Source organism: Vibrio sp. V15_P4S5T153 (assembly GCF_963874485.1).
In the GTDB taxonomy this organism is placed as follows: domain Bacteria; phylum Pseudomonadota; class Gammaproteobacteria; order Enterobacterales; family Vibrionaceae; genus Vibrio; species Vibrio anguillarum.
The window spans coordinates 98,099-155,769 of the sequence record NZ_CAWNHR010000017.1 but is presented as its reverse complement, the minus strand read 5'-3'; the positions used below and the strand labels follow the sequence as shown (position 1 = coordinate 155,769).

Here is a 57,671-nt window from a genome sequence, read left to right as displayed (position 1 = left end):
GACGAGAAGAATTGTCATGAATAGCAAACCAAGATTTCATATTTACATCTCGATGGTTTGCAAACTTACAGACACCAGCAGCAACGATACCCGATTTAGGGTCATACGGAGGCTCATAGAAATCATTGCGCAATGCTTCGTTTACGAAGCTCTTAATAAGCGATTCTGGCGATACCTTCATCTCTGGTTCCAATCCCTGAATGTAGTAACCAGTTTGCTCTTCGAAAGATGTAAGAGGGATAGACTCTACGAACCCATCTTTATGACCTCCGAAAGTGATTTTGATGTTACCATCTCTGGTTTCAGGAAATTCAATAACCTTCTCAGTAACATCATTAAGAATGAATTTACCACCTACAACTTTTTTCATTATTTTTATCTCTTAGCAGTATTTGATTCTTAAATTATAACACGCTATCCCACATTTAAAAACTTAATGGTTCTATTTTTTATGATATAATCAAGAAAAACAATAGGAATAAAATAATGAAAACTCCAACATTGAGAAAGAAAATTAGAACAATATATAGTCATCTTTTAAACACGAAAGAGAAAACAAATACTTCCGATGATGAGAAAGCTCTATTTGTTCTCAAGCAACAACAAACTTTACTTCAAAATGAAATCGAAAATAAATCTAAACTTTCTAAATTGTTAACCGATCATATTAGCAATAGCATTGTATCTAACCAAAAAGTTATTGACACGATAAGCGAACAGATAAAGGCAACAAAAATTCCATATAGCAGCTTTGAAGACGAAGTTAAAAAGTCAATTGATGAGTATAACAAATCAGTTAAGCTGTTCGCAGATAAAGGCGGTAAAGATTTTTATGATCTGGCTATTTCAATGTACCCAAATCATGAAATGACACATAATGATTTAATATCTGTAATTGAAGAGCTTAAAGAAAATGGTGTTGATATAGAGATTTTGGATAATGAGCCAAATGAAAAATACGATGAGTATAGAACGAGACCATTTGGAGGAACTTATTACTCATCATTAACAGTTGTACTGCCTTCATCTCATATGATTACACTTCAAGAAGCAATTGATCAAAAAAATAGCGCAATCATTTCTACTTCTTTTACAGAGAAGTCTATTCTATGTGATTTCCATGCACACTTTATCATGCCCTATGCATATGATGAAGATAGAGAGATAACACTGGACTCGCTAAAGAAAATGATTGCTAAAGAACGTAGCAAACCTGAACGAACAGACAGGATTGTTCAAAAGGCATTTACATCACTAGGATTTTTTAGATCTGAGCTATCATATAGTGGTTTTAAATCAGAGAACTGGGATCACTTAAATGACGCGATGTTGTTAGCATTTGAAAATTTAGATTTATACCAAAACACAAATGACCATATTAATGGTTTAATGCCTGGACCATTTGGTTATACTGATGAACACTCCAAACTTCTTGGTTATGAAAAACCAACAAGAGTCAATATTGTTGATGACCTGAAACTAAGAGAGATAAAAGATAGGTCTGTGTCATTACAACCATAGAGAGAAAAGCCCGTTTTCGTAACGGGCTTATACATTCATTCAACACCATTTATTGCATATAAGTTGTTAAACGTGCTGATGTCTTATCCAAGGTCGTTTGTTACACCCTTCGACACTTCAATAAAGTCATATGTGGCTGGTAGCCCCCCAAGATAAATCAGATCTCCTTCGTCACCTTCTTAAATCGGGAAATACCTCTCTAGATAATTCGATTTAAAAATACTGAATCCAACTACGTTATTACCACGATTGCCAAATTTGTTATGGAATAAGTCAGCTTTCTGCTTAATCTCATGGCAGGATAGTCGAAATTGACGGTAAGTTGAGTATGTTTTGGAATTAGCAGCTTCACAATCTTCCTTCTATGCATAAGTGTAAACCCTGTACCTATCTATACCTTTATACCCAGTTCTACCAGGTTCTTTCCTGTTTTGATGACCTTCATCTATTTTGATTCCATAACAATTTATTAGCACACCAAGAAATATTATTAAGGATACAAGAATTATTTTTTGAGGCTTAGACACTGTTATCTGACCGTTCACTTTTTTGTCACTGAACACCAACCATTTTGTATGATTCATTGAACATATCTATATTGTAACCAAGACTATTCTTGTCATTTGAAACTTCGATGAAGTCATACGTAGCTGGAATACCACCAAGGTATACTAATTCACCTTTTTCATTTTTATAGACTGGATAGTATCGTTCGACACCAGTTCCCTTAAAAACACTTAACCCAAAAATCCGAACTTTATCTTTGTTGTATTTATAATGAAAGTCATAAATCCTATTCATTATAGTATCGCAACTAGCATGGAATTGAGTGTAAAAAACACTTCTTGTCTTATCTGTAGATCTGTACTCTTCTTTGTTTACATTAAAGCACTCTGTTTGATCTCTAAATGTGTAAACTCGATAATGATTTGTGTAATTAATATCTGTTTCTTGAGGCGCTATAGGATGCCCCTTATGCAATAAATCAGTATAACTATTAGAAGTAATCTCGTTGTGGGTAGTTTTTAGATCTGAAGCCATAGAAAGAGCCATTAAAACCATTACTACTATAATAGTTAATACTAAAGTGATTTCTACTAAGCTTACTCTAACACTACTTCCAGAAGAGCTAGGGATATCGATAGCGATCCTGCGTAGTTGCGGCTCTTCCCCATCATGCTTTTTCTTATCTCCAGTTTTTATACCTGTTTTAATTTGCTTCATTATAATTTCCTAATTTATTATATGTTATTGATTTTATATTGATATTTATTTGATAATATTTACAATATATTTACATATAATATTTAACCACGTAGAAATAATAAGGGCAATAAAAAACCCCTCGTAGAGGGGGTCTTAGTTTTACTTTTCCATCATTTTTTTCATATACATGCTATGCAAGAATGGGTGTTTTCCCCATTTGTACTCGTAGGTTGAGTAACCCTTTTCAATAAGATCAGCGCCCAAATCAATCCCGTTACTGCTCAGAGAGCAGATAGGACGACCGTAGTGTCCAAAGTCCCAACATACAAAACTTACTTCTTGTTTTTCCCAGTTCTTCTTCACATAATCAGAAGCGTACTTACCTTCAACGGTATTTTTTGCTTGGTTTCTATGTACTGACTCAGGTGTGTTAATGTTTCCTATTCGAACTTTAAAACTACCATATTTATCATTAAAGTGCTTTTTCTCTTTATTTTTTTTTGCAGCGCCTTTGAGCTGATCGTAAACACCTCGACTGTCGGCTGTTACAATCATTGTATCGCCATCAACTACTCGATAAACGACACCAGTTCCAAATACAGCAGAGTTAGGATCTAGATTTCCTGCAAATGCAGTAGAAGAAATTGATATCAACGCCAAAACACTTAATTTTTTAATCATTTTATTTATTCCTATTATTTAATCATTAATAATTTTATAATTTTTCGTTGCAACGTTTCAACAATAATCTATAGATTGTTTAATTATTAATTCCGAGATTAGCAAATAAACTTTACTTTCTATATTTAATGTGTATAATTAAGAAAAAACAAAGAAAAGGTTTAGGATTAAGATGCGTAACGAAGTTCAAAAAGAACAAAGAACAATTGGATGGTTACTTACAGCCTGCGCTGTTATGTTCAGCTCAATCTTTTTTTCTCATTTGAGCGCGTCTGTACGTCAAGACCTTCCTTTTGAACAAAGAACACATGTTTATGAGAGCAATAGCTCAAGCTATTCTGCTAATGACTTGCTTCTCTGTAAGCACTTAAAGCCAAGGTCTCTTACTGAGGAAGAAATCTTACTCGCAGAGAACAAGGTTCTAGCAGAGGAATTTCGTACAGTCTCTAAACAAGAGCTGCATAAGTTTCTAAAAGCATCAAGAACTAATCTATCTAAAGGTCAAACTTTGGCAGTAAATAGTAAAAGTTCTTTTTCTTGTGATAAATTCAATGTTGACTCAAACAATCGTTCAAATGGTTTTATCGATGATTATGTAAATCAGTTTCAACGTGAAGCTTGTCGAATTTACAAAAACCGATTCGATGATGAACAAATTCAGTACATCGCTTATAATGCTGCTGAATTGCTACTTTCCTCTAACCTATAAGATGGTCGATAATGATGAAGAACATGATTCCTAGTAAGCAACAAATCAAAGAGCTAATCCAATCCGCTTGTATCTAGCTTGAGGCTACAAATACTCATATTCAAATGGTTGACTCTTTGAACTTTGATGAGCTTAATGAAGATGCTAAGTCATTAAATACCTTGCTTCATATTTTTTTAAACTTATACATTGGTGCTAATAGCCCTTATTCTGAGCAAATTAACTTTGTGTCTGCTGCAATTTCATCAGCTATCTTAGAAAACGATCCTGAATTCGAATTCGAGAAATCTGAAACTATTGAGCAAAAACTAGGAATGCTAGAAGAAGGAACAGTGTTCTGTTGGTGTGATGATGTACTCGTATCTTTAAATCCGAATGATTCCTTCTGCACCGCACGATATGTTAATGGCGAATTGGCTTCTAACAGGTTTTATTGGGGATTTGAGAAAACCCCTGCATACACTATCGGTAAAATGTAGCCCACACATACTCTAAGTATATGAAATTCTGGTCTTTATGTGTAACATAGAGTCCAGTTTCTTGTTGAGTGTACAAAATGAAGATTACGGAAGATAAAGCTAAAGAATTATGGGCTACCTGGCACAATGAAATTGCTGCCAATCTTACTTATATAAATAAAACCATCATTACCTCTAAAAGCCCCGCGCATTTTTCTAACTGGCTAAAGAAAAACGGCTCTAACTACAATCATCACTACACTACCATTACGGATAAAACTAAGCATTATGGGAATGTCTTGTTTTCTGTATTAGTTCACGCTGAGAAAGGTAGGATGTATTTCGAAAAAGCATTTTATCCACTTTCAAAAGGTACATTTAAGAGAAGAATATCGATTGATATGGGGATAGAGCTAACAAAGCACTTCATAGAAAGGTTCATTCTTCGCTGGCAAACTCAGACTCTGCAAGAACTAGAAAGAATGATCTTGGCTGAGATAATCATGCCTCACCTTAGGCATGGCGTTAACACAAATCTTGGATTATTTGACGTTACCACTCAAGCCATTTTTATCACTGAGAATTCACTGATGCATTTGGACATATTGATGGAAGAGAATGTTGTTCGGCATATTACTGTGCTTAGTAATTCTGATCTCTCTAAACGGAAGCAGGATATGGTTGAATACATTCTGAGCACATCTGGTCAAACTGAGATAGCTTTAGCTTGCACAGATCTTCCTAGAACGACTACTGAGGCAGATAATGTACTTATGAGTACAAAGGCGCGACAAACAGAGCCTATGAACTATATTGATCAGGAGTTCTATGTAGGCAAGGAAAAGAACATGATGTTCAAGATGCTTAAGAATTATGATCCAACCTTCAATTTAACTACTTAAGCACCTTGATTGTGAACTATTCAATGACTGTAACGACAAAAGGGATTGCTTCATAATCCCTTTCGAACTTCAAACTAACCACTTGGTTTACTTCTAGAGGCTGTAGTTCAATATTTCCACGAACGTTTTCCACACAACCTCTGAGTTTTGCCTTACGACCATCCTTGAAATTAATCATGATTGATTGGTCATCATTTTCAGAGGTTTCAATTTTGACAAAGTCCAAATCGCCAAAGTAATCACCACCAACACTAACCAGATCAGGAATATAAATATCGTTACCTTTAATCCCCTTTGGAATATTTAGGTTAAATGTTGATTTCCCACGTTTCATTCTAAATCTAACAGCTCTCATTATCACTCCAATCTGATGATGATAAAGACTTATTCTAGCATTACTACCTAGTTCCAGCCACTTAATTTAATAGCCGTTTCAAGACACTTTTTGCAGACTGCAAGATCAATTTCCTTGTCATCTCTCAAATCCAGCCCCCAAAATTCTTTATTTGGACTACAAATAATTTGTCCAGATTCTCGTTTTAAGCGACCAATTTTTAGTGGTTTAGTCAAGGCTAAGTGATACTTACCACCAGAACCAACATTCTCATTTGGACTGTATGCGTAATACTTTTCAAAGTCTTCAGGATTTAGCTTGATTACTCGCTCAAGCAAATATTCAACTACCTCTTTGCTAGCAAGCATTAAGTCATATTTCAGATCGTAATCGATTCCTGATGCTCTGGAGTTGTTACATAATTTGGTTTTAACACGGAAGGTTTCAAGCTTGCTCTCGAAAATCTCAAGGATATCTTTAGTGCTTGGTGAGTTCGAAATAAACCCATCAATAATGAGCTTTTCTTCTGAAATGTACTTGCATGACTCTTTTTTAATTTTCGCTTTAGCTTCTTCGGCTTCACGGACTCTAAGTTCTTTTTGGGCTTCTTTCTCTGACTTGAGTTCTGCAACAATATCTTTCTCTAAAGAGACAATCAGAACATCTCCTTGTTTGAAAGTGCTATTTTCGGAAAGGCTAAACTCACTACCGCAAACAAGTACTGTACCGTCATTAAGGACAGTTGCTTCAATGTTACTCGACATAAGTCGATTAACTAGACCTGGATTTAGATATCTAGACGCGCTATTAAGTTTTTCTTTCATTTCTAACCCTCCGAATTTATTTTATTATACACCTCTCAGATTAAAAGTAAATAAAGTCAGAACATAATTCTGGCTTTAAAGTTTAAAATGATGATTTAAATCGCTCAATAATAACCTTTTCATAATTGTGAAGTTTGGTCTCCCAATCATACCCGCTGGTGATGGATTTTATCTTTTCAAAATCCTCACTTCTCATGCTATGAGGGGCAAGAGTACCTGTTAGACGAGTCCAGAAATAGTGATGGATGTAACCTTGAGCTTTAATACTTAGCTTGTTTCTTTCAAGCTTTTCTAAAGAATCAACTTCTTCCCAAAATTTGACGGGCTGATCGTATATTGTAGTTATTTGCTCCAGAGTAAGTATTACCCCGAACTTATCTGCAATATAATCTCTAACCTTAGAAACACACTTATCTGATTTTTCAATTAGTTTTAATTCTTTCATATTATTATTCCGTTTTTTATTATTAAATTTCACGGAAATTATAACATCTAAGAAAATTTTGCCAAACAAAATTAAATTTCGTTAATGGTAATAAAAAATCGACACCAAAGATGTCGATTAATAAATGAGTTTCTGAGATCCCTATACTCTAATCTTGGCTTGCGATGTTAGAAATCCCAATGGCAAAGAAGGTAAATAACCATACTCATCGCTATTCAGGTTTAACTTAAGCAACAAGATATCTTCTCCTTCTTCCTCTAACCCATGCTTAGTTTCTGATTGGATATCAGAGAGGTCACATGGCATTAAATAAAAGCTTCCCTTCTCAGTTGAAGCACCAGGGCTTAATAGCATATCTCCAAGATACACTAGGTCACATACTTCACATTTGAGACCCGCTTCTTCTTCTAATTCAGCAACTGCAATTGACGAAGGCGTTAAGTCTTTATCAATTCGACCTGCGACAGGCTCAATCACTAATGTGCTTTCTTCATCAATCGCGCCTGCTCGATGCTGTAGAACCGCTAAGAAGTCACCTGATTTTGGATCATATGGTAAAACGAATACTGAGTTGGATTGTCGTACAACTTCGCGTGTTTGAACGATGTGACCGACATCATTAATTTTAGGTGTTTTTAGTGAAAGACTGAAGACACTAAGAAAGCCACCCGACACTTTATGTTCACTAACTACTTCTGATTTCATAACAAAATTCCTAATTCAACCTTAATGCAATTATTGCACTAAGGTATAGGATGTGCAAGCGATTCTGTATAAAATCTTTCTTCAACTATAATTCCTATATGCTATACTCCACCGCGTTTCCAAACTACTCAAAGCACATATGAGCACGTTAACAGAAATTCTAATAAATCACGGATATGCAAAAACAGAATACGAAGCAAACACCTTGGCACATACACTAAGTAACGAACATCTTAATATGAGCTGCACAAAGCCAATTAAGGCAGCGTTAGAAACTGACTCTGAAACTAAGTTGAGAAAGTTAACAGACAACCATAAAACGCTAGCTTCTATAATGTGCGGATTGATACCAAGAGATCAGTATCCGATACACAGCTTAATGATAAATGGTCATGGCAAAGACCTTGCTAAAACCGATCAGCTATTGTCCTCGATAGGCATCCAGCTTAAACATGACTAACAGAGCCTCTATGAGGCTCATTCTCAATTGCTGCTTTTCTCCCCTTTAAAAGTTTTTATTTATGATAAAAATACTTTACTCTCCAATCTTTATTGTTATAATGACGATGAATCAATTAATGAATAAATCTAAAAAGGATACTTAATGTCTTTAGTTAAAATTCTGAATGAAAAAACAAAATCTCTAGGCACTCTAGTTGATAAAGGCAACAGCAACGACACTCATTTTGTACGTTCTTTCCAAGCAGGTGATGTTTACGGAAAGCTTTCTGTGAACATAAAAGAAGCAGGTGATGCCAAGTTCTTGCTTTTTAAAGGTGAAAAGAACCACGAGATCTTCGTAAAAGATGCACCCAACTTTATCAAAGATTTTCCTGATTTTATTTCAGATGATGAAGCTAAAAAGCTAAACAAAATTTTTGTTCCTATCGTTAACCGTCTAACAGGTACGCCTAAGATCGCGAAATTCCTGTAATTCAGTTAATTCGATATAAAGTGCGATAGACCGTCAAAGCATATTGGCGGTCTTTTCATTTTGATTAAATTCATTTACCATTAAAAATAAATGGATTTATTATCATGAATAAAATTCTATTCCTTCTTTCCCTCTCAACAGGTATCGCTTCGGCTGAAGATCACTCACTCATACGACTATACAATGCTGAAACCGTTGTATACGCAGAAGAATATAAGCAGCTATGCATAAGCAAAGTCAAAGAGTTAGATAAGCCCCAATTCATGGCAAAAACCATTCTATCTTACAGGCATTCATTGACTGAACGCTTAATCGAATCAGGCATTTCATGCAGTGTAGATGGGGTTACATATTACTATGATGACTCAGATGGGATACTAATAAAGTCATCTGGAAAAGATTCATTCCTTTTGTTTAATGAAATAAAAGCCAGATAACTGGCTTTTCATTATGTAATCAGACCCATTAATTCATTCCAACCCTGCTGACTTCTATATGATTCATCAACAGAAAAGGTGCCTGTTTCTTTTTGATTCCAAATCTCATATAGCTCCTTATTCACTGATTTGAACGAGAGTGAGCGCAATCCCCTTCCTTTAGTTAGGGGTGAGCGAACATGAAAACAAAACCAGATTATTTCTTGTTTTCACTAAAAACCTTGTTGCCACAGAAAGTATCGCGTGATAATTTAAGGTTTTCATTAATCTAATGTTTTATCGGGATTTACCTTGGCAATATTAGGCTTTAGCTACAATATTTCTGATAAACTCAATCCAGAGCAAGCCACACTTTTTGCTCAGTGGATTGGTGCTGCAAATGTGATCCGTAATCAAAAGATTAACGAATATAAAACCTTTCTAAAAAACAAAACACCAGAGCTTATCGCTCAAGGTTACGCTTCAATCAAAAACAATCCTGAACTCTTATTTTTAAAAGACATTCCAGTTCAACTTTTACGCAATGCCGCAAGTTTGGTTTTTTCTGATGCGGAAGCCGCGAGAAAAGGACTTAGGAAGTTTCCAAAAATTAAAAACAAGTTTAAAAAACGAAGTGTTGTTTTAACTAAAGAAATGTTCTTTGTTGAGCCTTTCGAGAATGGCTCTCGGATCGTGATTAACAATCATGCCAAAGCAAAGCGAAGAATTGTGTTTTCATTGGTTGTTCCCCACAAGCCTGAGCAAATCGGGAATCAAATCAGGCTTTCACGACAAGGTGCGAAATTCACTTTATCTGGCAGTTTTGATGATGGTCGCTTGGCTTTAGATGAAAAACAGATCCTTTCAGATTTGTCGTATTTATCTTATGAAGAGCTTGAGCTTAAAACCACTGGTGTTGATAGAGGTATTTCGCTTCACCTTTGTTCTAGCGATGGATTTTCAGTTACTTACAGCCCTGAAGAAATAGCGCGTAAAAAGCGCAGAGCGAAAAAGATAGCGCATTATCAGCGTATCCTCGCTCGCAAGAAGCGATTAAACCAGAACAAAACTAAAGCTTGTGAAACGAATCAACAGCGCATTGTACAAGCCAGGATTAGTCGCATTCAAGCGAAAGAGTCCGATTGCCGAAACAATCATAATCACCATATTTCAAAAGCGTTAGTCGAAAGTGCCAATCAAATTATCGGTCTGGAAGATCTGAATTTAACAGGCATGACCAAACGAGCCACACCTAAGAAAAATGAAGATGGAAAAGGTTATGCTCGAAACCGAGCCAGAGCGAAAAGTGGTCTAAATCGATCACTGCTTGGCGTTGCGCTAGGTCAATTGGCAAATTACATAGCGTATAAAGCCCGTAAAGTGGGTAAGATTGTAATTAGCGAGCTGAATCCAGTGAATAGCTCAAAAGAGTGTGCTTGCTGTGGGAGCTTAAATACAGAGCGTCCAGATCAAGCGACTTTTATCTGCTTGACATGTGGGAACAGAGACAACGCTGATTCAAATGCAGCTAAAGTGCTAAAGAAACGACTGATACATTACATTAAAGAGAATACGTTTGCCAAAAGCAAAACTCGTAAAAGTATCGTAGCAAGAAAGAAAAAACTGGCTGACAGAACCGACACCAGTATAAAAACGAGAGACAAAGAAAGCGCGGTGCTAACGTCCTCGTGATGTTAGTCATAAGACCATAAAACTATGGCACCTTTCGCCTGATATTTCACATCAGAAATGTTTCTAACAGGATGAATATTTGGGCTTCGGCATCAATTATTCAGAAACCCAGCACTTTAGGGCTGGGAGGTTCATGTTGTTCAAGCCATGAAGTAACAGCGATACTGGATAGGCAATGGTTACAAACAGCTTTGCAGGTAGATTAGCTACTCGGATCATAGCGAACACACCTGTATCTTCATTCAGGAAGTATTCGTATCTATCACACCACTTTATCTTTCTATGAATGAAATTTGCGTTATGAACACTAGGTGCAATTATAACTTGTTTAAATCCATTCTCTTTAGTGTATTTGAACTGGTAAGCCACAAATTATCCTTTTAAGATTGTTTTGACTCAATAGCATTTTCAATTATGAGTGACAATTGAAGGTTTGATAAAGAGCTAATATTGGTAGCTTCGTAGTCGTACTCAAAGTCAGGGACGAAATTGTTTGCATCATCCTGGCATTTGAATTCGATCTCTACAATAATAACATCCAAGTTATGAAACAAGTCTAATTCATATTTTAATGAACCAACAGAATAAACCTGTCTCACCTTACTAATCTTAGAATTTATTTCTGAGCAGAGAGATTCAATATCCGTTTTTTCATCTTTTGATATTTCATACTCAAATTCGAAAAGCTTACCTTCTGAGTCTATTTTAAAAGTGAATATTTTTTTAACTTCTTTTGTTTCAACATCCCACTTAAACCTGAATCGGCAAGAAGATCCAGGGAAATCAATAAGATTACCTTCTTCACTTAGTTTCAACTCATTTATTTTTGCAATCTCACCATCGAGAAGTGGAATCATTATTTTGACATCATTAACAGAAACTTCCCAACCATCAACCCCAACAGTCAACCTCTGTTTCTCTTTGTTGACCAAGTAAAATTGAGCAATTTCAAAACTGGCACTTAATTTGTTGGAGTATCTTTTTAGAAACTCATCTGCTTGTTCTTTAGTAAGCCTAAACTTTCTTTCTATTTCTTGATTCATTTTTATAACCAGTCATTTATCTTATTGAGCTTGAATCCACCACGTATGAAATACGTAGACTTAGGCATGGCTTCATTAAACTGAGGGATATACATGATATCTAAATTCAAGTAGTCTGTTATATTGTAAGTAAGGTATGGTAATGGCACAACTGAAGTTTCACTAGTAAAATAGTATTCATTATAATTAAGCCTAGTACGATGTATCCACCCTCTTTCCATTACCATTACAGCAAGATTGTAGTTGATATTATCGAGCAAATAATAACCTGTATCTGGCTTGTATGTATATATAAATCCACCTTGTTTATTATCCATATCGAATGAATCCTTCATATGGAAGTAACCAAGGCTAAAGTTATGTTTTTTGTTTTCCGACTTAAAAAACGTCCACTCTAAACCAATACCATTATGACTTTCATTGTACTCATATTTATCAAATGACTCAGTTACATGTTTTGACCAACCGCCAAATTTTATGTAAACATCATCACTATTTATAAACGATTCCCACTCACTAGCTTGTGCGCAACTTGCAGTTAGTACTATACCTGCCAATATCGGTAATATTTTATTTTTCATATTCTTAAATTTATTAGTCAATTAATTTGATATCATTATATGTTCTATATTTAAGTCGTCAAATTTATTTTAACCAATAAAAAATAATGGTATAGTAGGTTTTTAATGTATAATAAAAATAGTTGTTCAATGCCAACGTTTATATGTGATCGATGCCATTCAATCGAAAATACTGCTACATGCATGTACCACACACGAAGACACTTGCAAAAGTACTTTGGAGAGGAATTTGTAAACAATGAGATGATATGCTCTGGATGCACTCCAAAGCAGTTCCTTGATGGTAAGCCTAACAAATATGGTGGTTGGCACAATAGATTTCATCGCGAGATTGCAACTAAACAGTATGTAAAGGAACAGGCTAGTGACAATAGACTTGTCCATAGTAAAGGTCTTGAAGAAGTTCGTGATGGAGTTCAGCCAATGATCCGCCTTTCCAATGTACCAAAGGTCGGAGAGATTAAGCGAGTATTCTCAAGCTTAGTCTGATTTTTAAGCAGCTTGTTTTTTTAAGAGTGCATACATGACCCTTTCATTCTAAATCATTTCGATTTAGCTCACATGGGAACCACGAATTTTGAATTTTATTCATTAATGAGCTGTCTGGCTTTTCTTATATGCAAAAAGCTCACACATGCGCTTTTAAATACTTAAAACATCTATTCTTATCCAATAAAAAGGGGGCTGTTTCAGCCCCCTTTTCTTTTAACTTTTAGCTCTTTTTATTGATAAGCATCAAGAGCTGTGACAATGAACCTTTAGACTTGTCTTCCAAGCGCTCACCAAACCTTAGAAGCACGTCATTAATCTTCTCAGATGTGATTTGAGCGTAGTCATTAAATACAGTTTGAGCAGTAACATCAAAGCGCTCTCTACGGTCTTTAGACTCAACTTTAAAAAGATTGCTGATTTCCATAACCTTCTTCAAAATCGCTTCTTTATGCTTCTTAGACTTGGAAGAGCTACTCAACAATGAATCTAACTCAGCAGCAAGTTTCATCAAGGTTTCTGAAGATTCAGGGATCTCAATCTTATGAGGTTCCTCGATCATCTTCGGCGCTTTCTTTAATTCTAGCGACAGTCCTTCACCAAGGAATCGTGTTAACGTGCCTTTAACCCAGTTGCCACCAAGTGATGATTGAAGCAGTTCCATCATTTGGTATCGAGTCATACTCAAAGTCAAAATATCAGTTTCAGCTTCGTAGTACAGGTCGCCATAACTATCAGTGGAGTAGCTAGAGAATGAACAAGTGAAAGTAAAGTAGTCTTGAACAATTCGAGAATCCCCGAAGAAAAAGTGTGGACTACCAGATGGATTGTTGATTTTTACCATTGCCTGGTTAACACCGCGAAGATTCTTTTTCTGACTGTGTTTATCGAACAATCTACTTGCTTGAGCAATGTAATCTACGTCTTTGCTTTTCTCCACCAGCCTTAACAGGGATTCAGTCTTTTCTGTTCGACCATTTAACTCGTAGTAACAAGCTAATGGAGAGTTAGAAAAAGAAGATTGCTCATCTGCATAAGCGATAGCTTTATGCTCAACAACACTTGAAAGAGAACTACTGATAGAACTCGCAATCTCTGTTCGAACATGATGTGCATTCTGCTCTAACTTTTCTGCAATGATTTCAAAATCAAAAGCATGATCATCGGTGGAATAACCATAAACCTTTCTTGCAAAACCTTGCAGCTTCTCTTTGTCTTTCTTATTGAGAAGACAAGTAGAGCTGTTGATACGCTCTGCCTCTTCAAGTGCTTCTTCAATTTCTTTTCTGATATTGCTGTGTTTATCATTGAGTCGCTTAAAATACTCACCACTTGCTGTTTGCTTTGGCTCATATTTAGGTAGAGGTACACCATTTAATTCAATGATGTTTGCTGGCTCACCTTTATACTTTTCACGGTCAAAGGTCATATCTGACAGACCGCGCTCTGAAATTGCTACTCGGAGGATTACGTTATCTTCATCAGGAACCCACTTACCATCCTGCGCTTTAGCAAAGCATACTGAAATTTCATTAATTGTATCACTAGGAACATGTGAGCCATACATATACATAGGCTCAACTTTTTTCGGTGTAATCTTCATGAATAAGAAAGACTTTGAATAGTCTTTAGCATCAATATCTTTCTGGTATTGGTTTAATGTTTTAGCTTTCTTAATAAGCTCTTTAATGTTTTCTCTGTCGATTTGAGATAGGGACTCCCCATGCTCCACCAGCATACTCTCAAGCAGCTCAGGTTTTGCTAATAGCTCCATTTCTACTCCAAAATCACAATAAATTTTGAATGATTCTGGCATAAAACCATCAATTCGTCAATTACTTTTGGTTTTATTTATGTATAATTACTAACAATAGAACTTTGCTTTATCTTGGCTCATAAACCATTTCTTTAGCCTGTCTTTTCCATGAGCAATAATTAATTTTTCGCAGTGTTCGAATAACGCAAACCAAACCTCACAAAAGTAACTTTCTGAATACTCATCGCCATTGATCATGGCATGATTCATACAGCCACCTTTGCAGTAGTTTCGGTATTTGCAATCAATACATTTTGAATTTGACTTAATCCCTCGTTTCGAAAGTTTTCGAACTAGCTTGAAGTCAGCGACTCCCTCAACTGCGTTTCCAAGCTTATGACGCTTTGTTTCCGCCATATCCATGCAAACATACAAATCACCATTTGGTTCAACGCATATTGATTTTGATGAACAACCATAAGCAAAAGGGCAAGAATCCCCTGTGCCACACAGCTTCGTGTCTTCTTCTAAAACCATTCTAAGAATGTGTCCAAGAGGTTCTATTGGAGTGTCATAGTTAAGAACCCATTCATCCATTATCTCTATCAGAGCCTTCGCCATTTTATCAAGGGGAGCAATATCAACTGGATTGTTCGCTTCGTATGCTGGATAGAGACCAATCGCATAACCTTCACTTAAAGCCTTTTTTGCTTCCTTTACTGCATTTTGCAGACCATTCAAATCAAGTACGTATACAGAACCCGTTGGAATACTTTTACACACATCGACTACATTAACTTCAAATCTTTTCCTGTAATTCTCTGAAGTTCCTTTAAACCTTCTCTGATCCGTAAAGTGGTCTACTGATGTAGTCATTCTTCCTTCAAACTTGTCCCATAGTTCCTTTAGCTTCTCGGTATTCCCCACAAAATTACTTTGCGCACCGTCTTTAAAATTGTATCCCGACCTTTCAAAGACCGCCCTGGCATAATCAATACAGCTTATAAACATCTGACTAGGAAGGAGTGAAATCTCACCTCCAACGTACTCTAGGTCTACGTAATCTCCCGATTTTGAACCTATTGAGGGTAAGTAAGTATTCACTAGGTAATCAATTGAGCGCTTGAAATCATCCTCACTCATTCTACTGTTTGATGAATGTGGAGCTATACAATACGAACACTGAGCATTGCATTTTTTAGTCATTCTAAACTGAATGGTATAAGTACTACTTTTCATCATTTACGATCCAATGAGTTAAATTCGGTGTGATTATTCTTTTAGACCATAACGGACTAATCCATGAACCAGGCAGCTCATTGAACCAAATCATTTTTTCTTGCCTAAACATTAGGCTCATGAAATGCATGTAATGCACTACTCTAGGATCCTTTAAGGCTGGCTTATCTGAGTCACCATAATCAAACAACTGTGTGTAGTGCGTTGAAACATCACCTAACAATTCGTTTTCTACTTTAAAGAGTGAAGCATTAGGAGGAAGCATAAGTGAGTGAGTCCTTACATCGTTGCTTATACTGAATAACTGGCTCATCAACGAGCAAAGCCTTTCATTGCTTTGAGACAAAAACCCATCCCGAATTACTGGATGAAAGTATACTGACTTACCCTTTTTTAAATACTTAAGCAGAGCGCACAATAGCAACTCGAAATCGTCTGATACGATTAGCACATCAGGTTTAACTTCATAAAGTGGTGGTCTTAATTTAGTAGACTCCAAATGCCCCCCGTAAGGCACTGCTTTAGAAAGATACTCATATCTTTGTGTGCCTTTAGGAATTTTTTCATATTTAAGATAGTTAACGATCATCTGAAATCCGTTTTAATTTATCAATATTGCTTTGTATGTAGCTAAGGAAGGACCTTAACCCGTGACATTCTAAGCCATCTTTTGGATTCCATAACCTTGACCTTTGTTGACACCCACCTTTGCAATTATCAATAAATTCACAAGCTAAGCATGTTTTAGGTAAGCGTTCGTTAGCGAAGAGTTGCTGAGTTCTTACTGGAGAATTTTCTATATCAGCAATACTGTCTTCGAAAATATTACCAAAGGAAAGAGGTGTCGAGTTCCCAATTTCAGCAACGCAGGCGGTGATTAATCCATCAGTTCTTGTTGAGAATCCCTTACCAGAACCGCAGGCTATATCCACTAGCTCTTGGTCATGAATAAGGTCTGCTATCATTCCATGAATAGGATCCACTCGTAACACACCATCTTCTTTGGATTTGTTTAGAAGCCACTCTGTAATGAGAACATAGTAATCAGACTCAGCCTGAAACCCCATATGCATGTTTTTTGAAATACTGTATCGCTTCCTTTTTCTCGAAAATTTTAGGTGTTCAGAGTTCTTATCGGAAAGATATACTGCATAGTCATTTTTGGACATAGAGTGTTCAAGATAGCTGCCACCTGGCACTGCGTTGTTAATCTGAAAGTTTCTAATTCCAAGGTCATAGAAATAATCAAAAAGCTCAACGCCTTTATCAATAACATCAGGCGTAGTTGTAAAAGACAATACAACTTGTTTACCATGAGCAACCCAATCATTTATGTTTTGTTCCCAAACCTTAAACTTTCTTTCATCAAATCTATTTGGCTCATAGCTAGTGGCAATAAAGTCGAATAAATCCGCAATTTTTTTCAGCTTGGAAAGGTGCATAAAATTGGTCATCAATGTAATGAAGGTGTGCTTTCCTGTCTTTTCAAAATCAAACTTTCCACGAATGTAAGGGATAACTTCTTGGTAAAATTCGGCATCAACCAGTGTTGGTTCACCCCCCATGATGGTCATTTCAGCATTTTGAATGTTAGATTTCACAAAATGTTCCGCGTATTTATCTACTACGATTTTGAACTGCTCTACGCTCATTCTTGTTTTATCATGTCGCATAGCCTCTTCAATGAAGCAATGTTCGCATGATAAGGAGCAGTTCATGGTTGGATAAAAATAGTATTGAGCGACTTTTATATCTTGATTAGTGTGCATCATTCAAAAGTACCGATAGACGTTCTTGATGGTTTCTGATGTACTCCATAAATGGCTTAAGACCATGACAGTTAGCCTTATCGCCTTTCGCATTCCAGAATCTAGCTCTCAACATACAAGAGCCGTAGCAGTTACTTAAAAACTCACACTTACGACATTCTATATCAAGACGACTCCCCATAGAGCTATGCATTTCCTTGGCTTCTGAGTTCGCAATATCTTGCACATTGTCTTTATAGATATTTCCATAGCTAAGCATATTTTTACTGCCAATTTCCGAAGCACACCCAGTTATGGCACCATCGAAACGAACATTCATACCTTTGTTGATACAACACGAGATATCATCAATCTCATGGTTGTAAACAACTCCACTAATAAAGCTATTTACTGGATAGACATTTACATCAATCCTATCCATTCTCTTTTTATAGAGCCATTCAGTAACAGCAATGAGGTATTCAGCTTCACTCTTAAAGTCAGGAATGATTTTTGCGTTCTCAATTACGATTTTTCTTCTATTTCTTAGCGGGATCGACAGGTCGTCCGTTCTAACGGATACATGGCTTTCATAGAATTCGTTGCCGAATTCATTCTCGATAATCTTTCCTTCAGGGACTATGGTATTTAGCTGAATAAACCTAATTCCTTTATCTAGGAACTTGTCTAGTAAATCAGTACCTGCGTCAATGACATCTTGTGTTGTAGCCAAAGATATGGACAAAGGCTTACCAGATTCAAGATAGATATTGAGATTCTTTTCCCACGTTTCTTTTTTACGATCAATGCTTGCGACCATATTGGCTGAGGTGAATCTCGCTGGTTCATAACTCGTAACCACAAGGTCAAATAAATCCCTCATTCTTTCGAGATTCGGCAGGTGAAGTAAGTTCGTTACTATCGAAACCATAAACCCCTTACCAGTTTCTTCGAAGCGTTGTCTTAGGTATGGGATTACTTCATGATAGAAATCACTTGGGATTAACGTAGGTTCGCCACCAATAATCGTAATCTCAGCAAACTGAGCTTTTGAATCCTTGAAATGACTGGAAAACTTATCTGCGACGATCTTGAATTGATCCTCGGTCATGGTTTCCTTTGAATTTATCAGGCTCTTATCAATAAAACAGTGCTGGCATGAAAGCGAACACCTCATTGATGGGTATATATGGTATTGATAGTTATTCATTTCTTTGGTCATTTAATTTATTAATAAAAATGGATTATATAACCAAAGAAACGAGTCAAAATTGATGTGGGTCAATAAGAAAAGAACAAAAAGTGGATGTTTAACGTCCTTGTCTCAAGGACGTTTTTATTAAAGATAGCAAAGTCTAAAAGTGGCAGTGCCTTGGTAGAATCCTTTCACGTTATGATTCGTAACATGCGCTGTAGCACCAACTCTAAGATTATCAATTTTACCTAAATGGTCGAATTGGGTTCTACCGTTGTAGTCCATATCACCGCCATAGGAGAATCTATCTACTGGGATCATTAAAGTATGATTTTGTCCGTTACCCGTTGTCATGATGATACTGTTTTGAACAACATAACCTCTAGCTTCCCACCCTGCTGCACCCTGCGCGGCAAAAACAGCAGCTTTAGCAGAATTTGGTGATGTCACAATTGGTTCATTGTGACCAACAAAGGTGGATTCGAACTCAAGATTTCTAACGACCTGGATCGAAATGGGAGCCATAATCTCAAGCGAGGCAGTAAAGTTCTGGTCTTCAGCCTGCACAGTGGCTGATGATGCTATCGAAGCTATCGCTAACGCTATTATTCTTTTACTCATTAATATTCCTTGACTTTTTTATTGACTAATGATTTTTATCTGCGAATTATATCAAGGAAAGTCTGTTGTACAAGATCTAATCTAAAAAAAATGATCATTATAGGAAATGTTAAACTATTAGGTAAGAACACCATTTTTTAACAATCACTATGTTAATTATTAATTTGATTAATTTTGTTCTTTGAAAACCAATTGTTTGATAAAATAATAAAAAACAAAATGAGCTTAAAAAATGAATAATTTTGAAATTATCGAACAAAACAAGAACCTTATAAATAATCCATTTGAAATAAATGAAGCTGAATCGACCTTCACAGTAAATGGTGTGACTTATGGGGTAAATAAGGCTACGGTGAGTGTTATTGCTGAAGCATTTATCAAGGCTAAAGAAGATTCTGCGGTATTGAATAGACTGAATAACCTGTTTGATGCTAAGCAAATTCAGTCGGGCGAACGCCTAAACAATATGACTTTTCTATGCGTAAAAAACGATTTTTTCGGAAACTGGATAGAGACCAGTGAATCTGATGATTTTGACACAGCAACGTATTTCGCTCTTGTTGATTTAAAAGCAAAAGATAAAAGCGATTACTACAATGTTTTGATGTCTCCAGACAATCCAAATGTTTTTTGCAATTGCTATTCAGAAAATGGTGTTCCTTTATATGAAGTTCATTATTACAAAAGCAAAAATGAGTATGGACTTATTTGCAGTGGAAAAACCTTTGAAGAGGTGATTGGGAAATATGAAGAAGTAAAAGACGAACTCCCTACGCCAATAACACTCATGAACAACTATGATATTGCCAATATTGAGCTTAGTGATGGAGTAGTTATTGAAGTTAAGCAAGACAGAAAGGCTGGAAGCATTGTAAACCCAACTGACTATCAGGTTAGATTAGTCAAAGGGGATAAGGTATCTGATACGATGTACATTAGCGGTGAACCGCTTAGCATCCTTAATCTTCGCGATGGTAAAATTGACTATGAAGAGTTTGGTTTAAGTCCAGATGATATCGTCAATCAAGCTGATGTTATCCAGTCAAATATCAAACTAAAGATAAAAGATGATGTACGATCAGAAGAGATCCAAGATATCATTGCTAAATCTGTTATGAAGTTAGGCGATGAAGAATACTCTAAATGGATTTGTTTAGAAAGCGATGCTAGCCCATATCAAATCTCATTTAGAGTTGAAAACCCTAAACATTGCTCTGAAGATCAATTGCACAATATCGATTTTCAGATTAAGCATAAGCTTGGCGCTTACGTAGGTGACTACTCTGGGCTGATGATTTCTTCAGAATACATAGCTAGAACACTATCTAACAACAGTAAATTCAATTCAGGTATTTACGATGATAGATTAGAGGAAGACATGCAAAATGAAGGAGTGTTAGATATCCCTTATGAAGACCTAAGAATTGAAGATATGATTGCGAGATACATCTCTTTCCCTGGTGATTGCATTGAAGTCCACTTAGACGAATTCAATGAAAGAAACGCAAAAATATCGAAAGAATCAACCCTTTCAATTTAAGTTTTTTGATGTTAAATTAAAGATAATTGATTGAGTTATTTTGAAGATTCCATTGACTCAGTCAGTTATTTTTGTTCTCAGTAATAAAATAAATAAAACCAATATAACCGTATAAGAATACAATGTAGGAAACTCTGCAATTATGAGCGATAAAGAATTGGAAGTGCGTCCATATGACCCACTATACAAACAAAAACTGAAACGCAAAAACTTAAAATTAGTTACTGAAGCTGGTTACATTCCTACATGCTTAGCAGAATTCCACTTTCGGATCAGAAAAGAAAACCATATCATTGATTTTTATCCAAGCACAGAAACCTGGATTATTGTTAGCAATGATCACACTAAACCCAGATTTGGTATATTAAGCATGATCAAATTTTTAGAAAAAATTTAATCGTCTAATTGACGAAAACCTCCCTTTATAGAGAGGTTTTCACTTCAATCTAACAAAACTTAGTACTCCATTTCAGGTTCGGTTATTTTGAAGCTTTTAAGATCATCAAATCCTCTATCTCTTAATTCAATCAGTTCATCCAGATTAATCTCTACCCATTCACCCAATAGATCTCCATCTTCAACAATAGATTCCATTTGGTCTAACGTAAGGTTTTTCTTTCTGTGATTACTTATTAATATATCGTGGTACTTGAGATCTAATTCAGCACCTTTCCAGAAATATGCTTTATTTAGAATTGCGGATTTATCACTATCTTCATACATAAATTCATCTGAATAATTCGATGAAGATTTATCTATAACTATGAAATCAAAGTCTTTGGAAGATTCCATTTTTTTGTATAAACCTAACGCGGTTTGAGTAACATTTTCTCTATCGCTAATCAATAAAGCTCCACCTTCAATCTTAGAAAGCTCAATCATCAGTGATTGATATAGCAGTGAACCGAATCCAGGATAAGCTCCTGTAGTATCAGTTACGAAATATACTGATTTTCCGTCAATCTTTTCATCAGATCGTTCAACAGATACTTGACCAATAGTTTCAAAGTTTGAATATTGATTCTTTTTATCAATATAGAGAGTTACACATAACCTTAGGTCATCAGAATAATGATTTACTAATAGTGAAGGATTGACAGAGGAAATGGCTTTTAAATTTTCAATCGACTTAGGATCTAACATTTTTGATATTCTTTTTTATATTATTCTTAAATAATTTTACCACATAAAAATATAAGTTTAATGTTTTTGTTATTATACACACTATAATGACTCATGGTTATTCTCTGGGTATAATAATGACAGTTTTGACTGTACAGGTTGTAGCTGAAAAAAGTTTGCGAAATATTTTCAAATAGCTACTCAAAACAAGCTATGCAGTGATATAATAATTAAAAATTCATTGAGAGATAAATATGAAAGTTACTAAAGAATCACTCAGCAGACAGAAAGCTATCAAACTAATTTGGAGCCAAACAAGCCCTGACTTTAGAGGGCAGCTAGGAGGTAAACCATCAATTATGCTTAATGCTGCTGATGGAGGTGGTCTATGTACCGTTGACAGGTTAACTGACGCTCAATTTGAACGCTACTTGCAAGATGCAATTGATTCAAAAAACAGAGACACATGTAAAGATTTGGCTATTAAAATCTTTAGTCAGCATAAAGATGTCTTTGCACCATTAGACCTTCTTGATAAAAACTGCGGAACCATCAATCAGTGGTGTCGTGACTTTAATGGAATCAGAGAGCTTGTAATCGGCTTAGGTTCAAAAGGTGATGGTCATTATAGTGACGATAAAGCCAAAGAAATACTAAAGACTGTCGATCACTTTGAAGAAGTGTACAACAGAACCTCTGAACCTTCAGCATCGCTTTCCCGTTAAAATAAAACGCTAGAACATTGTTCTAGCGTTTTTTCTATTTTGGCTTTCTGTCTGTAGGTTGATTCTTTTTTTGAGTGATTTTATGTTCGGAAACAAAAGGTTTAATCGCTCTAATTCTAGCCTCTAAAACTTGCTGCTCTACATGTTTAGATTTCTTATCAATCTTCGAAAGATCCGCCTTTTTTGCCAGCTTTAACACCTGCATTAGGTAATCTCTTTGCGGGTAAGATTCTTCTTCGAATCCCGTTCTACCACGAGAATCCGCTTCACCGCAGATAGCCAACATCTCCAAGTTCTTAGGATTTCGGATTGCATCAATAGCATAGAAAAATTTGATAAATGTTGAAGGACTTCTTAAGAAAGCTTCATGTGAGTGAGTGTGAAATTCAGAAGCAATTTTACCAAATGTTCTGTATTTCTTCGGCACCCTCAATCTATCACAAATATCATCAACTAAAGGAACACCTCTAATCTCGTGCATGTGATGTCTTGGAAGAATATCCTTCGGTGTTAGCCCCTTACCTAAATCGTGAACTAGCACACCAAATCGAGTAACTGAACAGGTAGTTAGCTTTACAGATTGCTGAAGAGCCATCATAACATGAATACCTGTATCAACCTCTGGATGATACTCGCGTCTTTGTCTTACACCGAACAACCGATCAACTTCTGGCAAGATCTCTTTTAAAGCACCAACTTTCTTCAGAACCAGGAAGAACTTGTGTGGGGATTGGGTTTCTAACGCCCCCTTAATCTCGCTCCAGATGCGCTCTGGAGAGATTGTTGTCAATTCACCAGAGCTGACTACCTTCTTCATCATGTATAGCGTTTCAGGAGCTACAGTGAAGCCCAGATGCGAATATCTTGCTAGGAACCTTGCAACCCTTAGCACCCTTAAAGGATCTTCGGTAAAAGCCGTGGATACGTGGCGTAGTAATCTAGCCTCGATATCTTTCTTCCCGCCATATGGATCAATTAATTCGCCAGTTTCTAAATCTTGCGCAATGGCATTAATAGTAAGGTCACGTCTAAAGAGGTCTTGCTCGATAGAGATTTCTGGAGAAGTGCTCGGGATGAAGCCATGATAACCAGTACCTGATTTCTTCTCGGTACGAGCAAGCGCATACTCACATCCATCTTTGAGAAAAACTGGAAAGGCTTTACCCACATTAATAAAACCATCATTGAGCATGTCTTCAACACTAGCGCCAGTTACTGCGAAATCTCTATCTTTAGGCTCAATACCTAATAATGTATCTCTGACAGCGCCACCTACTAAATAAACTTTGCGCATAAAACCTCACGATTGATACTCACCCTTCCAAGGTGGAATACTATTAATTTCAACTTCTTTTATTTTTTTATCTAAGATTAGATTTTGGATGGCAGTCTTTCGAGCAGAGAAATCATCTTTGCATCCATCCTTCTCAAGCTCATAAAGAGTCTTACTGACTCCATTAGGAACAAAGAAAGGATCAAATCCAAATGCATCATTGGGAACATCCTTAATGTCTTTAAACGTTCCGTGTGTAACCCCTTGATACAAAGCAACACTATAACCATTATGAAGGGCTAACGTTGTAATCCACTCAAGCTTACAATCACTTGAATCTGCGATCTGACTAATCTCTGATAGTCTGTAACGGATATCCGTAATTTCTTCGCCGTTAACTTTTAAGATTGTATCTTCGACTATCGCGCCTTCGCCAGCTTCAAGCGATTTGTAAATCGCAACTTCAATTGAGTCCTCTGATTTCACTTCTTTAAGGTCTTCACCATGCTGAATGTCAACATCTAGACCATCAGATAACCTTATAAACTCTTTTAATTTGTTTAAGTTTGAAGTAACCAATCTAATCTTGTTCATACTATACCTAATTAAGGCTTAGAGTAAAGAGTCAATCCTACACCAAATATAATAAAAATCACACCAATAAACTCAAGTTGATTAAAACTTCTTTGATGCAAAATGAATTGATTAATTATGAAGCTAAAAATTATGGAACTACCCAAAGCCACCAATGATAGAAGAAGATAGGGAAAGGCTTTTACTCCGTTCGTGTAGTAATATGCAAAACCGACTGATACTACAACACTGATAGGCAAGCACATGAGTGCTACTTTACAATATGAAACCCATCCTAATTGAGCATCAATATTCTTTATTGCAACTAAGTTTTGCATGTGTGCGCCACACGTTGCGACAAATAACGCAAGAAAAATTCCTAAGCTTGTCATCCTAAACTCTTTATTATTAATTGTTTTATCAATTTTAAATGACGTTAGATTGTTTTTCAAACAAAAACAATATGACATTTTAATGGATATGGTTGTATGTAACGAGCGATGAATGAGTGTTGAAGATTGACATTCTCACCTCCCTCGCTTCGCGCCCACTACGTGGGTAAGGAAGGGGATTCATTGTTATTTGATTAACAATGGCTGGCTTCTCACGAATCCAGTTGATTCCTGCTTACAGAACTCTAATGAGTTAGGATTTCCGCAGGCTAACACGCCATGTCCTGACGCTAAAATATTGAGACTCGCATTATCATCAGCGTTGATGGTTAAGCCGCACTTCTCACAGACAAATTCCGATTGAGAAAGTCGGTTAGCTTTACTTTTATGACCGCAGCAAGAGCAAGTTTGACTGGTTCCTTTCGGATCAACCTTTAAAACCATGCCGTTTTTCCACTGCTGCTTGTATTTGCAAAAATCCATTAGCATTCCCCAACCCTGTTCGAGAATACTTTTATTTAATCCTGACTTTTGCTTAACCTTTTTACCTGGCTCATCAAGTGTTCCTTTGGATGAATGAGTCATGTTCTTCACCTTTAAATCCTCAAACACGATGATTGCGTGGTTCTTGCTCAAGTAACTTGAGAATTTATGCAGGAAGTCATGGCGAACAGCGGAAATTTTGCTGTGTAGGCGAGTGATTTTTTGTTTTGCCTTTTTCCAGTTATTGGAAAAACGTGTTTTTTTAGCGAGCTTTCTTTGCAGCTTCGCTAACGTTTTCGAATGGACTTTGAGTGCGGACAGACCATCCACATAAAACCCATTAGAAAGCGTTGCAAGACGTTTTATACCTAAATCTACCCCAACCATCGACTTTGAGTGGTTAGGGCGTTCAGAACGTTTGTATTCGGTCTGGAATGAGACATACCAGTGACCATCCTTGTGTGTCACTGTGGTGTTTTTGATTTTCCCAATAATATCTCTCGACTTGAAAAAGCCGAAAAAGCCAAGCTTAGGTAAGTATACGCGACGACCTTCAACTTTAAATCGTCCAGTGTATCGAAAGCCATTATTGCACCTTGACCGTTTCTTAGTGACGGGCATCCGTTTATTAGGTTGCGTTTTATCAAACGCATCCTTATAAGCTTTATCTAAATCTTTTAGGGTTTGTTGAAGCACGGTGGAATCAACTTCTTTAAGAAAAGTGAAGTGCTTTTTTACTTGGGTAAGATGAAGACACATGGTTGCATAATTTTCAACGTAGTGACCGCGTTTGAGTCGGTATTGTTGACGTTTTAGGAATAAATTCCAGACAAAACGACACGCGCCAGCCTGCTTCCAGAAAGCCGATTGTTGTTCTTCATCAACTTTAAGTCAAAACTTAAATGCACGTAATATCTTCATGTTTTGAATCATAAATGAATAATAAATTCAAATCAATAACGCATTGCTACGCAATGTGCGCTATCCATCTCTGCCTCATAAGGACAGAGCTTTTCGCGCATCTTTGGTAATAAAAAAGGCTTCTATTCATGTTAATCTTTCTTACTGAAGGAGAGAAAGTGACCTCCTTGAGAGTTCTCTTCCTTATCCTTCACAACAGAGGAATTCTCATCAATATCAGAAAGCTTCACTTCTTTCGTATGAATAGCTTCTGCACGAAAATCTTTGTAACTTTTAACTACCGACACCATTTCAGGAATTTTATAATCTCTTATTCCATATAAACGCACAAGTTTTTTAGAAACTACTCCCGATCTCATTCCTTGAAGTGAATAGTCATGTATTTGTGGATTTTTAATAAACTTTCTAATGTCAGGAACCTGCTCAACAAACTCACCGAAAATTAATTCTCCTAATCTAAAGTTAATATTAGAAAAGTTCGATGTCTGAAAATTGACATGAACTGAGCAATCAAGTTGAGAAATCAGCTTGGAAGCCATCACATCTTTTTCATCAATAATCGTCACATCTAAGTCAGAAGATAATAACAACTTAAGCATTAAATCGTAGTGTGAGTCATTAAATAGGAAGATTTTTTTTCGATCATATTTTTTAACTTCATCTAAAGCATCAATATAGGTAATCCACCTCTCTGGATTTTCTTTTGGATTAGTTTCTCCGTCATATTTGAAGTAAAAATGACCAGTGTGCATATTATGAATTAGAGCTTTTGATGTTTTGACATTTTTGAACTGATGCAATTCTGATGAATATCCTTGCTCTCCTGGCTTACTCACTGAATCTGATATTCTACGTAATAAAAATTCTACGCTATGACCGTACCCTCTAGTATCTGGCAGATCGCATGTTGAAAACGAGAAGGAGTCAATATATTTATAAGAGTTCTCCTTAAAGCTCTGTATGCATGACTCTTTTGAACCAAATTCATCAGATCCTGAATATTCACGCATATCAGTTATTGGGTAGTAATCGCAAGAAACAAACTCATAATTACTTAAGATCAGATCGAATAGTTCTTCATTATTAAGAAACCCCTCATATCTACAATAAACATCCTTATCATTTATATGACGAGCAAGTATTGAATGAGCTTGACCATCAAAAGCTAAGCTACCATTTTCATGCATAGTAATATACGTAGGAAGTTCATCCATAATTCCTTTGTATTTTTGGTATAATTCAAGATTTTTCTCTTTTTTCTCCTGAATTTGTTGTTCGCGCTCTTTTAGCATAAAGTTGATTACGTTCGCGTCAAATCCTAACTCATTGTTTTCTGTTAGCACATGATGCTTACAAGTAATCGATTTTGTTAGGTTTTCTATTTGTGTATCCAACTCTGCTTCTTGATTATCTGACAATTTGATACGTATAAGCGAATCCAACCAAATCTTCAGAGTTTCGCTAACATCACAGGAATTCTCTACTAAAGTGTACATTTTTATTCCTTTTATTTATTTCAATTTACAAGGTCTGACTATTAATCAGACCTAAAAACTTAAAAACCAACATCTTCTAAAGGCTTAATTCTTTGATTTTCATTGATAGAAAAAAGAGATTCCACTTCACCCTCGATTGAAGGTGTCACTAGGTTCTCATTAACAAGCTCTTGAAATTTTACGATATCGAAATCTACATGAATTATTTTTAAAAACTTTGCTATTTGTTCGAAATCAGTGATTCGATCTAAGAACACTTTCGGGAAGTTATTTCCTTTTAGCCAAGAGTCAATTATTGATTGAATCCTTGCTTTTCGTTTTCTAATATTTAGCATTGTAAACGTTAAAGTTAATGTGTTATGCATTTCAGAAACATCATAATATTCTTCAAATATCTTGCTAGTCTTTTCCAATATGTATTCATCACTCTTAGAATAATCAATCATGCTTGGTGACAAATACAAATAAAGATCATTCATCAATGAATTGGCTAACATACTCAAAAAGTATAATTCATCATCAATAACTAAGTAATCATCAATTAGTGATAAAGTTTTATAACTCTTATAATTTATTGCATCTGAAATATCATCAATTTTCCACTGATATTTGTTTGATAGAGTTAAATAGAGTAGGAGGTACGAACAATTATCGTAAAAATCACAGTCTTTTTCACTAAGCGAAATGATAAATTTCCTACAATCAAAATCACTCAATAACCAAGTAGCCATATGGGTGGTCTCTTGGCGCGAATTTAAAAAAGAAAAAATATCGTGTAAGTCCACACTTTGTCTATAAGCTAAACACACATCCTCAAAGAATGGTTTGTTTGAATAATCCAGTAAGGCTTGCAGTGGAGATCGTTCAATATTGTTAATTTCATAGACAGTAAGATCATGCTTTAACACAAATTCCTTAACTGAAATTCCAGTGGTTTCACTAAATATGGAAATTGCTTCTGGTTTTATCTCTTTATTGTACTGCATTAGAGATACAGCTAGAATTTCTCTATAGACCTCAGTTCTAACCTTATCTGATACCTCTCTTCCTTGAAATTCTTCAAGGTGCATCTTAAAGACATTGAGATTAGACAGAAAAAGACTGGATAACAATGCGTCTACTAGATACATCCAGTGACGGTCTCTATATGATTCTCTGACTTCATTTATCGCTCTGTCACTAAAATCTTCTTCGATACAAAATTTTTTGTAGTCTGTATTTATTGGATAACAACTTTTCTCAAGAATGAGTTCATTCAACGTTTTTATTTTCATTATTATTTACCATTAAAAGCCTCTATCAAGAGGCTTATCTATTATTTATATTGTGTTTTTCGATACCTTTTCCAGTTTCGCTCAGAATACCTTCTTTCATAGTCTGTGTACCAGTCCTTCATTTCCTGAAGAAGCTCTCTATCCTTACGCTTAATCTTCTTGATGCGAACACCTTCAAAGCATTCGTCATCTTGATTTTTCATCACCCTGGCAAAAGACTTTTTTCTATTACCTCTACCATATTTGCGCCTTCTTTTTTCTGCCGCAAACCCGCTTACACGGAAGTAAAAGCGATATATTAGGTCATCAATTTCTTTTGGATTGAGTTCAATATACTCAGACAACACTTGAGCTTTTGGTATAACGTTTCCTGCGAGATTTAGAATCTTGTAATTACAGGAACTGTAAAAACCATCTTTATCATCAAAAGCAAACTTTGCTCTTTCAGCATCAGGTAAGTTGTACTTTTGATTCCAGCTAATTTTTTCAAACTGATCACCGAACATATAGTTAAACCTTCTGATACCCATTGATTTAATGAGTTCATATAGATTATTTACAATCTGCTCATGACCATTGATATCTACTACAATATACGTTTTTTTAAACATTTTTCTTCACCTAGTTTTAAACCAAACTAAGTGAAACCCTGATCTATTGTTCGGATCATAAGCTCTTAAATCCTATCTGTAAAAGTTCGGGTGATAACATCTTGTTGCTGCTCTCTAGTTAAAGAGTTAAACCTTACAGCATATCCACTTACGCGGATTAAAGTGGGGAACTTTTTTAGACTGAGTAAGTTGGGTAAAAAATCAGACTCAAAATAGAGAGTAATATCTTACCCAAAACCTTTGAATGAACTACTTAGTTTAATTCTATGAGCCAAATCGAACTTCTTCAACCAAGCCAGTATCAATAGAGTAAGTCACCTCCACATTGCCTTCGAACTTATCAAAAGGTGGAACCATTCCTAAAACAGGTAGTTTTCGCGCTTGAACTATTTCAATGGGGTTCCCAAGAATACTACGAACTTCATCAGCATCCATATGACTATTCAATGACTTGGGGAAATGCCCATCAGCACTTTTCTTAAAGATAATAACTTCAAGTATCTGAGTATGCTTATTGAAGATCAACTCAGCTTTACTGCTATCCGAAACGATATAGAAACTATCTAAACTTTCATCAACAATTTCAGGTACGTTCCCCCCTATAAGCGAAAGAAAGGATGCATCTTTTAATAAAGTTTGATACGTATTTCCTACGAAACATTCATAAGAGTGGCTCATTTAATACCATCCATTTTGTTTATTGAGTCTATGTATTTCTTGACGAGCCTGTTCGAGTTCATCTTGAGAGTACCCCTCAGCCTTGAGACAAGCTTCTATAGCATCAAAGTTATTATCAACAGCTTTTTCTAAGTTTTCTGCGTCCAATTGTTGCTTCTCTGTTCTATTTCTTCCGCCATAAGTTTCGCTGCATTTTTGATGGACTTGAGATGGGATTGCTATACCTACAGATGTTTTCTTTATCTCTGCAATTTGGTTTTTACTCAATTTACGACGATAGAGCATTTCTGTAGCTTTAACCAGTGCCGAAAGAGAAGGAATATGGTCAATATCCATACCATCTTTTTTACTTCTGGGCGCTAGCTCACCGTAAGTTCCGACCTCCAATGGTTTTACTTTAGGTTTACTGAAAACTAAATACAGTGGAGATAACCCTGCATCAGCAGGAAAGGTGACAATATATTCAGCTAGATCTTCTTCTGGGTAGAGAACCGTGCCAATTTCTTGCTCATGCTCTTCAATTGGACGAACCCAGATGTTATGAACATCCAGTTGGTCATTCTCGGGTAATACGGTATCGGGGGTGAGGACATCAGTTGAACCGTCAGGTGTCCATGTAATCGTGATACCGTTATCCAGCTCAGCAATAAAGTGTTGACCTCGCTGAACAGCTTCACGCTTCGCCACGCGATCCCCGTATGCACTTCCTTCACCCGTTTTGATACCCACAATTTGCTGCTTGCCATTTTCATCGGTGTACATATTAAAACGGACGCGCATCGTAGTGGTATCACTCGTAGCAAACTCAGGGTTGCCATCAAGTGTTCCATCCCCAAGCTGAGAAGGCCATAATGCAGTAATCAAACCTCCGCCAACTCGTGCAAAGCTGCCTAGTGCTTCACCTGAGATGCTCCATTTCCCTAACGTAGAGGTGGTATTGGTACTGACAATCCCAAGATTAGAGCCTGCTGTACTCGCAGGCAACGCTAAAAATGCCAGCTTGCCATAATCAGTTGCTTTCGATTCCGTAGACAGTATTTTCAAGTTAACTACAGGGATGTCTTTTTCGACCAACCTTTCGTTACTAATTGATACTATTGACGTTTCAGCTAAACAGTGGCCTGTATAGCCATAAAATGTATTCAACGGTTGGTTAAATCGCTTAGGACTCTCTGGTGGTATCTCATAAACGGATTCCTTTTCTATGCGTTGAGGTTGCGGCTTCTGCACATTCAGAGAATCACCTAACGATAAAGACATCGGGTCTGCATCATATTGCGGATTAAGATCCAACAAAGCTTTCGGGGCTAGCCCATACTGGTTGGCAATCTTCGCCCACGTTTCTCGCGTTCCTGTTTCGGGATCGGTTTGAACAATATGATTAACTGGCTTTGGTTGTTTTTGTTCGGCTGGTTTCGCTGCTTCAGTTCGTTTAATTATGGGGGATTTGGTCGCCTCAAGTAGCTGAGGGATATCTAATTTTACCCCATGCTCGTTCAACCAATCATCGGTCAAATTATCTAACTCATCACGAGTAATTTGTCTTTCTAGGTAAACGAGATACTGATTTTCGACAACTTTACAGCCAAGCTTCCAAAAGACCAGAATTGCTGTTTGATCCGTGTTGTAACCTCTTTCTGGATCAAGACGCTGATGCCTGCTTAGGGTGGCATAAAAACTCCAACGTTTATCACCCTGTAAACGGTACTCTTGTACCAACTGGTTGTCGTGGAAGTGATAATAAAAGCCTTCGGTAGGGAATCCTAATCGCTCACCCAATTGAACGGTAGGTGTCACGGGAATAAACCCTTCATTAGCAACTTGTGCGCCGATATTCCTGACTTTGACGGGGTGTGTAGGAGAAATCCCCATAGGACGAGAAGCAACTTGAGCGACAAGGCGTTTAGGTTCATCAAATGCAGTCTGTATAGTGTAGCGGGTGCCATGTTCTGTCTTTGTTTCAGCCCAGCGCCCTAGCTCCACTTCATTCTCTGTTTTTGCCAAAATAAAGTGGCAATTACCAGATTTAAGTACCGAACCTTGAGAGCACGCAATTTCAAAGCTGTATTCATACTTTAACTTAGGTGGTTCATCAGAGTAATCACGTCTCGGAGGCTCAGGAATATACGTTGGCATCGGCAACGGCGGATGTAGGCTCTTACTTCGACTGTAGCCAGCGCTACTTCCACTCATTTGAGTTCTAGCTAGCAATGCACTTTGTGCAGCAGGTTCAACGTTATCGGTAGCTTGAGAGTTCAAAGACCACGTTTTGCCTCCCCCCATAGCACCTGATTCAGAGATCAGCATTGGTGTTGAAGGCGAGTCCGTCAGTAAAACAAGGTGTCCTTGCCTTAGCTGCTCCATAAAAGCGTTAAATCCCATCCCTGATGGAATTGCCGTCTTCAACTCGTTTTCATTGAGTTCATTAAAGCCACCTTCAACTTGTCCAAACTCATAAGCCATTAACTCTGTGATCCGTACAACTCGATAGCTCATATCACCTTGACCTGATTAAATATTTTACGATTTCATTTTAACCACTATGCCATAGATAACATATCGAACTTAAAACGATTTATTGAATGAGAATCACATATTGATAAGAAGTCATCCACCGTCTTATAACGGTTCTTAAGTGGTGTTAAAGTCAATTGCGCTATACGAAGCCACTAGGCTCTGATTAACGATCTTCAGATAATACGATAAGTATATCCAAGTACAGGCTAAGCTACAGCACTCCCTACTCTACTCTCAGCCCAAACAATGAATGTTTTAATATGTTTTTTACGAATTACATATAAATTGGACTGGTTTTTAGACTGGCTTTAATTAATACTCATTTAATTCAATATAATGGAGTGGAGTAGAGCAAGATTTGAGCGATAACGAAGAACTCGAAATTGGAGAGAAAGACCCTGCAAGGCACATTAAATACAGTGATATAGGTAAAGATCTTATCGTTGTTTACGTCAAAGTACCTCGATACCCCATGATAAAGCCTGAAGTTAATCAGGAGACAGGTGAAATTGACTTTACCGTCACGTATGACAAACGTGCCACAAAGAAACTGAAGAAAAGCAATCGAATCCCCAAAGTAGACGACCACGCTATACTGCCAGTCATTTTAAACCAAGACGGTGTCCCACTCCTTTTGGAGAACCTGTACTTGAGATACCGAATGAACCGAATTAAAGAAGATACGTTGAAGCATGAGGCGGCAGCAATGCTCGCATTCTGCCGATTTGTGTACTCCAGTCAATGGGAAAATGATATTGGTGAAGTGGAGCATATGACCTTCAGAAGCTTGACCAAAAATCCCAAATACGGTGCTCCATACCTGTTTATGGCTGATCTTGTTAATAATTTACAGGCATTAGATCCATCTAGTGGCATTGTCTTAGAGGATGGTTGGGCTACGAGTACCGCAAAATCCTATGTGAGCTGTGTAATTCGATTCTATCGCTGGCTTATGGAGTCAGGGTACTTAAAGGTAACGAATGACTACACGCCATTTCACAGTAAGGATTATGAAATTAGTTTTACTAACAATGGTAGCCTTGGTCACACCAGTAAGGGGATGAAAGTAACGATACAAACGACTGACATCATGCAGGAATTCAATACAAATAAAACATCTTCCGTCCCTGCATGGCAAACACTAAAACCAATGACTCCGCTTCATCGAATTATGTTTGAAAATCAACTCAGCAAAAGTTCTGGCTCGGCAAAAAGCCTAATGTATGAACTTTGCTTAGAAGCGGGGTTACGGATGAATGAAGTATGTACATTTCCTGAATCCGTTGTTCGCCCACCACGATCTGGAGAGAGCATTATAAAGGTAAGCATTAGCGAACTCCTGAATGGCTGTAAAACTAAATTTAGTAAGCAAAGGACTATTGAAATTAGCGACAAGCTGATGCAGAAACTGTGGGATTACAAAGCATCTGATGCAAGACTTTCTAGACTCGAAAAGGCTTATAACCTAGATGTGCCAACTGATGATAATCCTATGGGCAATAAAACATTTGATCAGATTGGCTTACTTGAAGAACAGAAAGAGTTTGAGCTAGAGCCTCATGGTCGGTTGTTTATATCCGAAAAGTCACATGAACCAATTGCTAAAAATACACTGCAACGCTATTTAAGTGACATTCGGAAGCATCTAACTATCAACTATGACCGAGAAGCCCAAATAGCCCTTGGTACTAAGCCTGATGAGGCTGACGCTGTCTATGATTTTCATGATCTTGAAGAACGAAAGCGTCACAGCCTCATTCCTGATTGGTATTACCGACCGCACGATACTCGTTCGACATTTGCTACTAGATGGCTGATTAGGGAACACATTCAGCGACAAGTTCCAATGGAGATGCTGCTTGATGAACTGATGCTTCTCATGGGGCATGAAAACGTCGAACAGACAAGAAAGTACGTTAAGTTTTTGGACGCAAAATTACTGCGTTTTAAGAACGCATCCAGAAAAAATATGAACGCATCAATGATGTACTAAGGCTGATATTAAGTGGTTAGAAAAAGCTTTATGAAAAAGCGCTCCACAGGCGCTGTAAGAAGAGAAGTGAAGACCAGAGAAGCCTTTGATTTGAGTTGGCTTAAGCTCAGTTATGAGGGGCGGAGGTTGATTTATCTCGCCTTTATTTTTATTCGGCAAACCCTGATTTATTAAGAGTCGAGGGGCGTGCTCAATACGTAAATAAGATCGCTAAAGGCATTCAGGATAAGATTAAGCTAGCACGTTCTGAAAGCACATATGCGATGGCAATCATCAACTTCAGGCGTTACGTAATGTATTGCGATACTAATGGTATCGAGCCATTCTCTAAGGAAGGGTATCTAGCCTACGTTGGTGATGAAGGTGAGTTGAGACGTAGAGCTAAAATCAATGAAGACCGCCCTCCATTTTTGATGCAGTCGAGTGATGGTGATTCGTTGGGATTCTCAGAAGTCACCTGCTCATCCCATACTCACGATGTTAGAACAATCCTTAAGCTGGCAGAGGTTCATGAGCCAATTTGGGAGCGTAGCTATGAAGCATTTTCTAAAAAGAACAGAAAGTTAACTATTCCTTACAGCAGTGATGAAACAGATTTGGCTGTTAAGGTATTACTTAGAGCGTTTGACGCTTTGTATGGCGCTCTTTCAAACCATTATGAGTCAAGCCCCCACACCCTTTTACCTAAATCGATTGAAGTTGAATTAGGTGGAGATCTTGGCAAGCTGAACCTGCCAGAGCTAGGTGTATCGACAAGTCCATTCAATATTTGCATGGCAGCAGGTTATGCTCTGTTTGCTTATTACACAGGACTCAACCGAGATGTGGTTCTCAACGCTGCACACCCTATTAAGTTTGAAAAGCGCAAGCTGAAAGACAAGACGATCAATCAAATATCACTATCACTTTGGAAAGCTAGGGCAGGCAAGTTTGTGAAGGCAGAGCTTACTGATGATATGCCTATTTTCGACTTCAGTGAGGACGAGTTTGATGTTGAGATCGAGAAGAAAACGGGAGTATCTTTAGTCAACAAGCTAGTGAAACTCGCTGAAATGTTTGGTTCAACGACTGAGCGCAGCCCTTTATTTTTCAACCTTGGTGTTAATGATGAAGTAGTTAAGTTTAGCCAAGAGCCTGTATTTAAATTATCTAAAGTATTAGGGTTAAAAAAGCTAAATACTGAGTATCTATCGCCACTCTTTGCTGAAGGGTTAGCAATGGCTCTTAAGGGGAAGTTTTACGTTATATCTAGCACAGTTCAAGCCGATGGTTCTCACCGAGTAAGTAAAAAAGTTTCTTCTCTAAAGCCTTATAAGACAAAGCGAAATATCGTTTCTTGCGCTTCACTTCTACTCAGTGGATACAATAACCCAGAGGCGTTCTATGGAGCCAGATTGCCACTCATGGTGACTGAAGATAAAGGCAACCACCATTACCACTTCCAAACATGTTCAGGAGCCAAGGGTTACTTCATTCTTCCCAAAGAATATCGAGAGGTAATGAAAAACCTTGAGGCGTGGTCGAGTGCTAATGGGGAAAATGAACATAGGTTTCTGTTGCCATTTCCTAACTCTACGGGGAATAGGATTTTTGATTGGAGAACTCCTCAAAGGCTGCCGCCAATGCACACCATTCTCGATGATCTCGCCATTCCACATGGCGAGTATTATCTCGACATCAATACCAGACGATTCAGGGCATTGATGGCATCTGAAACTTACAGTGATAATGATCTTGGCGAAGAGGGTTCTATCATTCTAGACAATGAGCTAAACACCTTTCAGCAAAGTTATGCGGATGGAAACCCTGAGGAAAACCAAATGATCTTCTATGAAGGTCTAGAGATCCTTTCGAGAATTTTTAAAGGTCAAAGCAAGGAAAATGCGATTACCGCCCTTAAGAAGCTTTTGAAACGTGAAACACTGACATTCGATGAGGTAAAGCAAAGAAGGCTCCACATTAATCAAAATGGGATCGCATGTAACGGTGTGCCAGATATAGACAGAACAATGGGTGATGATTACCACCGTGGTGCAATTAAAACAGCTAAAAAGATTGGTATTGATCCTAAAGGTTCTATGCCGTGCTACCAGTTAGATCAGTGTTCTCGTTGCAAATCAGCACGGATGGTCGATGATGCGAAACAGGTATATAAACTACTGTCCTTCATTGAGGTAATGGAGTTGAGAATTGACCTTCGTCCTGATAATGAATCACTATTAGAAACTACTACCTACCTAAGAATTATGATCAATGAAAATATCTCCAATGAGGTATTGGCTGAGGCAAATAAAATGCTTTATCTCAATGGTTTACACCCGCTTGTAGAGAAGATGCAAGCAGCTCAAATTCTGGCATAAGGAACCCACAAGTGATCAATGCTGCTTACTCATTGGAATCCGCTTTCTATTACAAGCGATGGGATAAATTTGCTAGAAAACAACATGACTATATGGAACATGTTGTTAAACCACTTTTTGACAGTAAAAATTGGCAAGCAATAAATGAGCTGCCTGTTCTTGTCGATAAAGGAGGCAAAACGCTAATCAAGTTTGGCGATGATATATGGTCACTCAAGGATCACCTATGGAATGGTGATTATGACATAAGTAAAGTGACAAACTTGCACTTTTTTGCATATGAATACAGCGGGATACAGGTTGATATTGGCGCTAGACTGCCAACTCAGTTTAATCTTGAAGTTAAACTGTTTGCATACTATTGCTTATTCATGGCACCTAAAATCACTGAGTGGATTGCAAGTGTAAGGTCTTATGTCAACCCTTTGAAGTCTTTAGCGATGGAGTGTTCAGAATACGGCTTGAACTCATTTCAAGAGCTAAATCATGAGACCCTAAGGAGGATGATCAATCTTGGTTTTGTCGAGATACAACAGAAGACAATTGCATCATTAAATGTGCTTACCAAAGCATATGAGCTACCTCTTAATTTTGAAAATGTTGGCACGTTTACAACAAAGGCTTTTCCATCTCTTATTGAAAGAGAGGGAGAGCAAAACCAAGTCATTCCCCTTGCTGTTTACAAAACGCTTTTTGACCAAGCTGAAGCAGTAGTCAACAAATATTATGACTCCAGAATCGAGCTTCAGGATAAGTTACGGGACATCCAAACTAAGCAAAAAGCAGCTAAGATCAAGATTCAAAAAGCAATTAGGACGGGTTCTTGTTCGCTCAATGGTTACTTCCGCCCTCCAGTGCAAAAAAAGTTGATTGAGCGATTTGAGGAAGCAGGTATCACTCTAATTGATGATTTTAAAGAAGGAGATAAGTGGGTTGAGCTAATCGAAGATATCGACCCATCTTACAAGTCATTTAATATTAGAGATCATACTACCCCAAGAATGAAAGAGAGAGGTTACGATCTTCTTACCAGAGAGTTTTATTGGAAAAGCCTCAATGCGTTTAAAGACACTCTTTCTGAGATAGATGCTGCTTGCCGATTCTTGATACAAGCCTTGAGTGGAATGCGAACTGATGAACTGTGGCGAATGAGACCTGAGTATGGATTGCAGCACACCACCATTAAAGGGACGGTTATACCACTATTAACCACTCGACAAAGCAAAATCTCAATGAATGCAAACACTGTGAATGATGTCTATGTAACAACAGAGATGGGAGCGAGAGCGTACCGCCTGTTAAATGATATACACGCACCACTTAGAGATAATTTTAAGACTGGCAAAAACAGGTTCTTCGGAGGATTTAGAGGGCTACTTAAGACAAAACCTGCTGACAAAGACACTGACAACATTACGAAATACGTCAAGCTTTGGCTTAAAGACTACAAAATGACCGACGAAGATATTTCTCAACTTGATATGTCGAATCCAGACCGTTCCACGAATAAAGCAGCGGGTGTCACTTTTAAGTTTAACCCACACCAGCTAAGGCGCTCTCTAGCGTATTACTTGATAGGATATGAATTGTTGTCATATCCGCAACTCAAACAACAATTTTCACACTTCACGGTGGCAATGACTCGCTGGTACGCAAGGTATGCATCCTCATTTGCTAGGATGCATCGTGAAATAGAAGTAGAAAGGCTGAACCAGAAAGCTCAAATCATGGCTCGTATTCATAGGAAGCTTGCCAACGGTGAGCGTCTTGGCGGAGGCAAGGTAACTGAAATTACGAAGAATATGGCTAAGCAAGGTGAGAGCCAGTTCGAAGAAGGTAATGAGGATAGAGCCGTTTCAGTCGAATACTGGAAAAGACGTATTCGTTCAGGTATCGAACACATCCACGCAATTGCTCCAAATATGTACTGTACTCACAGCTCATGCGGAATGCGTATTTCCGTTGACTTATCTGACTGTGTTGATTGTGGTTTCGACATCTTTGAATTCGCCACATATGCAGAGTCTGTTCGTAAAGAGGCTGAGATTGCTTTGCACCTAGCGGATGAGCTTGGTGAACTAAACCCGCCAACTATTGCTAGGCAGGTTGTGCAAATCAGGTCTGCTGAGAAACTTATGATGGATATGGACGTACCGTTTGAACCCGTTGAGATACCAAAGGAGTGGGAAGATCTGGTTATTCATTGGGAGGCGGCATAATGGCGATTAGAGGCACGAGAGAGTGGGATAAAGCGCAAACCCAGAAGAAATTTCTTGAAGCAATAGAACGCCTTATCTCAGGCAATGTTAAGCATAAGAAAGAGCTAAAGACCTTAAAGGTCAATGATTCCAACGTCTGCAAAGAAGCTGGACTAAAAAACGGGGCGTTAAAACATTATCCAAGGCTGCAAAAGTTCATCAAAATTAAAGCGAAGTTCCCTGATGCCATATGGACTGATGATGGTGATTTCCAATATGTTGACGGTAAAACTATAAGCTTAGATACAGTTGTTGACACCCTTAACAAGTCAAGTAAGTCCAGAGCGAGTGATAAACAGAAGAAAAATGAACTGGCTGAGATTAATAAGCTTCATGTCGATGCGGTAAACAATGCTTTGGAGAACCAGATTGCGGTAACAGAGCCGTTTGTCGCTGCTCTGATGGAGGCATTGCCTGATGCTAAGAAGGCAGAATTGATTGAAAAGTACGAGAAAGTACTACATAGACGTGATTATGGAGGTGATGTAATTCACGCTATTTTTGGTAAAAATAAACTAAAGGCGGGTAAATAATAAATAAAGGCGCATAAAGCGCCTTTATTCAGATGCTTAACTCTTATAGAGATTCAGTAAAAGTACGTGCAATTACGTCTCTTTGCTGTTCTGGAGTTAAAGAATTGAAGCGAACTGCGTAGCCTGAAACTCTTATGGTCAACTGTGGGTACTTTTCTGGGTTAGCTACAGCATCTTCAAGGGTTTCACGCTTAAGAACGTTAACATTTAGGTGTTGACCACCTTCAATCTTTGGGGCAGCTTCCATAGCTACTTCACGAGACTCGTATTCACCTAGAGAATCAATAGCTACAACTTGATCAGCTTCAAAGCCAGAAGCTGCGGCAACACAGCGTGCCTCGCCTTTTTCTGAATCCAATAGCCAGATTGAGTTCAGCAAGTCATCGTTTGCTGATTTAGTAATTTGAATTGCGTTAATCATTTGACTTCACCTATTTTGCTTATTTTATATTTGAATCTTTAACAGTTTTTGAGCCATTTTTTAGACTCAAATAGACTAGGAATTCGGTCTAATTTTTGGCTGAACTAAATGTTTTTTAGACTGAGTGAGTGTTTGTGCTCAACAAAGTATGGTTAGTGATGTGAACCAAGGTATTTACTAGGTTTTTTCTCACTCAGTCATAAATTTAGTCTAAGAGATTACCCATTGTAACGAATTGTGAGCTGGGGATACTTTTCTGGATGATTTATGGCATCTTCCAATGTTTCCTTGTGCATCACGTTTACGTTCAGATGAAATCCTACATTTTGATTAATCTGTTCAATTTCTAAAGGAATTTCATCATATTCGAAACTCCCAAGCTCATCAATAGAAACTATTGAATCAACTTCAATTTCATCTGTGTTTGCTGCCAAGCATCTAGCCTGGTTTAGAGCTTTATCAAGCAACCAAAAGGAACCGATAAGTTTCTTATCAGAGGATTCCGTAATTTTTACACCAATTATTTTACTCACAACATCACCTTACTTACTACATACGTTGTTTTTTACTTTACTGAATTCAATCGCTTCATTTTGGCTCATCCTCAAGCCGTACTTCTTAACTATCCTCTCGAATCTCAGCACATATTGGCATTGATATGGCTCGTTAGGAGGAAGCCACTCCATAGGAGGTTTTGCACCTTTTTGTCTATTTAGACTTTTATCAACCACTATGATGTTTGCAGGATCGTTTGCAATTGCTTCTTTCAATTTATCTGATAGCATATAACCGCCGTGCTCGTGAACCCATTTAAGTGGAACAACGTGATCTGCATCTAAATCACCAGGATTATAGAATCGCTTACCAGAATACGGGTCATTCCAAACTCCGCTAAGCACATTGCATTGTTTTCCTGTTTTGAAATCAACTGCACTTACTGATTGAGCGATAAGAGCCTCGTGTCTTGAGTTCTGGCAATCCCCATCGACATCTTTCCAATGAGGGTACATATCTCTTTCATATTTAGGGATAAGACCATTACTAGGTGCTTCTTTCTTTTCAGATCCTGAATAAGAATACCCTTTATATGGAGTTCCCCCATTCTCAAGACACTGAGTCATTGATTCAAAATCAACTGATTTCTTAATCCTTGAGTAGTATGAACTGTTTGAGTCATGACAAATACCTGACGAGCTTTGTTTTACAACATCGGCAAAGACACTCGTAGATACTAACGCAATAGCAGTTAGAAGAATAAAGTTTCTCATCTTAAGCCACTTTTTATTATTTTAAATATATCTTGCTATTTTAGACAGCCTTTGTAAAGCGCGTTTCTTTTAATAAATAAAAAACCCGCTCCAGCGGGTCATTTCCCAATCGCTTTAGTTTTATGCTGCTACCTTTTATCACACCTCGCTTCAGAGCCATTACATGATAGCAAAGTACAACAAGGAATGTTTCGAACGCTTCATGTTCACTCATGCCTTCAACGTTAATCTTTTTCTCATTTCTAAGCCACGTATATGCATTTTGTTTAACCGAATCGGATTCGAAGTCGATTTTAAGTTCGTCAATCCATTTACCTGCACGTTCTTCATGAGCGAGTATGTCCGCCATCATTAACACAGGTATCGAGTCCAGTGACATTTCTTCTTTTATAGTTAGTTTGTTCATCGTCAATCTTCCATTAATTTATTTATTTTCAGTTATTCTATTCATATCGAGCACATTATCAACACTAAGAGAAAGAAACCATTGATTTTGGTCTGAGCTAGCTCAGACCTGCTGATCGCAAAATGATCAAAACTATTGATAAATGTATGTTTTATGCCCTATTACAACGAATTTTGTCGAAATACAAGGTTTTTTTGACGTATCTATTGACATTAGACCATTGTCAATATATAAATTACATCAAGACTGTTAATTTATAACGTTTTTCAGGTGATGATGAAAAACTAAAACGATGAAAACTAAGGGCATCGCATGAAAAAAGATTCTCAAACCAAAGACCAAGCTGGCAACACATATGTTTTTTATGCCGCTGAAACACTTGAAATAGTTGGCGAGTCAGACAAAGTAAAAGACTTTTTAGAAGAATATTTGAAAGAAGAACTTAAGAGCTACTCTGGAATTTACCGAACAAACCAGGTTAAAGATGGCAAGCAGGCTCTATCCGCATATCGCGGCCTTATCATGCGTGTAAAAGGAAAAGAGGACGAAGTTCCATTCCCAAGTGAAGAAGTACGCACAAGCGCATCATCTCGCCGTGATAACGAGTGGGATGTGTATGATGCATTCACACATGAAATCGTAGAGCGAACTAAAGATATCCGAGATTTTTGTACTAAACACGATCTTGGAAAAAATGCTCACGTACAGATTTACAAAACAAACCACTATGATGAAGAGAACAAAAAGCATCTTCTTCCTAGTTATAAAGGGTACTTTATCCGTAAAGCTGAAACAGCAGATAAGCTTGTTCCATTCCCTGAGAAGAAGAGCGTTCCGCCAGAGTCATATGACGTATATGAGTACTCTACAATGAAGTTGATGGGTAATTACAAAGACCTTAAAGTGTTTATGAAGGAAAAAGGTCTGAACCCAGCACTAGAAACTCATCTCCGTAAGACAGGTAAACCAGATCGAGAAGATCCGTCCAAACCAATGGCAAATCAATATCGTGGTTACTTTGTTCGTCAAGTTGGCAACAATATTGAATTACCATTCCCTGGTGAACCAGAGCATCCTGCAAAAGGTACGGGCAACGTTTGGTGTATATTCGATAAGAATCTAAACATTGTTGAAAAGACAAACGACCTTCAAGCTTTTGCTCAAGAAAAAGGATTGAAGCATTACAAGCCTTTCTACGACACAAACCGTGTTAGAGCGACTAAAGGTGATGGTGAAACTGATGCGACTATCATGCGTTTCTACAAGGGTTATCTGATTCGAGCTGAAGAAGATCTGAGAAACTGGACTCACTTGCCGCTTCCTAATCCTAAGAATGCAACTGATCCTGATACATCTAGCTTGGATCTAATGGTTTGGAAAGAAAACGGTGACGCTCTACAAGGTCGTTACATACCTTCTTACCAAAAGACATTTGGTGTAGATACCCTGGATAAAGAAATGCTTTATGAGCTGGCTAATAAGTTCCTAAGCAACCCAGAAGCTAGACAGGATGGCTATGGTGCTGTGTTTATCAAAGACATGAAGCCTGGCAATACGAAGAGTGATGACACAATGGAAGCGCTGGCTGAACTAGAGGTCATTCTTCCTAAAGAAGTGCTCGATTTCCTATCGTAAACACCTTTTTAGCATTTATGTTCTTTCCCCCGAGACAATGCTATTTACCTACACATAAGAAAAAGGACAGCGATTTTGCTGTCCTTTTTTATTTGTCTGTATGACTCATCGAGCTACCATTTCATCTAGCTCTTCAAGCAAGGCGTTACGCCACTGTAGGCGAAACTCATATGAAATCATATCGGTTTCACGAGGAATAGTTGGAAACTGCTTCTTGAAGATGATGTCAAATGTTTCACATAAATCTCCAAACTCGGTTTCTTCTTCTACCCAATAGCGCCAAGTGCTCCATCTAAATCTAATGAGCCTAAGCGAGTTAATTTAGGTGGTGGCTTTAATCAAAACCTTCCTGCTGATCCAAATACTGTTTTACGATGTCTAGCGGCGCACCTCCACAACTAACCAAACAATAGCTCCTGCTGTAAAAAACGGGCTTCCAGTAAAACCTACCCAAGTGCTCAGAAAACTCCTTTCTTACCAGTCTTGATGTGGCAGTTTTTAGACTATTCACCATTTTACTTGGTTGTATTTTAGGATTTGCAGAAATCAAGAGATGAAGGTGATCGGGTTCTCCATTGCATTCTAAAAGCTTGCAATCCCAAGTTTCCAGTAACCTTTTATATTGTGATTCTAAGTATGCAGCAACCTCTGGCGTGATACAGAGACGACGATATTTAGTCATAAGAACTAAATGATAGTGAATATTGAAAACGCTGTGATGTAGCGTGTTTAGGGCTTGTTTTTTCATAACAACTAAATATAATCGATTGTATGAAAAAAGCAATCCGTAAAGTCACATACAAACTGAAACCATCAGTTTCTCAAGAAGAATCGCTGATGGATTTGTTTGTACATCATCACCAGTTGTATAACTGGGCTTTACGTGATCGCATCGAAACATACCGCAATTCTGATTACAGCCTTAACTTTTCAGAGCAGTGCAAAATCAACACGCTATGGCGCAACAATCGCAAAGCGCATGGCATTTTCAATGCCAATGCTCAGAGTGAACAAGTCACCTTAAAGCGTGTCGCGCTAGCTTTTGATGGGTTTTTCCGTCGATTTAAAAAAGGTGATAAGAAGGCTGGATTCCCACGTTTTAAACCGTTTCAACGCTTTAAGGGTTGGGGTTACAAAGCGCATGGTGATGGCTGGAAACTCCACCTAAAGGAAAAGAAACAAGGTGCAGTTTATCTGGCTGATGTTGGGATCGTTAAGATGCGAGGTAAAGCCAGAAATGATGGCGGTAAGCCTAAAACTGCCGAAATTATTCACAAGAATGGCGAGTGGTTTATCTCAGTTTCAATGGAATACGATTCTATTGAAAGACAGTGTGGCACTAAAGCTATTGGTCTTGATTGGGGTGTTTCTCATTATTTTTCAACCATCGATCAAGATGGTAATTTTGAACAAGTTGAGAACCCGCGCTATCTCAGAAATAGCAAAGAGCTATTAGCGGCTTTGCAACGCGACCTTGCGTTAGCAAAAAATGGGACTCGCGCCCATCGCAAATTGAAGCACAGAATTGCTAAACTGCACCAAAAAATCGCCCGTCAACGACTCGATTTTACTCATAAAGAAACGGCAAAATTAGTGAAAGTGGCGGCGTTAATTGCCACTGAAAAACTCACCGTTAAGAACATGACCAGCAGCGCCAAAGGCACTGCCGAGAAGCATGGGAAGAACGTAAAACAAAAGGCTGGCTTGAATCGGGAAATCCTGAATACCGCGCCAGCCATGACTCTTAATTTGCTATCCTATAAAGCGGCAGAAGCTGGTAGCGAATACGTTGAAGTACCAACAAAGCAAGTTAAGCCAAGTCAAACCTGCCCAGACTGCGGAGCTAAAAAGAAAAAAACCTTAGCTGAACGCTGGCACTCATGCAAATGCGGCTGTGAGAAGCCCCGTGATGTAGCCAGTGCGCAAGTTAATTTAAACTGGGCGTTAGGCATTCAGGCTGGGAACCAGCCTAAAAAGGCAGCTTAGGCTTTCTTTTTGAAACTCCTTCAAAACGCGTAGCGTTTAGTGGGAGTTGTTCATATAGCTATCAAACTCTTGATACTCTCCGACCTGAAATACATCATTTATACGCTCCCGAATCACGATATACTGATCTTCATCCACTTGGTCTAGCAGACCCAATAAAAAGACCCACAGACTCAGATGCCATGTGCTCTGGAACACCTCTGTCGCGATATATCTCATGGACTACATCTTCTCGATTCGTAGGCTTTAAAACTCCAAGCAAACCATCTATTAACTCTTTAGCTGATATCGATTGCTCATTAACTAATGCCATAGTCACTTTCCTTTTTATTTACACCAATACCGAAATGATTCAGAGTCCAAACACAAAGTCATTGACCGACATGCTTGAGGATGATTTTATCGATGTCTCGAATCAGTTTTTGACGGATTTTTTCAGGATAATCTTTAATCTGATAAGTAATTATAGACTTCTTATCACTGCGGATATCCTCTTTTTTAAGGACAGCCTGACTTTTTCTGGATCCTTTAGCTAAAGGGATAAACTCTGGCTTTTTAGGAGCTAGTTCGCCGCACTTAAAAATAGCTTCTGCTGCTTCTACGATACGCTTAATGACGTATGTATTTTTTGCGACAAGATCACCTTCGTACTCTAGAAACTCTTTGGAAGCAACAATCTCAGATTTCGTTTCCTGTAAGCTTGCTATTTGCTCAGCATCCAGCTTGTTTTCAAGTGACTTAAGCTTGGTAAGATTACCTGCCCCAAGCCTAGACGGTGCGTAAGATAACCCGATTAAATCCTCATTAATATTTGCAAATTCGATACAGTTGTTTACATGCTTTTCTGAGAAACCATACATGTCTGCTACGTCTTTTGCAGTGAGTTCGTTTTCTTCGATTATCTTTTTCCAGAAAACACCATTATCTCTCGCAGAACGACCTAATTTTGCTTCAGTTTGCTGATCGTATACTACGAAGTCCGCTAAGGTTATCGGTCTGTCAGATACAAACACTTCGAGAGGCAGAGTCTTCTCAATAGCGTTAAGCCTTCTTCTCGAACCATCGAACAGCTCAATAACACCATCTTCGCCTTCATAACCATATGCTTCCTCTTTCTGCTGTTTTGACATTGTTTTATCAATATCTTCTACATCTATAGAGGACAGCCATGTTTGAGAGCGCGGGTTTAACGATGACACTCTTGTCTCGGATGCTACCTTGCCAGCCTCAATAACATACTTTCTGAAAACATATGGCTGAGGATCATCTAGAATCAGAGTCTTACTTAACTGCAATCTTTCAGATACTGCCACCAGCTCACCTGAAGATAGCTTGATCAGATTTGCCAAGATGTCATCTTTATCCAAATCATTGACATCATTATTGGTGGCTTTAGCAATCTGGAAGATCACATCATTAGCATCGATATTATTAGACTTCACAGCAGAAAGAATGTGATGAATGTGCTTTTGAGTTTGAGCTACACTCTTTGCCTTCTCTGCGCCTGGGAGATTATTTAGAGAACTAGCGCCTGTACCAACAGGTCGGTTTTGTCCCATTCCTGGTTTTTTTCTAGCCATGATTACGCAACCTCTTTCTGTTTGCTCCAGACCTTATCCATGTCAAATTTAATTTGATTAATGTAAGCATTCATATTGATAACAGCAGAGCGAATAGCTTTCGAATCATTATGAACCTCACGGTATTCTGATGGAGAAAGGTCAAACACTGTCTGCATATTGTTAGAACACTTGAGGATTGCCTCTGAAAATTCGATTTTGCAAGGCATCAAGTTGTTCGGGAATAGAGACATGATTTTTGACTCATTATCGCCCTGAGATTTCGTCTTTCTGTAGTTAGACATCAGAATGCCAATGCGGTCTTTATAGCCTTCAAAGCCATACTGAGACATGATTTCAAATACTTCAGGAAGAGTTGTAATCCAATTCAATGTTGCAAAAAGGTCGTTGTCATTTGGCTGTAGCGGAATGTACAGCAAATCAGAAGCATAAAGAGCATTACAGACATGCAAGTCAATTGATGGTGGCGTGTCTACAATGACCACGTCAAAGTAATCATCCAGCATTTTCAACTTATCTTTAAGCATTTTGTACGGGTTGATATCTGGGTTCTTGCTAGCAATATCTTCCATATCTTTAGCGAGTGAGGTGTCTTTACCTCGACAAGGCAACACAAATAAGTTTGGTATTGTCGTGTCTTTTAATTGGTTGTAGACATACTCGGCTTCCGACATACCATCAGGGATGTCATTTAAGTAGGTTTCAAGAACGAGATCACCAATAGTGAACTCATTATCACCATTCAATCCCTCTATCTCTACAGAAGCTGGAGAGTAGTACGTTGAAAGGTTTTGCTGCTTATCGAGATCAACAATAAGAACACGGTATTGTTCATGTCTGAGAGCAAGACCTGCGCCTAGATGAACTGAATTTGTCGTTTTGCAGGCTCCACCCTTCTGATTAGCAAAGGTGATTATCAACAGCTCTTGAATTTTTGAACGATTAAATTTGGGGTATTTCAGCTTATTTTTAGGCTCATTATGCAAGGCTTCTCTAATCTTGTAGATATCCTTAATATTGATCAACCATCTCGAACCTTCCTCTCTAAATCGATTTGGATCGATTCCAAGCTTGGTGCAATAAGCTTTAATTGTTTTCTCAGTAGGACCATTTGGACCCAAGAATGCTTTAGCGTCAGCCAACGTAAAATGACGCATGTCCTTTTTGTTCGCTATGCAGCAAATTTCTGCTTGTTTTACAGCCATAGCTTCTTCAGCAGTAGCTGCAAGAGCATAAACCTCTGATCTAGTATCGTAAAACATGAGACCCCCGAATTTAAGTTACGGGGTGTAATCTAGCAACAAGAGTTGATATTGGCAAATAAATATTTAAATTTTTACGCAGGGTTTGATTTTTATCACCCTCCCGCATTTTCATCACCGAAGTGGATTTTTCAGGGAGAGTGATAAAGGGTATGGTATACCCAATAAATCGCACGCGCTATTGATACATGAGGATAAAAAGCTAGTGATTCTTGATATAGCGTATAACTTAGCTTCCGCCATCTACATTAACTGGATAGGAAAAGGATCACTGAAATTAATTTGAGCAATATCTTGTATTCAAAGTTAGGGGTAATCCACTCTTATATGCTGTCAATTGATGGCTTTATGCTTTCTTATAACGTCATATCTGACAGATCGATTGACAGAGCACCTTCTTTATCAAAGTAAGCATCTAAATCTGTGAATCCACCGATGTAAACTTCATCAAGGAAGATTTGTGGGACAGTTTGCACTTCAACACCTGCCTGTTCTTGAATCCGTGCGACCATATCCTCTTTTGAAATATCTACACCGATTTTAATGATTTCGATATCCGCATTTTTTTCATTAAGAAGATTGATTGCTTTTACGCAGAAGGGACATGCATCCTTTGAATATACTACAGCTTTCATTTTTTAAACCTGAATTTTATTGATTTATATTGAGGTTCAATTGTAAATACAAAGTTTAAATACATCAATAAAAAAAGGGGGCTATAAAGCCCCCAGTTAACAAATCGGTTTGTTCTCGTTTGTTTCTATTCTTCTACAGGCAGTAGAGCAACTTTGTCTTTAATTGCCTTAACTGGTGTAGCAGACACTTTCATCTTAGCTTCAATATGAATATCTTCGCCAGTCTTTGGATTTCGACCTTTACGAGCTTTTGCTGTTGTAACTTTCATTTTAGCCAGATTAGGGATGGTGAATTCATCCTTTTCTAGCAAAACTTCTTGACCTGTTTCACCCAGAGCTTCAAGAACTGCTTTGACTGAAGTTTTTGGCATCTGAACCTTTTCTGAAATGGTTTCAACCAATTTATCAATGTTCATGATCATCATCCTTTTGGCTTGATTCAATAAAACACTGGAAATATACATACAAAATAGAGCAGCTATCAAGTATTTTTTTCAAAATATCGTGATTTTTTCCAGATATGAGCAAATGTTAGCCTAAAATGTGACCTGGATTAGAAATTAATTACTGCTTGGTTAGTTATTACCCCGAATCTAACCTATCGCTCTGATCTTCTTGGATTTTTGGTTACAAATAAATGACGCCATCTTTGTCAAAGATATGTCGCTCTGTACGCTATTGCTTAAAAATCCCTGTTACATGCCTAACTATCAATCCCATTGGGTTAATAAACACTCAGTACCTACCCGTCTTAGTGTATTATGCGGCAAGTAAATTAATTCATTAATTATCAAATTTTAAAATTCACCATACTTTAAAAGAGGTAGGCATCATTTTTTTGAGAAATCCGCCGTGACATTTCTATTTTGAACTCGATTAAAATTTTATCTTTATTTAAAGACAAGCTTTACGTTTCAACAACTTTCATATGTAAGCTATATTTTGTTTTTTTACTATACATTCATGCGCATTAAAAGTAAATATTAATATTGACCACAGCCATAGAGAATGTATAATAAGAACAAACAAAACCGCCAAGGACAATAAAATGACAGCTACAGAGAACATGGTTCAAGTTTTTGCACCTACAGACCTCGCAAGTAAACGATTGAAGATCACTAATACGGCTAAAGGACGTAAGATTCAGATCTCTAGCAACCTACTTCCACTGTTCGGCTTCGAAAAAGGGACTCCTGTCGTCGAAGAGCCGCTTGGTGAAGGTCAGGGGTACAAAATCATGCTTGCTGAAGGACTTCCATACAAGAACACTAAAATTATCTACTCGCGCACATACAAGCGCCGTAAGAACAACCCGTTTGAAGTACTATTCGAGACAGCTTCTAAGAAGATTTTGGATTCTACTATTCCACAATATTGTGAATACATTCATGTCACTATTCGATTTGGTGTCATGTATGTCAAACCTATGATTAACCATGTTGCTGAACGCATTGCAAAAGTAATGAAGGCAGCAAACCCTTTTACAATGTTCGCAGCTTGCTCATCTGGTATTGATGCTGCCGCAGCGCAGGAAGCAGGCTTCAAGGTTGAGTCACTGTTAGAATACCGACCAACAGAAAAGCGTGACAAGCGTGACCTAACAGAAACAGGCGTTGTTTCTGCAATTTCTAACGTACAGCTATCCCATGTGTTTAACGAGGATATCACTCAAGTTTCAACAGAATACTTGAAGTGGGCGACAAAAGATAAGCCTTCAATGCTTTTCACTATCTCCCTCCAATGTGATGATTTCAGTAACGTGAAATCAAACAATTTGAAAGAGAAGTCAGAAGCTGATTTAAGTAGCACACTCGATATGGCAATCGACGGATTACGCATCATCGAGAAGCTACAATTCCCAATGGTGCTTCTTGAGCAGGTTGCTCCGTTTGCGAACAGCGAGATTGGTCGCATGTGGGATTTGCGATTAAGAAAAATGGGCTACAAAACATTTTCTCAAAAGATTGATGCTCGTGATCATGATGGATTAACAAGCCGAGTTCGATTTTTTCACTTTGCCACCTGTTTGCCAACAGAATTTTTCTGGCCTGAACAAACTGAGCGTAACCAAACACCTATCTGGGAAACTTTCATCAAAGATCGTATTCAAGATTTCCGTGACATTACCCATACAAGCTCTATGAAGAAGGGGATTGATACGCGTCGAATCCGACCAATTAAAGAGGATTCACTTCACTCTCCAACACCTCTGAAATCACAGGCTCGACAAGCTGCTGATAGCTTAGTGATCATGGAGAAAGACGGAACCATTCGATTCCCTGACGAGCAATTACTGAAAGACCTTATGGGTATCCCTCAGTCGTTTAACCTAAATGGTGTAAACAAAGAACAGGGTACTGAAATTATTGGTCAAGCAGTGGATTACCCTCTGTATAAGAGTCTAATCATGAGTATCAAAAAGCACATCAAAGACTTTTTGGTAAAAAAAGACGAGTTCTGTTTAAAGTCGTTCTTATCAGCGGCTTAATGTAAGATACACTAATCGAAGCAATTTCATCGCGTCACCATATTAAGTGGCGCGAATTCAGGAGACCGATTATGGCTACAAATATTGAGAGCTATTTTTTTCATCAAGACCACAATTCGTTAACAGTTGATGAGATCCGTAAGCACGGATTTGCAGCGAAAGAGGCATCTAATGGATTTATTGAAGCGTATCCTACGATGCAGCTTATCATTGCAGAGAAAGAGCTTGAGCTAAAGCGTTCACTTACCATGAATGAGTCTAATGAGATTCACAATCTCAATGAAATTAAATTTCTGGATCTTCTAATCAGCGGTGTTAAAGATGGCTGCCCTCCAATCATGATGTTTTGCGATGATGGTGATTATGAAAACACACTTACTGTATTCACTACGCCTACATTAAAAGAAACCATTGTTGACAACCACTTCACCTCCGATCAGGCGAAGATTACTAAGAAGCTTGAAGAAGTTTACGGAATTAGTGATTATTACTCGCACATTGGATTTGCCAGACATACTGAATACGACCTAATTACTGATGAGCAACGTAAACAGAAAGATGCTCATAAAAAGCAACTTGAAGATTACCAGTACAGCTTATGGTTAAAGACATTCTCAAAATTATCCGAACGACAAAAGCTTCAACGCCTTAAAGATGTAATGACTGAGAATAAGTCCAGTTATGTAACCCGCTCTAATACTGATAGCTATAAAGAGAAGCTATTCATTGAACGGTATATCTCTGAAGAGTAAAGAATGCATATTTAAGGGAGCGAGATAGCTCCCGTTTTTAACTGCGCTAACTCCCATAACAATAAATCTAACTTATCCCAATCCATAGCAAAATGATCTGCTCCAGCTAGACTGGACACTTCATTAAGCGACATTTTGCTGTTCAAAGTTAACTGGGCTTAGATACCCAAGAGCACTGTGCCTTCTCGTCCGATTATAATCAACCTCTATGTACTCGAAGATCGTTTGGCGCATCTGGTCTCTCGTCATAATTGGCTCATTTTGGATTGCTTCAACTTTCATAGAATGGAAGAAGCTCTCAACACAAGCATTGTCCCAGCAATTTCCTTTCCTACTCATACTTTGTTTTAGATTATAAGCAGTTATGAGATCTCGATAATCTTTTGAGCAGTACTGACTACCTCGATCACTATGAACGATAACCTGCTCGGGGAATCCGCGACGGAACAACGCCATTGATAGCGCATCACAGACCAGCGTAGCCGTCATTCTGGTATCCATAGACCATCCAATTACTTGTCTTGAGTAAAGGTCAATAATTACCGCCAAGTACAGCCAGCCTTCGCTTGTCGCTATATAGGTGATGTCTCCAGCCCATTTTTCATTCGGAGCAGATGCGCTAAAATTCTGAGCCAACAGGTTTGGAGCAACAGGCATTTGATGCTTGCTGTCCGTAGTGCACTTAAACTTGCGTGCAGCTTTCGGCGTTAAATCTTGACGCTTCATACTGGCAGCAATGGTTTTAACATTGTAGCGTTCACCGTTCTCAGACAGTTCTTTTTGGATACGCCTTGAGCCATCTCGGCCTTTGCTGTTGTCGAAAGCTTCTTTAACTTTTGTATCAAGCTGTTGGCGAATAGCCTCACGTTGGATGGCGTTGTGCCGATGCTTAATCCAGTAATAAAACCCACTTCGGGAAATCCCGAACACCTTAGCCATACGCACTATACTGAAGCACAGCAGGTGTTCGAGCATAAACTCGTAGCAATCTACTTTAGATTCTTCGCGAAGTAGGTGGCGGCCTTTTTTACAATTTCTAGCTCTTCAGCTTGCTCAGCCAACTGCCTTTTGAGCTTGGCAACCTCTGCGGTTAGCTCTTGCTCTCGCTGACTAGTACTGGTGTCTTTCTTCGAGTTCTTCCGCCACCCGTAGATTTGAGATTCGTGTAAAGAAAGCTGTCTTGCTGTCGCAGCTACTCCCACTTTATCTGCTAACTTCAGGGCTTCTGCTTTAAATTCAGGGGAATGTTTAATTCTAGTTTTCTTAGTTGTCATTGTTCACCTCGTTAGTGATTGTACTCACTTAACTCAGTGTCCAAAACTGCTGGGGCGGATCAAAATACTCATTAAGGGCAGTAGCATAAGTCGAATATTTTCTATGCAGAGCCTTCTCCATTCTTCCATACGACTTAAGAACTAACAGTACTTTTGACTCGTGGACAACACCTTTTTGTGAGAGCTGGTTAACTACTTCAGATAATCTTATCTTTGAGTCCCTGCTTGTCTTTCCGATTTTTATAAATCTGTCTGGCATACCTTCAATATCTGCAACAAAAGACATCACATACAGATCGCATCTATTTAGATGCTTAACTTTTTCACGAAAAAGAGACTCAACTCCCTCTTCCTCTTCTTTCAGTTTTTTATCCTTAGCTAAGATCGAAAATCGCTGATACTTATCTATGTTGGCAATAGAGCAGCTTCTAGACCTAATCAATCTTAGATAGTCCTGATTTACACTTAACCTCTCATTCTGCTCGCTTTGAATCTCAGACTGCACATCAATACCAATATTCGATAGCGCATCAAAGACACAAGATAGCTTATCGCTAATGTTAAGGTTTTCATCTACAAGAGATGAATCCAAATCACGTATTTTGGATAAGGTAGTTGTTAGAGCTTCAGACCTACTTACTTCAGATTTTAAAATCCCCATTAAAGCAAGGTCATTCGCCGCTTTATCCTTTCCTTTCCACCAATACACATCTTTATATCTGGTAACTCTATCAATCAGCTTAAGCTCATTAGAGTTAAGGAACTCTTCACTATCGTACATAGGAATGCTGGCGGACTCAGTAGCCAACTTACTTTTTTGGCAAGTAATACCAGCATGAGAGAAGTGATGGTCTCTAACATCACCTTTTTTAGATATTAAAGCCACTTTACAGAATGGGCATTGTAGATGAGACTTTCCCTTATCAACTTCATCTATAGAGACATACTCGCCCTGCTCATTTAATCCATATGTAAGGAACATTGTTCTTTCACCTCCGAATATTGGTAGTTAAATATACAACAGAGATAACATACATTCAGAATTGACTCGTTAGCTAATTTATATATAATGGCAAAAAACAATATAGAGAATGAACATGATTCAAGCAATTATCGATGAGCAACTAACTGACAAGTCTTCACTTTCCGTGATTTTATTCTCTCTTGCTCGCAAACACTGCTATGACTTTACAGAAGAAAGAGTAAAAAATAGCAGCTCATTAAGACAGCAATTAAGTAAGAAAGTCATGAATGAAGCTAAAGAAATGGCTCCACATGTAACAGAAGAACAGTGGCGTGATGCAGCCGAATATCTGGGACAAAAAGGATGATCGACATTGCCCCCTTGGGGGCTAAAGTAAAAAACCCTGACTTTACGCCAGGGTTATTTCTGTTAATGATTAAGGGACGAATGAAGCTCTCGCTTCTTTGTTATCTCTAATATCTTCTCGCCATTCAAAGTTAAAATTGGAGCGACTCAGCTTAACCATTCTGCCATCTTTCGGATGGTGCCATACGATCCCTACTGCATTTAGAGTAGAAAAGAACTTTTTTAGACCATCGAAAGTGTAATCTTGAATTTTAACCACCTCTTAGCCGTGACGTACAAGCTTGTTGCCTTCAAGCTCATATACGTTGCCTTGGATGCCTTCTCCAATTAGCTCGTAAGTACCATCTGCTTTGACTTCCAACAATTCAAAAGCAGAAGCAAACTTTTTATCTGCTTTATCATTGAAGTCCACTGGAAACCAGTAAGGAAAGTGCAATGAAATAGGTGCTGGTTTTTCTTCAAGCTGTATTGCTCCATTAGGTACATCTACCCAAAAGCGCCAAGTGCTCCATCTAAATCTAATGAGCCTAAGCGAGTTAATTTAGGTGGTGGTGAAAGGCGCACCACCACGAAGTGGTGGCTTTAATCAAAACCTTCCTGCTGATCCAAATACTGTTTTACGATGTCTAGCGGCGCACCTCCACAACTAACCAAACAATAGCTCCTGCTGTAAAAAACGGGCTTCCAGTAAAACTTACCCAAGTGCTCAGAAAACTCCTTTCTTACCAGTCTTGATGTGGCAGTTTTTAGACTATTCACCATTTTACTTGGTTGTATTTTAGGATTTGCAGAAATCAATAGATGAAGGTGATCGGGTTCTCCATTGCATTCTAAAAGCTCGCAATCCCAAGTTTCCAGTAACCTTTTATATTGTGATTCTAAGTATGCAGCAACCTCTGGCGTGATACAGCGACGACGATATTTAGTCACAAGAACTAAATGATAGTGAATATTGAAAACGCTGTGATGTAGCGTGTTTAGGGTTTGTTTTTTCATAACAACTAAATATAATCGGTTGTATGAAAAAAGCAATCCGTAAAGTCACATACAAACTGAAACCATCAGTTTCTCAAGAAGAATCACTGATTAATTTGTTTGTGCATCATCACCAGTTGTACAACTGGGCTTTACGTGATCGCATCGAAACAAGTTGGTTCAACATCGCGAGTAGCCATGTTTACATTACGGTCAATAACAAATAAAGCTTTTATTTTTTCACAATTAAATCCGCAATCTGAACACAAGTTTCGAACCTCGTGGACGCTCAGCTTGAGGATTAATCAAGCGGATTTAATATTACTTATAAAAAATCCTTAGTCAACATTTTATTTTTTACTTAATGCTGTATTTCTCTTTAACTTCCTGAATTTTAGCCCACACTTCATCGCCGCATTCATGCTGTTTAACTCGTTTGAATACATTAGATAGAACGCGAGCTTCTTCTTCGTTTACCTCTCCATCCTCTAGGGCAATAGAAATCAGGTAGTTTAGTTCTTTAAGATCAAGTGTACCGTCATTCATAAAACAAGAGATTGATGCAGTTGCAATTCTTAGATGACTGTTATTCATTTTTTGATTCCTTTATTTTGCTTTTTGATAATTCGGAACAATTATTTCAAAAAATAAACTTTGATCAAGACTATTCTTTTCATAATATTTGAGCGATTCTAAGCTTTAAGTTGCACTTCATATACATCTATTATCGTTCTTTATTGAGCCAATTATCGAATACAACAGTTAAAAGAAAGCAACGATAGCATTTCACTATAAGCGCTCGTGAATCAAAGAAAACAACGATATCATTTCACTATTTGCGCTCATGAATCAAAGAAAACAACGATATCATTTCACTATTAGCGTTCATTAATCAAAGAAAACAACGATATCATTTCACTATTAGCGTTCATTAATCAAAGAAAACAACGATATCATTTCACTATTAGCGTTCATTAATCAAAGAAAACAACGATATCATTTCACTATTAGCGTTCATTAATCAAAGAAAACAACGATATCATTTCACTATTAGCGCTCATGAATCAACGAAAACAACCATATTATTTCATAACTAAATACTATGAATCAAAGAAAACAACGATATAGCAAGCGTTCAATTTTGTTGAAACTAACTGTAAAATGACATTTTTTACCAATAATTTAAGATCCGTATCCCTGACCGATCATAAACGTTCTTATAGAATTCCAAAAAATCGACTCAGCGATCAAGCAAAACAACGATATAACAAGCAACCCATTATGCTGCAACTAACTGTAAAATAACGTTTTTTACCAATAATTTAAGATCCGTATCCCTGACCGATCATAAACGCTCTAATCGAATTCCAAAAAATCGACTCAGCGATCAAGCAAAACAACGATATAACAA

The 57,671-nt window shown here is 37.8% G+C and carries 62 protein-coding genes and 2 pseudogenes (1 of these 64 cut by a window edge); 21 read left to right on the top strand and 43 right to left on the bottom strand.

All coding sequences use genetic code 11. The features are described 5' to 3' along the window. Positions 1 to 370: the 5' end (the start) of a hypothetical protein gene (locus tag AACT42_RS10950; RefSeq protein WP_094182782.1), read on the bottom strand. It extends 1,043 nt beyond the left edge of the window; 370 of the gene's 1,413 nt are visible here — the first part of the coding sequence; the start codon lies at positions 368 to 370; the stop codon falls past the left edge of the window. A gap of 116 nt (positions 371 to 486) precedes the next feature. On the opposite strand from AACT42_RS10950, the gene AACT42_RS10945 reads away from it, so the two are divergent. Then, the gene (locus tag AACT42_RS10945) at positions 487 to 1,521 is read left to right on the top strand and encodes a hypothetical protein (protein ID WP_094182781.1); all 1,035 of its coding nucleotides are present in this window, start codon (positions 487 to 489) and stop codon (positions 1,519 to 1,521) included. A 552-nt stretch (positions 1,522 to 2,073) separates the two neighbouring features. Here AACT42_RS10945 and AACT42_RS10940 read toward each other — a convergent pair. Next, positions 2,074 to 2,745, bottom strand: coding sequence for a hypothetical protein (locus tag AACT42_RS10940; protein ID WP_094134111.1), 672 nt, complete (start codon positions 2,743 to 2,745; stop codon positions 2,074 to 2,076). Positions 2,746 to 2,886: 141 nt separating this feature from the next. Next, positions 2,887 to 3,408 (bottom strand): thermonuclease family protein, encoded by a 522-nt coding sequence (locus AACT42_RS10935; protein ID WP_094131724.1) that lies wholly within the window; start codon positions 3,406 to 3,408, stop codon positions 2,887 to 2,889. Between the two features lie 172 nt (positions 3,409 to 3,580). On the opposite strand from AACT42_RS10935, the gene AACT42_RS10930 reads away from it, so the two are divergent. From AACT42_RS10930 to AACT42_RS10920, 3 genes are all read left to right on the top strand, one after another. Next, positions 3,581 to 4,117, top strand: coding sequence for a hypothetical protein (locus tag AACT42_RS10930; RefSeq protein WP_094131725.1), 537 nt, complete (start codon positions 3,581 to 3,583; stop codon positions 4,115 to 4,117). Between the two features lie 116 nt (positions 4,118 to 4,233). Beyond that, entirely contained in the window at positions 4,234 to 4,596 is a 363-nt protein-coding gene (locus AACT42_RS10925; protein ID WP_141193143.1) for a hypothetical protein, read from the top strand. Between the two features lie 77 nt (positions 4,597 to 4,673). After that, the gene (locus AACT42_RS10920; protein ID WP_094131727.1) at positions 4,674 to 5,477 is read left to right on the top strand and encodes a hypothetical protein; all 804 of its coding nucleotides are present in this window, start codon (positions 4,674 to 4,676) and stop codon (positions 5,475 to 5,477) included. Between the two features lie 16 nt (positions 5,478 to 5,493). Here the strand turns inward: AACT42_RS10920 and AACT42_RS10915 are convergent, their stop codons facing one another. The 4 genes from AACT42_RS10915 to AACT42_RS10900 all read right to left on the bottom strand — a co-directional run bounded on the left by AACT42_RS10915 (position 5,494) and on the right by AACT42_RS10900 (position 7,785). Next, a complete protein-coding gene (locus tag AACT42_RS10915; RefSeq protein WP_141193144.1) occupies positions 5,494 to 5,832 on the bottom strand; it encodes a hypothetical protein in 339 nt (112 codons plus the stop codon). 47 nt (positions 5,833 to 5,879) lie between these two features. Further along, positions 5,880 to 6,635, bottom strand: a complete 756-nt coding sequence (locus tag AACT42_RS10910) for a hypothetical protein (protein ID WP_094131729.1) — start codon at positions 6,633 to 6,635, stop codon at positions 5,880 to 5,882. Between the two features lie 82 nt (positions 6,636 to 6,717). Then, complete coding sequence (locus tag AACT42_RS10905) at positions 6,718 to 7,080, bottom strand: hypothetical protein (RefSeq protein ID WP_094131730.1); 363 nt, start codon at positions 7,078 to 7,080, stop codon at positions 6,718 to 6,720. A gap of 141 nt (positions 7,081 to 7,221) precedes the next feature. Then, positions 7,222 to 7,785: an NUDIX hydrolase gene (locus AACT42_RS10900; protein ID WP_048516162.1), complete on the bottom strand. Its 564-nt coding sequence runs from the start codon at positions 7,783 to 7,785 to the stop codon at positions 7,222 to 7,224. Between the two features lie 238 nt (positions 7,786 to 8,023). Between AACT42_RS10900 and AACT42_RS10895 the strand changes: the two genes are divergently transcribed. The 4 genes from AACT42_RS10895 (at position 8,024) to AACT42_RS10880 (ending at position 10,827) form a co-directional block, all read left to right on the top strand. After that, positions 8,024 to 8,245 (top strand): hypothetical protein, encoded by a 222-nt coding sequence (locus AACT42_RS10895; protein WP_141194972.1) that lies wholly within the window; start codon positions 8,024 to 8,026, stop codon positions 8,243 to 8,245. Positions 8,246 to 8,389: 144 nt separating this feature from the next. Then, complete coding sequence (locus AACT42_RS10890; RefSeq protein WP_094131732.1) at positions 8,390 to 8,719, top strand: hypothetical protein; 330 nt, start codon at positions 8,390 to 8,392, stop codon at positions 8,717 to 8,719. Between the two features lie 104 nt (positions 8,720 to 8,823). Next, on the top strand, positions 8,824 to 9,156 hold the full coding sequence (locus AACT42_RS10885) for a hypothetical protein (protein ID WP_094131733.1): 333 nt from the start codon (positions 8,824 to 8,826) through the stop codon (positions 9,154 to 9,156). A 291-nt stretch (positions 9,157 to 9,447) separates the two neighbouring features. After that, a complete protein-coding gene (locus tag AACT42_RS10880) occupies positions 9,448 to 10,827 on the top strand; it encodes an RNA-guided endonuclease InsQ/TnpB family protein (RefSeq protein WP_094182780.1) in 1,380 nt (459 codons plus the stop codon). A gap of 96 nt (positions 10,828 to 10,923) precedes the next feature. On the opposite strand, the gene AACT42_RS10875 is transcribed toward AACT42_RS10880, so the two are convergent. From AACT42_RS10875 to AACT42_RS10835, 9 genes are all read right to left on the bottom strand, one after another. After that, positions 10,924 to 11,196 carry a hypothetical protein gene (locus tag AACT42_RS10875; RefSeq protein ID WP_094134202.1) on the bottom strand — a complete coding sequence of 91 codons (273 nt, stop codon included), beginning with the start codon at positions 11,194 to 11,196 and terminating at the stop codon, positions 10,924 to 10,926. A gap of 11 nt (positions 11,197 to 11,207) precedes the next feature. After that, on the bottom strand, positions 11,208 to 11,870 hold the full coding sequence (locus tag AACT42_RS10870; protein WP_094134203.1) for a hypothetical protein: 663 nt from the start codon (positions 11,868 to 11,870) through the stop codon (positions 11,208 to 11,210). Between the two features lie 2 nt (positions 11,871 to 11,872). Next, positions 11,873 to 12,451, bottom strand: a complete 579-nt coding sequence (locus AACT42_RS10865; RefSeq protein ID WP_094134204.1) for a hypothetical protein — start codon at positions 12,449 to 12,451, stop codon at positions 11,873 to 11,875. Positions 12,452 to 13,163: 712 nt separating this feature from the next. Continuing rightward, positions 13,164 to 14,714, bottom strand: coding sequence for a hypothetical protein (locus tag AACT42_RS10860; protein WP_141193277.1), 1,551 nt, complete (start codon positions 14,712 to 14,714; stop codon positions 13,164 to 13,166). A gap of 90 nt (positions 14,715 to 14,804) precedes the next feature. Further along, positions 14,805 to 15,938 carry an SPASM domain-containing protein gene (locus AACT42_RS10855; RefSeq protein WP_094134207.1) on the bottom strand — a complete coding sequence of 378 codons (1,134 nt, stop codon included), beginning with the start codon at positions 15,936 to 15,938 and terminating at the stop codon, positions 14,805 to 14,807. Then, positions 15,925 to 16,524 carry a hypothetical protein gene (locus AACT42_RS10850; RefSeq protein ID WP_094134208.1) on the bottom strand — a complete coding sequence of 200 codons (600 nt, stop codon included), beginning with the start codon at positions 16,522 to 16,524 and terminating at the stop codon, positions 15,925 to 15,927. Before AACT42_RS10850 ends, AACT42_RS10855 begins: the two co-directional genes overlap by 14 nt. Further along, the gene (locus tag AACT42_RS10845; protein ID WP_094134209.1) at positions 16,514 to 17,707 is read right to left on the bottom strand and encodes a radical SAM protein; all 1,194 of its coding nucleotides are present in this window, start codon (positions 17,705 to 17,707) and stop codon (positions 16,514 to 16,516) included. The genes AACT42_RS10850 and AACT42_RS10845 overlap by 11 nt, the downstream gene beginning before the upstream one ends. Next, entirely contained in the window at positions 17,694 to 18,794 is a 1,101-nt protein-coding gene (locus AACT42_RS10840) for an SPASM domain-containing protein (RefSeq protein WP_339373642.1), read from the bottom strand. The genes AACT42_RS10845 and AACT42_RS10840 overlap by 14 nt, the downstream gene beginning before the upstream one ends. A gap of 228 nt (positions 18,795 to 19,022) precedes the next feature. Next, positions 19,023 to 19,499, bottom strand: a complete 477-nt coding sequence (locus AACT42_RS10835; protein ID WP_021485945.1) for a hypothetical protein — start codon at positions 19,497 to 19,499, stop codon at positions 19,023 to 19,025. 232 nt (positions 19,500 to 19,731) lie between these two features. Here AACT42_RS10835 and AACT42_RS10830 point away from each other — a divergent pair, with 232 nt between their 5' ends. Then, positions 19,732 to 21,039, top strand: a complete 1,308-nt coding sequence (locus AACT42_RS10830) for a hypothetical protein (RefSeq protein WP_094133363.1) — start codon at positions 19,732 to 19,734, stop codon at positions 21,037 to 21,039. A 142-nt stretch (positions 21,040 to 21,181) separates the two neighbouring features. Further along, positions 21,182 to 21,436 carry a hypothetical protein gene (locus AACT42_RS10825; RefSeq protein WP_094133364.1) on the top strand — a complete coding sequence of 85 codons (255 nt, stop codon included), beginning with the start codon at positions 21,182 to 21,184 and terminating at the stop codon, positions 21,434 to 21,436. A gap of 59 nt (positions 21,437 to 21,495) precedes the next feature. Here AACT42_RS10825 and AACT42_RS10820 read toward each other — a convergent pair whose 3' ends face one another. Continuing rightward, the gene (locus AACT42_RS10820) at positions 21,496 to 22,182 is read right to left on the bottom strand and encodes a hypothetical protein (protein WP_094133365.1); all 687 of its coding nucleotides are present in this window, start codon (positions 22,180 to 22,182) and stop codon (positions 21,496 to 21,498) included. A 233-nt stretch (positions 22,183 to 22,415) separates the two neighbouring features. On the opposite strand from AACT42_RS10820, the gene AACT42_RS10815 reads away from it, so the two are divergent. Next, positions 22,416 to 22,886: a hypothetical protein gene (locus AACT42_RS10815; protein ID WP_094133366.1), complete on the top strand. Its 471-nt coding sequence runs from the start codon at positions 22,416 to 22,418 to the stop codon at positions 22,884 to 22,886. 34 nt (positions 22,887 to 22,920) lie between these two features. Here AACT42_RS10815 and AACT42_RS10810 read toward each other — a convergent pair whose 3' ends face one another. The 10 genes and pseudogenes from AACT42_RS10810 to AACT42_RS10770 form a co-directional block, all read right to left on the bottom strand. Then, positions 22,921 to 24,180 carry a multifunctional CCA addition/repair protein gene (locus AACT42_RS10810; RefSeq protein ID WP_094133367.1) on the bottom strand — a complete coding sequence of 420 codons (1,260 nt, stop codon included), beginning with the start codon at positions 24,178 to 24,180 and terminating at the stop codon, positions 22,921 to 22,923. 6 nt (positions 24,181 to 24,186) lie between these two features. After that, complete coding sequence (locus AACT42_RS10805) at positions 24,187 to 24,753, bottom strand: non-canonical purine NTP pyrophosphatase (RefSeq protein WP_094133368.1); 567 nt, start codon at positions 24,751 to 24,753, stop codon at positions 24,187 to 24,189. Between the two features lie 11 nt (positions 24,754 to 24,764). After that, entirely contained in the window at positions 24,765 to 25,124 is a 360-nt protein-coding gene (locus tag AACT42_RS10800) for a hypothetical protein (RefSeq protein WP_094182779.1), read from the bottom strand. A 186-nt stretch (positions 25,125 to 25,310) separates the two neighbouring features. Further along, positions 25,311 to 26,483: pseudogene (locus AACT42_RS10795) on the bottom strand (RNA-guided endonuclease InsQ/TnpB family protein); the annotation flags it as partial. Positions 26,484 to 26,659: 176 nt separating this feature from the next. Further along, complete coding sequence (locus AACT42_RS10790) at positions 26,660 to 28,024, bottom strand: hypothetical protein (RefSeq protein WP_094133482.1); 1,365 nt, start codon at positions 28,022 to 28,024, stop codon at positions 26,660 to 26,662. A 59-nt stretch (positions 28,025 to 28,083) separates the two neighbouring features. Beyond that, entirely contained in the window at positions 28,084 to 29,298 is a 1,215-nt protein-coding gene (locus AACT42_RS10785) for a hypothetical protein (protein ID WP_094133483.1), read from the bottom strand. Between the two features lie 41 nt (positions 29,299 to 29,339). Continuing rightward, entirely contained in the window at positions 29,340 to 29,909 is a 570-nt protein-coding gene (locus AACT42_RS10780) for a hypothetical protein (protein ID WP_094133484.1), read from the bottom strand. Positions 29,910 to 29,974: 65 nt separating this feature from the next. After that, positions 29,975 to 30,085: pseudogene (locus AACT42_RS24805) on the bottom strand (autonomous glycyl radical cofactor GrcA); the annotation flags it as partial. Positions 30,086 to 30,173: 88 nt separating this feature from the next. Beyond that, a complete protein-coding gene (locus AACT42_RS10775; RefSeq protein ID WP_094133485.1) occupies positions 30,174 to 30,587 on the bottom strand; it encodes a hypothetical protein in 414 nt (137 codons plus the stop codon). Further along, positions 30,588 to 33,083, bottom strand: a complete 2,496-nt coding sequence (locus AACT42_RS10770; RefSeq protein ID WP_094133486.1) for a T6SS effector antibacterial DNase — start codon at positions 33,081 to 33,083, stop codon at positions 30,588 to 30,590. 379 nt (positions 33,084 to 33,462) lie between these two features. On the opposite strand from AACT42_RS10770, the gene AACT42_RS10765 reads away from it, so the two are divergent. The 4 genes from AACT42_RS10765 (at position 33,463) to AACT42_RS10750 (ending at position 40,248) form a co-directional block, all read left to right on the top strand. After that, positions 33,463 to 35,097 (top strand): site-specific integrase, encoded by a 1,635-nt coding sequence (locus AACT42_RS10765; protein WP_094133487.1) that lies wholly within the window; start codon positions 33,463 to 33,465, stop codon positions 35,095 to 35,097. A gap of 293 nt (positions 35,098 to 35,390) precedes the next feature. Then, complete coding sequence (locus tag AACT42_RS10760; RefSeq protein ID WP_094133488.1) at positions 35,391 to 37,457, top strand: hypothetical protein; 2,067 nt, start codon at positions 35,391 to 35,393, stop codon at positions 37,455 to 37,457. An 11-nt stretch (positions 37,458 to 37,468) separates the two neighbouring features. Further along, positions 37,469 to 39,676, top strand: coding sequence for a hypothetical protein (locus AACT42_RS10755; protein ID WP_094133489.1), 2,208 nt, complete (start codon positions 37,469 to 37,471; stop codon positions 39,674 to 39,676). Then, positions 39,676 to 40,248 (top strand): hypothetical protein, encoded by a 573-nt coding sequence (locus AACT42_RS10750; RefSeq protein ID WP_094133490.1) that lies wholly within the window; start codon positions 39,676 to 39,678, stop codon positions 40,246 to 40,248. The genes AACT42_RS10755 and AACT42_RS10750 overlap by 1 nt, the downstream gene beginning before the upstream one ends. Before the next feature lie 43 nt (positions 40,249 to 40,291). Here the strand turns inward: AACT42_RS10750 and grcA are convergent, their stop codons facing one another. The 4 genes from grcA to AACT42_RS10730 all read right to left on the bottom strand — a co-directional run bounded on the left by grcA (position 40,292) and on the right by AACT42_RS10730 (position 42,343). Beyond that, positions 40,292 to 40,669, bottom strand: a complete 378-nt coding sequence (gene grcA, locus AACT42_RS10745) for an autonomous glycyl radical cofactor GrcA (protein ID WP_042764113.1) — start codon at positions 40,667 to 40,669, stop codon at positions 40,292 to 40,294. Between the two features lie 218 nt (positions 40,670 to 40,887). Then, positions 40,888 to 41,202: a glycine radical domain-containing protein gene (locus AACT42_RS10740; protein ID WP_369597156.1), complete on the bottom strand. Its 315-nt coding sequence runs from the start codon at positions 41,200 to 41,202 to the stop codon at positions 40,888 to 40,890. A 9-nt stretch (positions 41,203 to 41,211) separates the two neighbouring features. Beyond that, on the bottom strand, positions 41,212 to 41,937 hold the full coding sequence (locus AACT42_RS10735; protein ID WP_094133491.1) for a GmrSD restriction endonuclease domain-containing protein: 726 nt from the start codon (positions 41,935 to 41,937) through the stop codon (positions 41,212 to 41,214). A gap of 40 nt (positions 41,938 to 41,977) precedes the next feature. Continuing rightward, entirely contained in the window at positions 41,978 to 42,343 is a 366-nt protein-coding gene (locus AACT42_RS10730; RefSeq protein ID WP_094132224.1) for a hypothetical protein, read from the bottom strand. A 312-nt stretch (positions 42,344 to 42,655) separates the two neighbouring features. On the opposite strand from AACT42_RS10730, the gene AACT42_RS10725 reads away from it, so the two are divergent. After that, positions 42,656 to 43,978 (top strand): hypothetical protein, encoded by a 1,323-nt coding sequence (locus tag AACT42_RS10725; protein ID WP_094132223.1) that lies wholly within the window; start codon positions 42,656 to 42,658, stop codon positions 43,976 to 43,978. A 334-nt stretch (positions 43,979 to 44,312) separates the two neighbouring features. On the opposite strand, the gene tnpA (AACT42_RS24800) is transcribed toward AACT42_RS10725, so the two are convergent. Beyond that, complete coding sequence (gene tnpA / locus AACT42_RS24800; protein WP_094182777.1) at positions 44,313 to 44,726, bottom strand: IS200/IS605 family transposase; 414 nt, start codon at positions 44,724 to 44,726, stop codon at positions 44,313 to 44,315. Positions 44,727 to 44,749: 23 nt separating this feature from the next. On the opposite strand from tnpA (AACT42_RS24800), the gene AACT42_RS10720 reads away from it, so the two are divergent. Then, a complete protein-coding gene (locus tag AACT42_RS10720) occupies positions 44,750 to 45,964 on the top strand; it encodes an RNA-guided endonuclease InsQ/TnpB family protein (RefSeq protein WP_094182776.1) in 1,215 nt (404 codons plus the stop codon). Between the two features lie 130 nt (positions 45,965 to 46,094). Here AACT42_RS10720 and AACT42_RS10715 read toward each other — a convergent pair whose 3' ends face one another. From AACT42_RS10715 to AACT42_RS10695, 5 genes are all read right to left on the bottom strand, one after another. Continuing rightward, entirely contained in the window at positions 46,095 to 46,277 is a 183-nt protein-coding gene (locus AACT42_RS10715) for a hypothetical protein (protein ID WP_094132015.1), read from the bottom strand. Positions 46,278 to 46,335: 58 nt separating this feature from the next. Continuing rightward, positions 46,336 to 47,544, bottom strand: a complete 1,209-nt coding sequence (locus AACT42_RS10710) for a hypothetical protein (protein ID WP_094132014.1) — start codon at positions 47,542 to 47,544, stop codon at positions 46,336 to 46,338. 2 nt (positions 47,545 to 47,546) lie between these two features. Next, positions 47,547 to 48,806: a ParA family protein gene (locus tag AACT42_RS10705; RefSeq protein WP_094132013.1), complete on the bottom strand. Its 1,260-nt coding sequence runs from the start codon at positions 48,804 to 48,806 to the stop codon at positions 47,547 to 47,549. A gap of 356 nt (positions 48,807 to 49,162) precedes the next feature. After that, positions 49,163 to 49,441, bottom strand: coding sequence for a glutaredoxin domain-containing protein (locus AACT42_RS10700; protein WP_094132012.1), 279 nt, complete (start codon positions 49,439 to 49,441; stop codon positions 49,163 to 49,165). Between the two features lie 125 nt (positions 49,442 to 49,566). Beyond that, positions 49,567 to 49,857: an HU family DNA-binding protein gene (locus tag AACT42_RS10695; RefSeq protein ID WP_020332263.1), complete on the bottom strand. Its 291-nt coding sequence runs from the start codon at positions 49,855 to 49,857 to the stop codon at positions 49,567 to 49,569. Positions 49,858 to 50,489: 632 nt separating this feature from the next. On the opposite strand from AACT42_RS10695, the gene AACT42_RS10690 reads away from it, so the two are divergent. Both AACT42_RS10690 and AACT42_RS10685 read left to right on the top strand, forming a co-directional pair. Further along, positions 50,490 to 51,929: a DNA cytosine methyltransferase gene (locus tag AACT42_RS10690; protein WP_094132011.1), complete on the top strand. Its 1,440-nt coding sequence runs from the start codon at positions 50,490 to 50,492 to the stop codon at positions 51,927 to 51,929. Between the two features lie 71 nt (positions 51,930 to 52,000). Further along, entirely contained in the window at positions 52,001 to 52,681 is a 681-nt protein-coding gene (locus tag AACT42_RS10685) for a hypothetical protein (RefSeq protein WP_094132010.1), read from the top strand. A 123-nt stretch (positions 52,682 to 52,804) separates the two neighbouring features. On the opposite strand, the gene AACT42_RS10680 is transcribed toward AACT42_RS10685, so the two are convergent. After that, positions 52,805 to 53,955 (bottom strand): IS3 family transposase gene (locus AACT42_RS10680; RefSeq protein WP_094132009.1). Its coding sequence is split into 2 segments (ribosomal slippage): positions 52,805 to 53,712 and positions 53,712 to 53,955, totalling 1,152 coding nucleotides; the frame shifts between segments, so codons are not numbered across the junction. Positions 53,956 to 53,983: 28 nt separating this feature from the next. Further along, the gene (locus tag AACT42_RS10675) at positions 53,984 to 54,937 is read right to left on the bottom strand and encodes a GIY-YIG nuclease family protein (protein ID WP_141193174.1); all 954 of its coding nucleotides are present in this window, start codon (positions 54,935 to 54,937) and stop codon (positions 53,984 to 53,986) included. Positions 54,938 to 55,052: 115 nt separating this feature from the next. Here AACT42_RS10675 and AACT42_RS10670 point away from each other — a divergent pair, with 115 nt between their 5' ends. After that, the gene (locus AACT42_RS10670) at positions 55,053 to 55,286 is read left to right on the top strand and encodes a hypothetical protein (protein WP_094132008.1); all 234 of its coding nucleotides are present in this window, start codon (positions 55,053 to 55,055) and stop codon (positions 55,284 to 55,286) included. A gap of 69 nt (positions 55,287 to 55,355) precedes the next feature. On the opposite strand, the gene AACT42_RS10665 is transcribed toward AACT42_RS10670, so the two are convergent. The 3 genes from AACT42_RS10665 to tnpA (AACT42_RS10655) form a co-directional block, all read right to left on the bottom strand. Beyond that, the gene (locus AACT42_RS10665; protein ID WP_094132007.1) at positions 55,356 to 55,544 is read right to left on the bottom strand and encodes a hypothetical protein; all 189 of its coding nucleotides are present in this window, start codon (positions 55,542 to 55,544) and stop codon (positions 55,356 to 55,358) included. 3 nt (positions 55,545 to 55,547) lie between these two features. Then, a complete protein-coding gene (locus AACT42_RS10660; RefSeq protein ID WP_176432206.1) occupies positions 55,548 to 55,697 on the bottom strand; it encodes a hypothetical protein in 150 nt (49 codons plus the stop codon). A gap of 170 nt (positions 55,698 to 55,867) precedes the next feature. Beyond that, positions 55,868 to 56,281, bottom strand: coding sequence for an IS200/IS605 family transposase (tnpA, locus tag AACT42_RS10655; protein WP_094132696.1), 414 nt, complete (start codon positions 56,279 to 56,281; stop codon positions 55,868 to 55,870). A gap of 23 nt (positions 56,282 to 56,304) precedes the next feature. Here tnpA (AACT42_RS10655) and AACT42_RS10650 point away from each other — a divergent pair, with 23 nt between their 5' ends. Beyond that, positions 56,305 to 56,487, top strand: coding sequence for a helix-turn-helix domain-containing protein (locus tag AACT42_RS10650; RefSeq protein ID WP_094182775.1), 183 nt, complete (start codon positions 56,305 to 56,307; stop codon positions 56,485 to 56,487). 130 nt (positions 56,488 to 56,617) lie between these two features. On the opposite strand, the gene AACT42_RS10645 is transcribed toward AACT42_RS10650, so the two are convergent. Further along, positions 56,618 to 56,854: a hypothetical protein gene (locus AACT42_RS10645; RefSeq protein ID WP_094182774.1), complete on the bottom strand. Its 237-nt coding sequence runs from the start codon at positions 56,852 to 56,854 to the stop codon at positions 56,618 to 56,620. Between the last annotated feature and the right edge of the window lie 817 nt (positions 56,855 to 57,671).

Coding starts and splice junctions, on each gene's coding strand:
- AACT42_RS10900 (WP_048516162.1), bottom strand. CDS start 7,785: ATGAAATCAGAAGTAGTTAGTGAACATAAAGTGTCGGGTGGCTTTCTT.
- AACT42_RS10760 (WP_094133488.1), top strand. CDS start 35,391: ATGTATTGCGATACTAATGGTATCGAGCCATTCTCTAAGGAAGGGTAT.
- AACT42_RS10780 (WP_094133484.1), bottom strand. CDS start 29,909: ATGTTTAAAAAAACGTATATTGTAGTAGATATCAATGGTCATGAGCAG.
- AACT42_RS10865 (WP_094134204.1), bottom strand. CDS start 12,451: ATGAAAAATAAAATATTACCGATATTGGCAGGTATAGTACTAACTGCA.
- AACT42_RS10885 (WP_094131733.1), top strand. CDS start 8,824: ATGAATAAAATTCTATTCCTTCTTTCCCTCTCAACAGGTATCGCTTCG.
- AACT42_RS10905 (WP_094131730.1), bottom strand. CDS start 7,080: ATGAAAGAATTAAAACTAATTGAAAAATCAGATAAGTGTGTTTCTAAG.
- AACT42_RS10895 (WP_141194972.1), top strand. CDS start 8,024: ATGAGCTGCACAAAGCCAATTAAGGCAGCGTTAGAAACTGACTCTGAA.
- AACT42_RS10735 (WP_094133491.1), bottom strand. CDS start 41,937: ATGAGAAACTTTATTCTTCTAACTGCTATTGCGTTAGTATCTACGAGT.
- AACT42_RS10715 (WP_094132015.1), bottom strand. CDS start 46,277: ATGGCATTAGTTAATGAGCAATCGATATCAGCTAAAGAGTTAATAGAT.
- AACT42_RS10705 (WP_094132013.1), bottom strand. CDS start 48,806: ATGTTTTACGATACTAGATCAGAGGTTTATGCTCTTGCAGCTACTGCT.
- AACT42_RS10675 (WP_141193174.1), bottom strand. CDS start 54,937: ATGTTCCTTACATATGGATTAAATGAGCAGGGCGAGTATGTCTCTATA.
- AACT42_RS10645 (WP_094182774.1), bottom strand. CDS start 56,854: ATGAATAACAGTCATCTAAGAATTGCAACTGCATCAATCTCTTGTTTT.
- AACT42_RS10835 (WP_021485945.1), bottom strand. CDS start 19,499: ATGAGTAAAAGAATAATAGCGTTAGCGATAGCTTCGATAGCATCATCA.
- AACT42_RS10820 (WP_094133365.1), bottom strand. CDS start 22,182: ATGTTAGATCCTAAGTCGATTGAAAATTTAAAAGCCATTTCCTCTGTC.
- AACT42_RS10945 (WP_094182781.1), top strand. CDS start 487: ATGAAAACTCCAACATTGAGAAAGAAAATTAGAACAATATATAGTCAT.
- AACT42_RS10940 (WP_094134111.1), bottom strand. CDS start 2,745: ATGAAGCAAATTAAAACAGGTATAAAAACTGGAGATAAGAAAAAGCAT.
- AACT42_RS10915 (WP_141193144.1), bottom strand. CDS start 5,832: ATGAGAGCTGTTAGATTTAGAATGAAACGTGGGAAATCAACATTTAAC.
- AACT42_RS10710 (WP_094132014.1), bottom strand. CDS start 47,544: ATGGCTAGAAAAAAACCAGGAATGGGACAAAACCGACCTGTTGGTACA.
- AACT42_RS10750 (WP_094133490.1), top strand. CDS start 39,676: ATGGCGATTAGAGGCACGAGAGAGTGGGATAAAGCGCAAACCCAGAAG.
- AACT42_RS10860 (WP_141193277.1), bottom strand. CDS start 14,714: ATGGAGCTATTAGCAAAACCTGAGCTGCTTGAGAGTATGCTGGTGGAG.
- AACT42_RS10775 (WP_094133485.1), bottom strand. CDS start 30,587: ATGAGCCACTCTTATGAATGTTTCGTAGGAAATACGTATCAAACTTTA.
- AACT42_RS10805 (WP_094133368.1), bottom strand. CDS start 24,753: ATGAACAAGATTAGATTGGTTACTTCAAACTTAAACAAATTAAAAGAG.
- AACT42_RS10870 (WP_094134203.1), bottom strand. CDS start 11,870: ATGAATCAAGAAATAGAAAGAAAGTTTAGGCTTACTAAAGAACAAGCA.
- AACT42_RS10700 (WP_094132012.1), bottom strand. CDS start 49,441: ATGAAAGCTGTAGTATATTCAAAGGATGCATGTCCCTTCTGCGTAAAA.
- AACT42_RS10790 (WP_094133482.1), bottom strand. CDS start 28,024: ATGTACACTTTAGTAGAGAATTCCTGTGATGTTAGCGAAACTCTGAAG.
- AACT42_RS10845 (WP_094134209.1), bottom strand. CDS start 17,707: ATGATGCACACTAATCAAGATATAAAAGTCGCTCAATACTATTTTTAT.
- grcA (WP_042764113.1), bottom strand. CDS start 40,669: ATGATTAACGCAATTCAAATTACTAAATCAGCAAACGATGACTTGCTG.
- AACT42_RS10650 (WP_094182775.1), top strand. CDS start 56,305: ATGAAAAAAGCAATCCGTAAAGTCACATACAAACTGAAACCATCAGTT.
- AACT42_RS10695 (WP_020332263.1), bottom strand. CDS start 49,857: ATGAACATTGATAAATTGGTTGAAACCATTTCAGAAAAGGTTCAGATG.
- AACT42_RS10720 (WP_094182776.1), top strand. CDS start 44,750: ATGAAAAAAGCAATCCGTAAAGTCACATACAAACTGAAACCATCAGTT.
- tnpA (WP_094182777.1), bottom strand. CDS start 44,726: ATGAAAAAACAAGCCCTAAACACGCTACATCACAGCGTTTTCAATATT.
- AACT42_RS10670 (WP_094132008.1), top strand. CDS start 55,053: ATGATTCAAGCAATTATCGATGAGCAACTAACTGACAAGTCTTCACTT.
- tnpA (WP_094132696.1), bottom strand. CDS start 56,281: ATGAAAAAACAAACCCTAAACACGCTACATCACAGCGTTTTCAATATT.
- AACT42_RS10825 (WP_094133364.1), top strand. CDS start 21,182: ATGAGCGATAAAGAATTGGAAGTGCGTCCATATGACCCACTATACAAA.
- AACT42_RS10855 (WP_094134207.1), bottom strand. CDS start 15,938: ATGATGAAAAGTAGTACTTATACCATTCAGTTTAGAATGACTAAAAAA.
- AACT42_RS10930 (WP_094131725.1), top strand. CDS start 3,581: ATGCGTAACGAAGTTCAAAAAGAACAAAGAACAATTGGATGGTTACTT.
- AACT42_RS10770 (WP_094133486.1), bottom strand. CDS start 33,083: ATGAGCTATCGAGTTGTACGGATCACAGAGTTAATGGCTTATGAGTTT.
- AACT42_RS10830 (WP_094133363.1), top strand. CDS start 19,732: ATGAATAATTTTGAAATTATCGAACAAAACAAGAACCTTATAAATAAT.
- AACT42_RS10730 (WP_094132224.1), bottom strand. CDS start 42,343: ATGAACAAACTAACTATAAAAGAAGAAATGTCACTGGACTCGATACCT.
- AACT42_RS10800 (WP_094182779.1), bottom strand. CDS start 25,124: ATGACAAGCTTAGGAATTTTTCTTGCGTTATTTGTCGCAACGTGTGGC.
- AACT42_RS10785 (WP_094133483.1), bottom strand. CDS start 29,298: ATGAAAATAAAAACGTTGAATGAACTCATTCTTGAGAAAAGTTGTTAT.
- AACT42_RS10725 (WP_094132223.1), top strand. CDS start 42,656: ATGAAAAAAGATTCTCAAACCAAAGACCAAGCTGGCAACACATATGTT.
- AACT42_RS10815 (WP_094133366.1), top strand. CDS start 22,416: ATGAAAGTTACTAAAGAATCACTCAGCAGACAGAAAGCTATCAAACTA.
- AACT42_RS10890 (WP_094131732.1), top strand. CDS start 8,390: ATGTCTTTAGTTAAAATTCTGAATGAAAAAACAAAATCTCTAGGCACT.
- AACT42_RS10920 (WP_094131727.1), top strand. CDS start 4,674: ATGAAGATTACGGAAGATAAAGCTAAAGAATTATGGGCTACCTGGCAC.
- AACT42_RS10685 (WP_094132010.1), top strand. CDS start 52,001: ATGGCTACAAATATTGAGAGCTATTTTTTTCATCAAGACCACAATTCG.
- AACT42_RS10850 (WP_094134208.1), bottom strand. CDS start 16,524: ATGATCGTTAACTATCTTAAATATGAAAAAATTCCTAAAGGCACACAA.
- AACT42_RS10690 (WP_094132011.1), top strand. CDS start 50,490: ATGACAGCTACAGAGAACATGGTTCAAGTTTTTGCACCTACAGACCTC.
- AACT42_RS10810 (WP_094133367.1), bottom strand. CDS start 24,180: ATGCGCAAAGTTTATTTAGTAGGTGGCGCTGTCAGAGATACATTATTA.
- AACT42_RS10935 (WP_094131724.1), bottom strand. CDS start 3,408: ATGATTAAAAAATTAAGTGTTTTGGCGTTGATATCAATTTCTTCTACT.
- AACT42_RS10910 (WP_094131729.1), bottom strand. CDS start 6,635: ATGAAAGAAAAACTTAATAGCGCGTCTAGATATCTAAATCCAGGTCTA.
- AACT42_RS10840 (WP_339373642.1), bottom strand. CDS start 18,794: ATGACCGAGGATCAATTCAAGATCGTCGCAGATAAGTTTTCCAGTCAT.